The organism is Streptomyces sp. NPDC079167, assembly GCF_040686735.1.
GTDB lineage: Bacteria > Actinomycetota > Actinomycetes > Streptomycetales > Streptomycetaceae > Streptomyces.
This window is the reverse complement of sequence record NZ_JBFBLO010000023.1, coordinates 1-53,791: the sequence shown is the minus strand read 5'-3', so window position 1 is coordinate 53,791 and position 53,791 is coordinate 1. Positions and strand designations below refer to the sequence as shown.

Here is a 53,791-nt window from a genome sequence, read left to right as displayed (position 1 = left end):
GCTCGACTCGTCGTCGGGGTGGGCGTGCACGGCCATCAGTCTCAGCTGCTCGGTCAAGACTCGGTCCTCAGTGATTGGTCGCGGTGGTCGGCTTCTATAGTGACTGAACCGGGGGGTGGAAAATTCCTCGATCCCCGGCACGGGAGGAACGATCATGGCAGCGGTACGCGAGGCCTTGCCCGAGGGGCGCTACGGCCGGTCGCAGGATCAGCGCGCGGACCGCAGGCTGAGGATCACCGGCTCCGTGCTGGGCGTGCTCTTCCTCGCCATGATCGGCTGGTTCGGTTACGACTACGTGGCCGGCCAGGACGTCAGCGCCGAGCTCATCAAGTCCAAGATCGTCTCGGACGGCCGTGCCGAGGCCCATCTGGAGGTCCGCAAGGACCGGGACGCCGACGGGCACTGCACGCTCCGCGCCCTGAGCGAGGACGGCGGCGAGGTCGGCCGGGCGGACTTCCGGTTCGACGAGCGCTCGGAGCGGATCGACGAGGTCGTCTCCCTGCGCACCACCTCCAGGGCGACCGCGGTGGAGCTGAAGGGGTGCGCCGCCGGCTGACCGCGCGCCGGGGCGCGCGCCGTCCCTGACGCTCGCACTCCGGTGCTGACCTGCACGGATGTGCGTGTGACGTTTTACCTTCTCCCCCTTTTCGCGCGGAATTGTTAGGCTCGTTGTTTCGCCCACCCGTGGCAGCGCATGCTTGGGGTAGGGCGTTGCTTTGTATTCCCAGCACCGACGAGGAGCACCCTGTGACCCAGACCAGCGATAACGTCACCTGGCTCACGCCGGAGGCGTACAACCAGCTGAAGGCAGAGCTGGAGTACCTGTCTGGTCCCGCGCGCACGGAGATCTCCGTCAAGATCGCGGCGGCCCGCGAGGAGGGCGACCTCCGCGAGAACGGCGGGTACCACGCGGCCAAGGAGGAGCAGGGCAAGATGGAGCTCCGGGTCCGTCAGCTGACCCAGCTCCTGGAGCACGCGAAGGTCGGCGAAGCCCCCGCCGACGACGGCGTGGTCGAGCCCGGCATGGTCGTGACCATCGCCTTCGACGGCGACCCCGACGACACGGTCACCTTCCTGCTCGCCTCCCGTGAGTACGCGAGCACCGACATCGAGACCTACTCCCCGCAGTCCCCGCTCGGCACGGGCGTGAACGGCAAGCGGGTGGGCGACGACGCGGAGTACGAGCTGCCCAACGGCAAGAAGGCCACGGTGAAGATCGTCTCGGCGAAGCCCTACCAGGGCTGACCCCCACCCACACGTACGGAGCCCCGGCCGCGAGTGCGGCCGGGGCTCCGTCGTGCCCGGGGGCCCTTCGTCCGGCCGGATCCGCGGGATCAGCGGGCCAGCAGCTCCCGGACCGCCGCCGCGATCTCGTCGGGCGCCTCCTCGGCCATGAAGTGCCCCGCCCGCGTCAGCCGGTGGTCCAGATCCGGCGCCCAGGCCTTCCACACCCCGGCGGCGTCGTAGCCCAGCCGCGCGCCCCAGTCCTGCTGGATGACCGTCACGGGCATGGCCAGCTGCGACCCGGCGTCCAGGTCGGCCTGGTCGTGCGTGACGTCGATGTCCGCGGAGGCCCGGTAGTCGGCGACGATCGACGTCACGGCCGCGGCGCTCGCCCGCAGGTACTCGGCCCGCACCTCCTGCGGCAGCGCGGCCGGGTCGGCGGCCCAGGCGTCCAGGAACGAGCCGAAGAACGCGTCCGCACTGTTGGCGATCATCGTCTCCGGCAGACCGGGCGGCTGCGCCATCAGGAAGAGGTGGTAGCCGACCGCGGCCGGGGCGCCGTGCAGGACGCTCCACATGTCGAGCGTCGGCACGACGTCGAGGATGCCCAGGTGCGTGACGGTCTCGGGGTGGTCCAGGCCCGCACGGAAGGCGACCAGGGCGCCCCGGTCGTGGCCGACGAGAGCGAAACGCTCATGGCCGAGCGCCGCCGCCAGGGCGACGACGTCGGCGGCCATGGTGCGCTTGGCGTAGACGTCGGGGCCGGTGGCCTCCGGCTTGTCGCTGGCGCCGTAACCCCGCAGGTCGGGGCAGATCACCGCGTGTTCGCCGGCGAGCCGCTCGGCTACGTGCCGCCACATCAGGTGGGTCTGGGGGAAGCCGTGCAGCAGCACGACCGGGGTGCCGCTGCCGCCGACCGCGGCGGCCAGCTCCACGCCGTCCGCACCGGGGAGGCGGATGTGGTCGAAGCCGGGAAGGGTGAGCGTCATGAGGGACCGTCCTGTCGGGTCGGGGGCTGACCCGGCCACCGTGGGCTACGGCGATCAGCAGCCGGTCAGTACGGTTGGGCGCCGCCGCCTCCGGCACGGAGGATGGGTGCATGCGAATCGACGCGCTCGGTGCCGTGCGGGCCTTCCACGACGACGGGAGCCCGGTCGCCCTGGGCGGGCCCCGCCACCGTGAGGTGCTCGCCCGGCTCGTGGCGGCCGAGGGACGGATGGTCACCACCGACACCCTGGTCGACGATCTGTGGACCGATCCGCCGGCCCGCGCCGTGGGCGCCCTGCGTACGTTCGTCGCCGCGCTCCGCCGCGCCGTCGAGCCCGACCGGCCGCCCCGCGAGCCCCCGCGCCTGCTCGTCACCGAGGGCCCCGGATACGCGCTGCGCCTGCCGCGCGAGGACGTGGACGTCCACCGGTTCGAGGACACCCTGGCCCGCGCCCGGCACAGCCCCGGCGAGGTGGCGGGCCTCGGCGCGGCGCTCGCGGCCTGGCGTGGCCCCGCCTACGCCGATGTCACCGGCTCCCTGTGGGCTCAGCGCGAACGGACCCGGCTGGAGGAGCTGCGGCTGGAGGGCGTGGAGCTGCGTGCCCGCATCCTCCTCGGCTCCGGGGAGGGTGCCGCCCTCGTCGCAGGACTGGGCGCCCATGTCGCCGCGCATCCGTGGCGCGAGCCGGCCTGGGAGCTGCTGGCCCGGGCGCTCCACCGGGCGGGCCGCCAGGCCGACGCGCTCGCCACCCTCCGTCGCGCCCGCGCCATGCTCGTCGGTCAGCTCGGGCTCGACCCCGGCGCCGGCCTCCGGCGGCTGGAGGCGGACATCCTGAACGGGTACGAGCCCCTGGACGCCGCGACTGCCCCGTGGACCGGCCACGGGGTCCGGCTCGGCCCGCGTACCACCGTGGACCTGGCCCGCACCCTCGCGCTGGCGGGCGGTGACGCTCTCGTCCACTCGCGGCGTGACCGCCTCGCCGCCGTCCGGGCGGCGGAACGCTCCGGCGACCTCACCCTGACGGCCCGGATCATCGGCGCCTACGACGTGCCCGCCGTCTGGAGCCGGGCCGACGACCCCGAGCAGTCCCGTGCCGTCGTCGCGGCCGCCGAGCGCACGCTCGCCGCGCTCGGCCCCGACGGCCCCGCCGGCCTCCTCGCCCGCCTCCTGGCCACGGTCGCCGTCGAGAGCCGCAGCGCCGGTCTGTCCCCGCCCGAGCTGGAACGCGCCCGGCAGGCGGCACGGCGGGCCGAGACGCTGGCACGGCAGCAGGCCGACCCCGCCCTGCTGGCGTTCGCCCTCAACGGGGTGTTCCTGCAGTCCTTCACCCGCCCCGGGCTCGCCCCCGTACGGGACGGCACCGGCGCCGAGATCATCGACCTGGCCACCCGCCACGGGCTGCCGGACTTCGCCGTGCTCGGCCGGCTCGTCCGGCTGCAGTCCGCCTCGGCCCTCGGAGACCTCGACGCCGCGGCCTCGCACGCCGACGCGGCCGAACAGCTCGCCGCCATGACCGAGGCGCCTCTCGTCCCCGTCCTCACCAGGTGGTTCCGGGCCCGGGTCACGGCCGCCCGCAGCGCCGGACCCGGCGGACCGACCGCCGCCGAGGCCGCGGAGCACTACCGCGCCGCGGAGGACGCCCTGCGGACGGCCGGCATGCCGGGGCTGCACCGCGGTCTGTTCCCGCTCGCGCTCCTGGGGCTGCGCCTGCTGCACGACCGGCCCGCGCCCACCGACGGGAACCTGGACTGGGGCCCGTACGCCCCCTGGGCGCGCCCTCTCGTGCTGCTCGCGCAGGACCGGCCCGAGGAGGCCCGGACGGCCCTCGCCGCGGTGGCCGACCCCCCGCCGGACCACATGCAGGAGGCGCTGTGGTGCCTGACCGCCCACGCCGCCGCCCGCCTCGGCGAGCGCGGGACCGCCGCACGCGCGGCGGCCGCCCTGCGCTACGCCCGTGAGGAGGACGCCGGCGGCGCGAGCGGGATGCTGACCCTGGGCCCGGTGGCGCGCTACCTGGCGGAGGCGGAGGCCTGCGCCGGGCAGCGCGCGGCCGTCAGACGGCCGCCTGACGGTACTTGCGGACCGCCAGGGTCCGGAAGACCAGGATGATCAGGACCGACCAGATGATCGAGGCCCAGATCGGGTGCTCCATCGGCCACGCACCGGTGACCGAGTTCGGCACGCCCGGCATCGTGTTCCCGAAGAGTTCACGGGCGCCCGCCACCGTGGCGCTGAAGGGATTCCACTCGGCGACGTGCTGGAGGAACGTCGGCATGCCGGTGACCGGCACGAAGGCGTTCGAGATGAACGTCAGGGGGAACAGCCAGATCAGCCCGCCGGAGGTGGCCGCCTCCGGGGTCCGCACGGTCAGGCCGATCAGGGCTCCGATCCAGGAGAAGGCGTAACCGAGCAGGAGCAGCAGCAGGAAGCCGCAGAGCACCTTGCCGATGTTCTCGTGGGTACGCCAGCCGACGATCAGGGCGACCCCGGCGAGCACCACGAGGGTGAGGGTGGTCTGGACGAGGTCGGCGAGGGTCCGTCCGGTGAGGACGGCGCCCCGCGCCATGGGCAGCGACCTGAAGCGGTCGATCAGCCCCTTGTGCATGTCGTCGGCGATGCCCGCACCGGCGCCCGCCGTGGCGAAGGTGACGGTCTGCGCGAAGATCCCGGCCATCAGGAACTCCTTGTACAGCTGCGGGTCGGTGGAGCCGCCGATGCTGATCGAACCGCCGAAGACGTAGGTGAACAGCACCACGAACATGACCGGCTGGATGACCCCGAAGAGCAGCATCTCCGGAATCCGGCTCATCCGGATCAGGTTGCGGCGGGTGATCACCAGGGAGTCGGCCACCGAGCGGCCGATCGCCCCGCGTGACTTGAGCGGTGCCGGGTTCTTCGCGTCCATGACGGCGCTCACTGCCCGTCCTCCTTCCGGCCCTCAGCGGCCTCGGTCGAACCGTTCTCGCCGTTCTGCTCCAGCTGGGCCGTGTGGCCGGTGAGCGAGATGAAGACGTCGTCGAGGGTGGGGCGGCGCAACCCGATGTCGTCGATCTCCACGCCCTGGGCGTCGAGGTCGCGGATGACCTCGGCGAGCAGCTTGGCCCCGCCGGTGACCGGGACGGTCAGCTTGCGGGTGTGTTCGGCGACGGAGATCTCGCCCTTGCCGTACGCGACGAGCACGGAGCGGGCGGGGCCGATCTGGTCGGGCTGGTGCACGACGACCTCGACGCGCTCGCCGCCGGTGCGGGCCTTGAGCTGGTCGGATGTGCCGCGGGCGATGACCTTGCCGTGGTCGATGACGCAGATGTCATGGGCGAGGTGGTCGGCCTCCTCCAGGTACTGCGTGGTCAGCAGCAGGGTCGTGCCGCCGGCGACGAGCTCCTCGATGACCTCCCACAGCTGCTGCCGGTTCCGCGGGTCGAGCCCGGTGGTGGGCTCGTCCATGAACATCACCGGCGGTGAGACGACGAGTGCCGCCGCCAGGTCGAGCCGCCGGCGCATGCCTCCGGAGTACGTCTTCGCGGTGCGGTCGGCCGCGTCGGCGAGGTTGAACCTCTCCAGGAGCTCCCCGGCCCGCTTCTTCGCGTCCCGCGCGCTCATCTGGTAGAGCTGCCCGACCATCCGGAGGTTCTCGCGGCCCGTGAGGTATTCGTCGACGGCCGCGAACTGGCCGGAGAGGCCGATCGAGCGGCGCACCGCGTCGGGGTTCTTCAGGACGTCGATGCCCGCCACGACAGCCTGTCCGCTGTCCGGCCGGAGCAGGGTGGTCAGGACACGTACGGCGGTGGTCTTACCCGCGCCGTTGGGACCCAGCAGGCCGAGGACGGTGCCCTCGGGGACGTCGAGGTCGACGCCGTCCAGTGCTCGTACATCGCCGAAGGTCTTCACCAGGCCTTCGGCGTAAATGGCGCCTGGCATACGAGATTCCCCCAGTTGCTTCCGCGTGAATTCCTGAGCGGATCGTAAAGTTCCCGGTCTCTCCGGGCCGGGAACACCGGATTGTTCGGCGATGCACGGTATCGCGATATATCGCGACCGACAACAGGTTTACGGGAACTCAGGTCTGCACCAGGTAACCCGCGGTGCGCAGCGCGGAGGCGACCTCCTCGCAGTGCTCCGGGCCCTTGGTCTCCAGGTGGAGTTCCACCTCCGCCTCGGTCAGCCCGAGCCGGGGATCGGTCCGTACGTGGCTGATGTCGAGCACGTTCGCGTCGGCGACGGACAGCGTGGCGAGCATCGCGGCCAGCGCGCCCGGCCGGTCGGTGAGCCGCAGCCGCAGGCTGAGGTAGCGGCCCGCCGCGACCATGCCGTGCGTCAGGATGCGCTGCATCAGCAGGGGGTCGACGTTGCCGCCGGACAGCACGGCGACGACGGGCCCGCGGAACGACTCCGGATCGCTCAGCAGCGCCGCGACGGGGCTCGCGCCGGCGGGCTCGACGACCATCTTGGCCCGCTCCAGGCACAACAGCAGCGCGCTGGAGAGCTCGTCCTCGGAGACCGTGCGGACCTCGTCCACCAGCTCCTGGACCAGCGGGAACGTGAGATCGCCGGGGCGTCCCACCTTGATCCCGTCGGCCATGGTCTGCACCGAGCCGAGCGCCACCGGATGCCCGGCGGACAGCGAGGGCGGGAAGGCGGCCGCGCCCGCCGCCTGGACGCCGACGACACGGACGTCGGGGCGCAGCGCCTTCACCGCGACCGCGATGCCCGCGGCGAGCCCGCCCCCGCCGACACCGACGACGATCGTGCGGACCTCGGGGCACTGTTCGAGGATCTCCAGGCCCACGGTGCCCTGCCCCGCGATGATGTCCGGGTGGTCGAAGGGGTGGATGAAGACGGCCCCGGTCTCCTCGGCGTACTCCTGGGCGGCGGCGAGCGTCTCGTCGACGACATGGCCGTGCAGCCGGACCTCCGCGCCGTACTCCCGGGTCGCGGCGACCTTCGGCAGGGGCGCGCCGACCGGCATGAAGACCGTGGAGCGTACGCCGAGCAGCGAAGAGGCGAGTGCGACACCCTGCGCATGGTTTCCGGCACTCGCGGCCACCACTCCGGCCGCCCGCTCGACGGGGCTGAGCCCCGCGATCCGCACGTACGCGCCACGCAGTTTGAACGACCCGGTGCGCTGCAGGTTCTCGCACTTGAGGTGGACCGGCGCCCCGACGAGTGAGGTGAGATGGCGGCTGCCCTCCATCCCGGTGGTTCTGGCGACCCCGGACAGCATCTTCTGCGCCCCTCGGACGTCGTCGAGGATCAGCGGAGGAAAGGGTCCTGACGTACGGAAGGTCATGACAGCAAGTCTTGCAGCTCGGAGCGGTCGAAGCCGTCGCATCTCATGGCGGCCTGCGGTGGTGTCCACAGGTTTGTGCAGCGCTGGTACACGTTGCCCCGTGGCCGCGTACTCTGTCCCCCACCCATCCGACACTCGCACGAAGAGAGCCCCCGGCCATGCCCCCTCAGGACATGACGACTGCTGCGTCTCCCTCCGGGGGCGCGACCCCCGGACAACCGGGAACGGACCACCTGCTCGACTCTCTCCAGCACCAGGTGGCCGTCTTCGCCCGCCGTGCCGAGCAGACCCGCCTCGGCGGTGTCGGCCAGGTCCGCAACTCGATGGACCGGGCGGCCTACCTGCTGCTCAACCGGCTCGACGTGGAAGGCCCCATGGGCGTCAAGGCGCTCGCCGCGGGCATGGGGATCGACTCCTCGACCGTGACCCGGCAGGTCGCGCCGCTCGTCGACACCGGACTGGTCAAGCGCACCTCGCACCCCGAGGACGGGCGCGCCGTCGTGCTGCAGCTGTCGCCGCGCGGCCAGTCCCGTCTGGAGGAGGTCCGCGCCTCACGGCGTGAGCTGATGTCCCAGGTGACCGACGGCTGGACCGAGGAGGAGCGCGACGTTTTCTGCGCCCTGCTGACCCGGTTCAACGGCTCGCTGGCGGCCAGGCAGGTGGCGAGCCAGCCGGCGCAGGAAGGCTGACCGCGCTCTCCCGGCCGGTCCGTCCGCGCCGTCGGATCTACGCTGGAAGTGCCTGCACTCGCGAGTCGAGGAGGCCCGCCATGACACGCAAGGTCGCCGACTGCCGTAAGTATCCGAGCGTCTCGAACTGCACACTCACCATTTCCGGTGAGGAGGACGAAGTCGTCCGCGCAGCCGCCGAGCACGCCGTCTCGGTCCACGAGCACACGGACGGCCCGGAGATGCGCGAGCAGATCCGGGCATCCCTGGAGGACGAGAAGGCCGCTGTCTGACCGTCGGTTCACGCCGTCCGGCGGCGGGGACCGGCTGTCCCGGCCGCCGGAAGGTCACGGCTGTCAGCCGAGGGCCTGCGTCAGGTCGGCCAGCAGGTCGTCGGCGTTCTCGATGCCGACGGACAGCCGGACCAGGTCGGCCGGCACCTCCAGCAGCGAGCCGGCGGTGGACGCGTGCGTCATCCGGCCCGGGTGCTCGATCAGCGACTCCACACCGCCCAGCGACTCACCGAGCGTGAAGAGCTTCGCGCGGTTGCAGACCTCGACCGCCGCCTCCTCACCGCCGGTGACGCGGAACGACACCATCCCGCCGAACGCCTTCATCTGCTTGGCGGCGACCTCGTGGCCCGGGTGCTCCGGCAGCCCCGGGTAGAGGACCTGCGTCACCTTCGGGTGCCGGGTCAGCAGGTCGGCGACCTTGGTGGCGTTCTCGTCGTGACGGTCCATGCGGACCGCGAGCGTCTTGATGCCCCGCAGCACCAGCCACGCGTCGAACGGCCCGGCCACCGCGCCCATCGCGTTCTGGTGGTACGCCAGTTCCTCGGCCAGCTCCGGGTCGCCGGTGACGAGCGCGCCGCCGACGACGTCCGAGTGGCCGCCCATGTACTTCGTGGTGGAGTGCACCACGACGTCGGCGCCGAGCGAGAGCGGCTGCTGGAGGTACGGGCTCGCGAAGGTGTTGTCGACGACCAGCCGGACGCCGGCCTGCCGGGCCACCCCGGCGACGGCCGCGATGTCGGTGATGCCGAGCAGCGGGTTCGAGGGCGTCTCCACCCAGATCGCCTTCGTACGCGGGGTGAGCGCCGCCCGCACCGCGGTCACGTCCGAGGTGTCGGCGACCGAGAACTCCACGCCCCAGCGCGAGGCGACCTTCGCGAACAGCCGGAAGGTGCCGCCGTAGGCGTCGTTCGGGATGACCACGTGGTCGCCGGGGGTCAGCAGCGTACGCAGGAGGCAGTCCTCCGCGGCGAGGCCCGACGCGAAGGCCAGGCCGCGCCGGCCGCCCTCCAGCGCCGCCAGGTTCTCCTCCAGCGCCGTGCGGGTGGGATTGGCACTGCGGCTGTACTCGTAGCCGCCGCGCAGTCCGCCGACGCCGTCCTGCTTGTACGTGGACACCTGGTAGATCGGCGGGACCACGGCGCCGGTGAGGGGATCCGCCGTGTTGCCGGCGTGGATCGCAAGGGTCTCGAAGCTGTGCTGGTCGCTCATGGGGCCCGAGCGTAGTTCGTCGGGAGGGGAGTTACAGGCCACTCGCCGCCGGGTTACCCGTCCGGGGACAATGGGCCGCATGGAGATTCTCTGGTTCCTGCTCGCCCTGTGCATGCTCGTGGCCGTCGTCGGCCCGATGATGCTGCGCCGCCGCGGCGGTATCCGCCAGGTGGCGCCCGGTTCGCCCGACGCCGCCGACCCGGACACGTACGGCTTCGCACGCCAGGAGGAGCTGGACATCCGGATGCCGGGCCCCGACCAGGACCTCCTGGACGTCCTCGACGTCGTCCAGGGAACCGGGAGCTGGCGGGCCGCCTCCCAGCTGCTGGCGGGTACGCCCAAGGAGAGCGAGATCCGCTGGCAGCGGGTCCAGGCGTTCGCCGGTGCGGCCTCCCTGGAGCTGGCCCAGCGGCCCGGTGCCGGAGGGGCGTGGCTCAGGGCGTGGCGGGCCGAGGCCCCGAAGGACGCGGGGGCCGCGGCGGTGCACGCGGAGTTCCTGGTGCAGCAGGCGTGGCGCACCGGCACCGTGGGCACGGACGACTTCCGGATCATCCTGGAGGAGGCCCGTACGGTCTGCGGCGAGGCGGCCCTGCTCGCCCCGGGCGACCCCGTCCCGTACATCGTGGAACTGGCCGTGGCGCGTGGACTGGGCTACTCCCACGAGCAGTTCGACCAGCTCTGGGTGAAGATCATCGACCGTGCCCCGGCGCACATGGGCGCCCACATCGCGGCCCTGCACTTCTGGTGCGAGAAGTGGCACGGCTCCCGCGAGGAGGCCGACCGCTTCGCGACGACGGCCGCCGCCCGCGCCCCGCAGGGCTCGCTGCTCGCCGCGCTGCCGCTGTTCGCGGTGTACGAACACCTCCCCGAGGTCAATCTGGTGCAGGGCTTCTACCGCGGCCTCGTCGTGACCAAGGCGGTCGAGGGCGCGATGTTCGCGGTGCACTCGGCACGCGCGGACGACCCGATGCTCGCCCACGTCCGGCATCTGCTGGTCCTTTTCCTGGTCCGGATGGAACGCTGGTCGGAGGCGATGCACCAACTCGTCCACATCGACGGCCACGTGGGCGCGCTGCCCTGGACCCAGAACCCGGACCCGGCCGCCGAGTACACCGTCTACCGGGCCCTGGCCGTCGCGGGGTACGAGGCGAACGGGGGCAGCCCCGCGACGCTGCTCCACTGAACCGGCACACCCGCCCCCTCCGGATTGGACCGGCACACCCATGGCACGACTGATCCCGCTGATCCTGATAGCCCTCGCCATCTGGTTCTGGCTGCGGGCGCGCAAGAAGACGGCCGCGTACATGGCCTCGTACGAGGACCCGGCCCCCCGTGGCCGGGACGGTGACGAACGCCGCGAGCCCCGGTCCCCCGCGGCCTGACACCGCGGAATCCACGGCGCCCCCGCGGCGTTGTACCGAGCGAACCACGACCCCGGAGGAGCCCCCGCATGTTCCTGACCCACCGCACCCCGCAGCTCCCCACCCCGGAGGAGGCCCTGCGCGGTCGCCCCACCCCCGAATTCACGGTGCCGTCCCGCCACACGGTCCTCGGCAACCCGCTGACCGGCCCGTACCCGCAGGGCCTGGAGGTCGCCGACTTCGCGCTGGGCTGTTTCTGGGGCGCCGAGCGCAAGTTCTGGCAGACGGAGGGCGTCTGGACGACGCTCGTCGGCTACCAGGGCGGCTACACCGAGAACCCGTCGTACGAGGAGACCTGCTCGGGGCTGACCGGCCACACGGAGGCCGTGCGGGTCGTCTTCGACCCGAAGGTCGTGAGCTACGCGGATCTGCTGAAGCTCTTCTGGGAGTCCCACAACCCGACCCAGGGCTTCCGCCAGGGCAACGACGTGGGTACGCAGTACCGCTCGGCCCTCTACACCCACTCCCCCGAGCAGGCGGAGGCCGCGGAGGCGTCCCGGGACGCCTACCAGCAGGTGCTCACGGGCGCCGGTTTCAAGCAGATCACCACGGAGATCCTCCCGGCGGAGGGCCGGACCTTCTGGCCGGCCGAGGCGTACCACCAGCAGTACCTCGACAAGAACCCCGACGGCTACTGCGGCATCGGCGGGACGGGCGCCACCCTGGAGTCCCCATCGGAGACCAACTGGGGCCGCGCCTGCCCGACGGGCATCGCCCCGGCGCCGAGCGCCACGGAGTGACCGTCCGACGAGGCGCCGCTGTGTGACCCCCACGGAGATCACCGAGCGGTCCCTCGCGGGGGCCCGGCAGGGGGGGGCACTCCCCCGCTCCTCCACGGCCCGAGGTCCGTGCCGCCGGTTCAGGCGGCCAGCCGCACCTCGCCCATGGAGGTCCGGGCGGGCGCGGTCCGGCTGTGCCGGACGGGCCCGGCCAGCTCCCGCTGGGCCAGGGACAGCACGTCGGCCAGCCCGAGCCCGAGCGAGCGGGCCGCCGCCGCGAGGACCTCGGAGGAGGCCTCCTTGCGGCCGCGCTCGATCTCGGAGAGGTACGGCACGGAGATCCGGGCGTCCTCGGCCACGTCCTTCAGCGTCCGCTCCTGGGCGGTGCGCTCGCGGCGCAGGACGTCACCCACGACGTCCCGCCACAGGGGCTCCTTGGCGGCGGGAGCGGGACGCAGGGGGACGACGCGGGCGTGGTTCGGCGCGTGGCTGCTCATCGCCCCAGCCTAGGAGCGGTGTGCCCGGCACGGGAGGGGAAAGCCTTCCGCGCCGGGCGGATCTGCTGAAGGCAGAACGAAGTCGACTGCGGACCGGCATGCTGACGGGACGTCCGCAGAAGAGGAGCCCGGAACCGATGACGGCGAACGAAGACCACAGACATCTCACCGCCCTGCGCGGCCGGCCCTGGGTCGCCGCGAACGAGGTGCTCGCGTTCGTGCTCGAAGTCGTCGCGATCGGCGCTCTCGCCTGGTGGGGATTCACGGCTCCGGAGGGCATGGCTGCGTCGGTGGCCCTGGGGGTCGGCGTACCGGGGGCGGCCGTCGTGCTGTGGGGCCTGTTCGCCGCGCCCCGCGCCCGCTTCCCGCTGCCACTCGCGGGCGTGCTGGCGGCGAAGACGGTGGTGCTCGGCGGGGGTGCGGTGGCCGTGTACGGGACGGGCCACCCGGTGGCGGCCGTCGTCCTCGCCGTGGTGCTGGTGGCGAACACGGGCTGCGCGGAGTACTTCCGGCGGCGGTGACGCCCATGCGCCGTTCCGCCGTCAGAACCGGCGGTACACGTCGCTCCTGTGGCCGAGGTGGACGACGAGAATGACCAGGACCTCGCCCTGGACCTCGTACACCACACGGAAGTCACCCGCGCGCACGCGATACAGGCCGTCATGACCTGTCAGCTTCTTCACGTCCGCGTCCTCCCGCCACGGGTCGTCCCCGAGCGGCGTGATGGCCGTGAGGATACGGAGGGCGTCCTGCCGGTCGATCGAGCGGAGCTGACGCTGGGCGTGAGCGGTGAAACGAAAGGCGTACTTCACGCGGCCGGGTCTCCGCCCTCGAACAGGTCCGCGAGGAGTTCGGCCATGCCGACCGTCGGGTCCTGACGGTGTGCCTCGGCTTCGCGCGCGGCCAGCTCGTCGGCCGCCGCATCCAGTGCGTCGAGTACCTCTATGGGCACGAGTGCGGCGACCCGCCTGCCGTTGCGGGTCACGACGGTGGTCTGCCCGGCCTCGGCCCTGTCGATGACCTCGGCCAGATGGGTACGAGCCTCACGTACGGTCACGGTGTCAGCCATACGAAAAAGTGTACACATGGGTGCGTACACTCCGCCCGTCTTCGCGGGGCCCGGGGCTCGCGCCCCCGGGCCCCCTGCGAGCCGGCAGGGTCAGATCAGGCCCTGCGCCAGCATCGCGTCCGCGACGAGCTCGAAGCCCGCGATGTTCGCGCCCACCACGTAGTTGCCCGGGCTGCCGTACTTCTCGGCCGTCGTGTGGCAGGAGTCGTGGATGTGGCGCATGATCTCCGCCAGGCGCTCCTCGGTGTGGGAGAAGGTCCAGGAGTCGCGTGAGGCGTTCTGCTGCATCTCCAGGGCGCTGGTGGCCACTCCGCCGGCGTTGGCCGCCTTGCCGGGGGCGAAGGCCACGCCCGCTTCCTGGAAGACACGGACGGCGTCGGGGGTGGTGGGCATGTTGGCGCCCTCGGCGACCGCCTTGACCCCGTTGCGTACGAGGGCGAGCGCGTCGGCCTCGTGGAGTTCGTTCTGGGTGGCGCAGGGCAGGGCCACGTCCACCGGGACGCTCCAGACGCCCGTGCCGGCGACGTAGCGGACGTGGTCGCCGCGCCGCTCGGCGTACTCGGAGATGCGGCCGCGGCCGTCCTCCTTGATCTCCTTGAGCAGCGCGAGGTCGATGCCCTTCTCGTCCACGACGTAGCCGCCCGAGTCGGAGCAGGTCACGACGGTCGCGCCGAGCTGCTGGGCCTTCTCGATGGCGTAGATGGCCACGTTGCCGGAGCCGGACACCGCGATGCGCTGGCCTTCGAGGGACTCGCCGCGCACGCGCAGCATCTCGGCGGTGAACAGGACGCAGCCGTAGCCGGTGGCCTCGGTACGTGCCTGGGCGCCTCCCCAGCCGAGGCCCTTCCCGGTGAGCACGCCGGACTCGTAGCGGTTGGTGATCCGCTTGTACTGGCCGAAGAGGTAACCGATCTCGCGTCCGCCGACGCCGATGTCACCGGCGGGGACGTCGGTGTACTCGCCCAGGTGGCGGTGGAGTTCGGTCATGAACGACTGGCAGAAGCGCATGACCTCGGCGTCGGACCGGCCCTTGGGGTCGAAGTCGGCGCCGCCCTTGCCGCCGCCGATCGGCATGCCGGTGAGGGCGTTCTTGAAGATCTGCTCGAAGCCGAGGAACTTCACGATGCCGAGGTTGACGGAGGGGTGGAAGCGCAGGCCGCCCTTGTACGGGCCGAGCGAGCTGGAGAACTCCACGCGGAAGCCGCGGTTGACGTGGATGTCGCCGGCGTCGTCCGACCACGGCACCCGGAAGATGAGCTGCCGTTCGGGCTCGCAGACACGCTCGATGATGCGGGCGTCGACGAACTCCGGTCGCTTCGCCAGCACGGGGCCCAGGGTTTCGAGGACCTCGCGCACCGCCTGGTGGAACTCGCCCTCGCCCTGGTTGCGCCGCAGGATCTCCGCGTAGAGCGGCTCGATGATCCGGTTCTCGGCGGTGCGCGGGGTGAGGGAGTCGGAGCTGGCCGGCATCTGATCAAGACCTTCCGTGGGTGGGCTCTTGCGCGTCGGCGCTCCCTGTCCCCGGAGGCGCCACCGGCCCGTGGGAGCCGTTGCACCCGGCAAGTCTCGCAGCGCGGCCCCGCACCGCCCCGGCGACATCCACATAGTGGCCACGGCGGTTCGTCCCGGTAGGGGCGCTTCCGTACCTGTACACCCCGCTCCCGCAAGGGCGGAGGGCCCGTACGGCGCCCGCGTCGCGGGGCCGTACGGGTGGCGAACCTCACAGCCGGAGGGGGGTGGCCGTGAGGTCCGCGCGGCCGCGGATCAGGCCGTGGCGTTCTCCGTCACGGTGACCTTTCCCTTGCGGATGGTCGCCACCCGGGGCGCCTTGCGGGCGAGGGAGCTGTCGTGGGTGACCATCACGAAGGTCAGTCCGTGTCCCTTCCACAGCCCGTCGAGCAGGTCCATGATCTCGTCGCGCATGGATTCGTCGAGGTTGCCGGTCGGTTCGTCGGCGAGCAGCACCTTGGGCCGCTTCACCAGGGCCCTGGCGATCGCGACGCGCTGCTGCTGACCGCCGGACATCTCGCTCGGAAGATGGGTGGGCCGGTCACCGAGGCCCACCGACTCCAGAGCTTCGGCGGCGCGTTCGCGACGGGTCTTCGCTCCGAGACCGAGGGGGACGAGGGCGGTCTCGACGTTCTCCTGTGCGGTGAGCGTCGGGATCAGGTTGAAGCTCTGGAAGACGAATCCGATGGACTCGGCCCGGACCTTGGTGAGCCGGGACTCGGGGAGCCTGGCCAGGTCGACACCGTCGAGCTCGACGGTGCCGGAGGTGGGCCGGTCGAGCCCGCCGAGCATCTGCAGGAGGGTCGACTTCCCTCCGCCGGTCGGGCCCTGGATGACGAGTCTTCCCCCGTCCTCGATGGTCAGATCGACACCGGCGAGCGCGTCGACGGGGTTCTTGCCGCGCATGTAGCGCTTGGTGACGCCCTTGAGCTGGTACACGTGTGGACTCCTGCTGTACGTACTTTCGGAAGGGGGAGTTACGCGACGCGGCGCAGGGCGTCGGCCGGCCGCAGCCGGGAGGCGCGCCAGCCGCCGAAGGCGCCGGCGATCAGTCCGCCCGCCACCGCCAGGGCGACGGCCACGAGGATCGTGGTGAGCGAGACGGGCGCGGTCAGCGCGATGTCCAGGGTCTTGGACGCGGTCTGACGCCCGGGGCCGCCCCCGCCCATCGGGCCGCCGCCGCCCATGCCGCCTCCGCCACCGGTGGAGCCGAGCTGGGCACTGAGGGTGGGGCTGACGGCGGTCACGGCGTAGGCGCCGGCGACGCCGACGGCGATACCGAGCACCCCGCCCATCAGGCCGTTGACGAGGGCTTCGCCGATGACCTGGCGGGTGACGCGCCCGCTCTTCCAGCCGAGGGCCTTGAGGGTGCCGAACTCCCGCACGCGCCGGCTGACCGCGGAGGAGGTCAGCAGACCCGCGACGAGGAAGGCGGCGATCAGGACCGCGACGGAGAGCCACTTGCCGACGCCGGCGGCCAGGTCGGAGGCGGTGGAGAGGGAGCCGGACACCGTGTCGGCGAGGTCGGCGGAGGTGGTGACCGTCGTGCCGGAGATGTTCTTCTGGATGGCGGCCTTGACGGTGTCGATCTGCTGCGAGTCCGAGGCCCGGACGTAGACCGTGGTGACCTTGTCCTCGGATTCGGAGACGGTCTGCGCCTGCTTCAGCGGGATGTAGACGTTGGCGGCCGCGTCACCGCTGTCCGCGGTGGAGATGCCCACGATCGTGTACTTCGTGCCGGAGATGGTGACGGTCTTGTCGACCGCGAGCTCCTTCTCCTCGGCGTAGGCGGAGTCGACCACCGCGACCTTGGCGTCGGTCTCGGCGGCCTTGAACGTACGGCCCTCGGTGATCTTGGAGGAGGTCAGCGGGCCGAGGTTCTGCTGGGTGACGTCGGTGCCGTACACGGTGAAGGAGTTGACGTCGAAGGATGCCCCTCCGCCCTGGACCTCACCCTGCGGCTGACCGCCGCCGCCCTGGCCGCCGGCGGGTCCGCCGCCCTCGCCCGCGCTCTCGTCCTGCTTGAACTCGCCGCGCTTGAACTGGCCGTCGACCTTCATGACCGAGAGGCTCAGCCCGCCGACGGCGTCCGCGACACCCTTCTGCTCGCCGACCTTCCCGACGGTGCTGGAGGCCAGCGTCTGGAAGCCCTGGACCATGACGCGGTCCGTGCTCTGGGTGGCGTCCTCGTCCTCCTTGGCGTCGAAGTTGAACCTGGGCCGCTCGGTGCCCCCGGACCCCTGGGCGGCGGCGGCCTTGGTCACCGTCATGTCCGTGCCCAGGCCGTACAGCGATTCGAGGACCTTGTCCTGGGCCTTGCTCATGCCCGAGGAGACCGAACTGACGACGATGACCAGCGCAATGCCGAGGGCGAGCCCCGAGGCGACGACGAGCGCCGCCTTTCTGCGGCGGCGCAGTTCGCGCCGGAGGTAGGTGAAGAACATGGCGCGAAGGTATGGAGCGGGCGTGATGAGGAGTTAAGTACGCGATGAGAGCAGGATGAGAACACTGCCGGCGCACATATGCCTCCGGGCCCGCACACGCCGAAGGCGGCGGCGCCCGGAAGGATCCGGGTGCCGCCGCCTTCGGAGGGGAAGAGGCGCGGTCAGGAGATCAGGCGGCGTTCGCCGTCCACTCCGACCAGCTCATGTTCCAGCCGTTGAGACCGTTGTCGGGAGCGATGGTCTTGTCCGGGGAGTTCTTGACCACGACCACGTCGCCGATCATGGAGTTGTTGTAGAACCAGGCACCGGCCGTGTTGGGGTCGTCGGCGCCCTTGGCGTCGGCCAGACCGACACAGCCGTGGCTGGTGTTGGCGCTGCCGAAGATGCCCTTGCCCCAGTAGTTGCCGTGGATGAAGGTGCCCGACGTGGACAGCCGCATGGCGTGCGGGACGTCCTTGATGTCGTACTCGCCCTTGCCGTCGTCGTCCGTGAACCCGACCGTCGAACCGTCCATGCGGGTCTCCTTGTACTTCTCGGAGATCACCATCTGGCCGTTGTACGTCGGGTTCTCCGGGGAGCCGGCGGAGATCGGGATGGTCTTGATCGTCTTGCCGTCCCGGGTGACGGTCATGGTGTGCGCCTTGGCGTCCACGGTGGAGACCTGGTTGCGGCCGACCTTGAAGGTGACCGTCTTCTGCTGCACGCCCACGACACCGTCGGCGCCCTCGACGCCGTCCAGCGCCAGCTTCAGCGTGACGGTGGAACCGCCCTGCCAGTAGTCCTCGGGGCGCAGGTCCAGGCGCTGGTTGTTGAACCAGTGGCCGACGACTTCCTGGCCGCTGCTCGACGTCACCTTGATGCCGTCCTGGACGGCCTTCTTGTTGGTGATCGCCTTGTTGAAGTTGATCGAGACCGGCATGCCCACACCGACGGTGGAACCGTCCTCGGGGGTGAAGTTGCCGATGAAGCTGTTCTCGGGCGAGACGGTCGTGAAGGAGCTGTTGGCGTGCGCCTCACGGTCCTTGGAGTCCGCCGCGGTCGCACTGATCTTGTACGTCGTCGAGCGCTCGAGCTGGCCGGCGGGCTTCCAGCTGGAGCCGTCGGCCGCGAGGGTGCCCTCGACGGCGTCGCCCTCCGCCGAGGTCATGGTGACCTCGGTCAGCTTGCCCTTGGCGACGGTGACCATCGCGGCGTTGTTGATGCTCGCGTTCGTCGCACCGTTCTTCGGCGCGATCGTTATCTGTGCTTCGGAGGCGTCCTTGGCCGCCGCCTCGTCCACCTGTGCCTGTGACTTCTTCGAGCTGTCGGCGCTCGCGCCCGAGTTCGTACCGCCGTCGTCGCTGCAGGCAGAAAGCACCAGAACGCCGCCGAGCAGTGCGGACGCGGCCATGAGGCCCCTGCGCCGCTTGCTGTCCGTCATCACACGCTTCTCCATCGTTGCCGATTCCCCAAGATCCCCGGACAAGGTCGCCCGACGGCGATTCCCCGTCAATGTTGCTAGAACACCGTGACCGGGTCTTCCGTTCCACATCCGCCGCGGATGTGGGGAACACCACTCATCGACGCACCCGGGGCCACGGCGGTTCCCGCCACCTTTGAGGAGTGCTCCGCGGGCGTCAGCGTTCCGTGGTGCCGCCGCCTTCTTCGTCGTCCGTCTCATTGTCCTCGATCCCGTAGTACGCCTCGTCCCCGTCCTCTCCGGCGGCCCAGTCCTCGGCGTCGGGGTCGTAGTCGATCGTCTCGCTGCTCCAGGAGGCCTGGGCGAGCTCGACCCCGGGCACCTGGCTGACCAGATCGAACGGGTCGATCAGCGAGGCGAGGGCTTCCGCTGCGTCTTCCCGGACCGTCTCCTCGGCATGCGTGCGTTCCTCTGCGGACTCGTCGGCGGACGCCCCGGATGCGGTGAAATCCGCGGCGATGCTCTCCAGGGCGGTACCGGTCAAAGCGTCCGCGTCGCTGACCTCCAGCACCATCTCCACGCGAAGCCGAACAAATGAGGGTGTCTCCGAAGTGCTCATACGCCGGAGCGTAAGGCTCCCGGGACCTGTGGGTTTCCACCGACCCGCTGCTTTGCTTAGCATCGGCCCACGGGGCTAACTGATGGCTGTCGCAAGGGGATCGATTCTGTGTCCATCGCTCGTCGCACGCTGCTGACCACCACAGCGGCAGGCACCCTGCTCTGTGCTCTCTGGTTCGTCCCCTCCGCCAACGCGAGCGGTGAGGCAGGCACACAGGGCGGTTCCGCCGGCTCGTCCGCCGGGACCCGGCAGGCCTCCGCCACGGCGGAGTTCGCCTCCGGGGACACGCTCGCCGACACCGGGGCGGGTGTCGACACGACTCCGTACCTGATCGGCGGGACGGCCTCGCTGTGCGTCGGCGCGGGGTTCGTCGGTTACTCGGTGCGCCGGGGCTCCACCGGCTTCTGAGCCACGTGAGGGCTGCCGCGCCCCGCGGGGCGCGGCAGCCCTCACGCGTACGCGCTCAGGCCAGCGGCCCGGTCACCGCCTCGACGGCCGCGACCAGCTTCCCCTCCCGTACGAAGGTGTCGGCGGCGGCCAGGTCCGGGGCGAGGAAGCGGTCGGGGCCCGGGCCCTGGACACCGGCGGCGCGCAGTGCCGCGACGACGGCCTGTGAGGCGGGTGCGGGGGTCAGCCCCTCGGCGGCACGCAGCTCCACGGCGCGCGTGGCGGCGTACAGCTCGACGGCCACGATCCTCGCGAGCCCGGTGACGGCGGTACGGAGCTTCCGGGCGGCCGACCAGCCCATGGAGACGTGGTCCTCCTGCATCGCGGAGGACGGGATCGAGTCGACGGACGCGGGCACGGCGAGCCGCTTCAGCTCGCTGACCAGGGCGGCCTGCGTGTACTGGGCGATCATCAGCCCCGAGTCCACCCCGGCGTCGTCGGCGAGGAACGGCGGGAGGCCGTGCGAGCGGTTCTTGTCCAGCAGCCGGTCCGTGCGGCGCTCGGTGATCGACCCGAGGTCGGCGGCGACGATGGCCAGGAAGTCGAGGACGTACGCGACGGGGGCGCCGTGGAAGTTCCCGTTCGACTCGACCCGACCTCCCCCACTCTCGGCTCCGCCCGAGCGGGAGGTGCCCCCAGGAAGCACCACCGGGTTGTCGACTGCGGAGGCCAGCTCGCGGTCGGCGACGAGCGCCCCGTGCGTGAGGGTGTCGCGCCCGGCGCCGTTGACCTGGGGGGCGCAGCGCACGGAGTAGGCGTCCTGGACCCTCGGGGCGTCGTCCTGATGGTGACCGGTGAGGCCCGACCCGGCGAGCACCCGCAGCATGTTGTCGGCGGACACGCCCTGGCCGGGGTGCGGGCGGATCGCGTGCAGCTCGGGGGCGAGGACCCGGTCGGTGCCGAGGAGCGCCTCCAGGGAGAGCGCTGCGGTGATGTCCGCGCTGGTGTAGAGGTTCTTCAGGTCCGCCAGGGCCATCACGAGCATGCCGAGCATGCCGTCGGTGCCGTTGAGGAGGGCGAGGCCCTCCTTCTCGCGCAGCTCGACGGGGGTGATGCCGTGCGCCGCGAGGAGCTCGCCGGCGGGGCGTACGACGCCGTCCGGGCCCTCCGCGTCGCCTTCCCCCATGAGGGTCAGGGCGCAGTGCGAGAGCGGGGCGAGGTCGCCGGAGCAGCCGAGCGAGCCGTATTCGTGGACGACGGGGGTGATGCCCGCGTTGAGCACGTCGGCCATGGTCTGCGCGACCTCGGGGCGTACGCCGGTGTGGCCGGAGGCGAGCGTCTTCAGCCGCAGGAACATCAGGGCGCGGACGACCTCGCGCTCGACGTGGGGGCCCATGCCCGCCGCGTGCGAGCGGACGATGTTGCGCTGCAGCTGGGCCCGGAGGTCCGGGCTGATGTGCCTGCTGGCCAGGGCCCCGAAGCCGGTGGAGACGCCGTAGACCGGCTCGGGCTTGGCGGCGAGGGCGTCGACGATCTCCCGTGCGGCGGAGAGCGCCTCGACGGCGGCTGCGGAGAGTTCGACCCGGGCGCCCTGACGGGCCACGGCGACGACGTCCTCGGCGGTCGTTCCGGATGTCCCCACCACGACTGTATGCATATCCATATTCAGAAGCGTACGGACTGAAACCCGTCATGTCACCAGTGGTAGTGCGGTTGACCCCTTACGCCTCAGCCGTGGCCTGGGGTCTTTCGATTGGATCAGGCCGGATCAGGGAGCGGGGCCCGGTGCCGTGGATCCCGCTCGAGCGAAGCCGAGAGCGGGGGGAGAAGCCCAGAGCCTGGGGAAGAGTGACGACAACGCCGCGAGGTGCGGTGCCAGCGCGCGCGAGCCCGGCATATTCCGAACGAGGGGCCCTAGGCGTCACCGCCGGGCGGACTGCCGCGGAGCCTGCGGCGGTCGTGGGGCGGCCTGGGCGGGGAGTCGGCGAGCCGGATCACGTCACCGTCGCGCCCGGCGACCACCGGCCGCCGGGAGTGCGCGGCCTTCGCCCGGTACTGGGCGGCGTCCGCCAGCCGGAAGAGCCGGCGCGCGGACGGGACCGGGCCGATGTCGTCACCGGTGGACGCGACCCCGCAGGCGACCCCGTCCCCCAGCTCCAGGGACACGGCCCGCGCGCAGAGCTCCTCGGAGACCCGGACCACGTCGTCCGCCTCGGGACCCACGGCGAGCAGGCAGAACTCGTCCCCGCCCAGGCGCGCGGCGAGGGCGCCCGGGAGCATGGCGCCGCAGAGCGAGAGCACGGAGCCGAAACGTTCCAGCAGGCGGTCGCCGACCGCGTGGCCGTGCGTGTCGTTGACCGCCTTGAGGCCGTTCAGATCGCACACGACCAGACTGACCACGGCCCCCTCGGTGCGGTGCAGGTCCACCGCCTCGTCCAGACGGAGATCGACGGCCCTGCGGTTGGCGAGGCCGGTCAGCGGGTCGGTGAAGGCCAGCTTGCGGACCTCCTCCAGCCGCTCGGTCTGCGCGATGCCCGCGGCGACGACGGCGGCCAGCACGGTCGCGAAGTCCGCGTCTTCCCGGCCGAAGACCGGGGCCCCCGCCGGACGGGCCACATACAGCTCCCCCCAGGCCCGCCCGTGCAGCACGATCGGCGCCACCACGCAGCAGCCCCGCCCGCGCCGGCGCAGCGCGGCGACCCGATGGTGACAGTACGGGCGGGCACTGGCGTTCGACTGGGTCGGCGTACCGACGGCCGGGGCGCCGTCGGCGGTCTCCACCCAGGCGTCGGGCTCGCCGCCGCCGGCCCAGCGCTCGTGCAGGAACTCGGTGATCTCCGGGAACTGGTGCACGGGGTAGGCCTCCGCCTCGGGGAACTCCTCCTCCCCCTCGGCACGCTCCCCGGCGTTGACCAGCACCCGCAGCCTGCCCTGCTCCCGCTCCCACACGGAGAGGGCGGCGAAACTGCCGGCCAGCGCCTCGCACGCCCCCACCGCCGCGGCGTGCCAGGACTCGCGCGGGGTGCAGGCCGCCGCCATCGTCTGTGCCAGCGCAACCACGGCGCGCAGCCGCGCATCATCGCCCATCGCCCCAGCTTAGGTAGAAATGCGATGATTTGATCAGTCGGCGGCGCTGATGATCTTCAGATCGCTCCCCGGATCTCCCCGGCCCACTCGCGGATCACTCTCCGGGCCAGCTGGGCTTCCGCTTCTCGTTGAACGCGGCGACACCCTCGGCCCGGTCGCCGGAGAAGGCCACGGAACGCCAGGCGGCGTCCTCCACCTCGAGCCCGGCCCGAAGGTCGAGCCCCTGCCCCAGCCGCAGGGCCCGCTTGGCCGCCCGGAGCCCCACCGGGGAGTTCGCCGCGATCCGGCCGCCGAGTGCCAGCGCCTCCTCGCGGTCCCTGCCGGCCTCGACCAGCTCGTCGACCAGGCCCAGCTCACGCGCCTCGTCGGCCTCCACCCGCCGGGCGGAGAAGACCAGCTCGGCGGCGCGCGCCGCGCCGACCCGGCGGGGCAGCAGCTGTGTGCCGCCGCCGCCCGGGATGACGCCGACGGACACCTCGGGCAGCCCGACCACGGCCGTGCGGTCGGCCACGATCACGTCGCAGGCCAGCGCGAGCTCGAAGCCGCCGCCGAGGGCGTAGCCGTGCACGGCGGCGACGACCGGCATCGGGAGCTCCAGCACGCCGGTGTAGGCGGCCCTGGCCGTGGGCCGCTGCCGCACGAGCTCGGCGTCGGTGAAGGAGTTCCGCTCCTTGAGGTCCGCGCCCACGCAGAAGGCCCGGTCGTGGCTGGACGTGAGCACGGTCGCCCGCACCCCCTGATCGGCGCCGAGCGCGGCACATGCCTCGGCGACGGACCTGGCCATCGCCGTGCTCACCGCGTTCATGGCCTCGGGCCGGTCGAGCACCAGCTCCGCGACGTGCTCCTGGCCCTCGTGCCGCCGTACGACGACGAACTCCCCGAACCTCTGCTCCGACGTGACACCCATGCCTGCACCCCTCCGGTTAACGAGCGTTACCGGGATCCTAGGGTCTCGTCCGGAACGGGCGGGGCCCGCCCGTTCGCGTCAGGTCGACGCCTTGCCCCGCCGGGCCAGCAGCCACGGCTCCACCACGCCGAGACCGCGGACCGGCCGCTGCCACATCGGCTGCAGCCCGAAGCGGTACGCCGGCGACGGTGGCTCCTCGTCCGGGCGGCGGTCCTCCTTCTCCGCCAGCCGTGCCCGCTCGGCCGCGGCGGCGGCCTCCTCGGCCTCGGAGGCGGGTGCGTCGCCGTTCCTGATCAGCTCCGCGGCGAAGGCGCCGTCGACCAGCACCGCGTCCTTCGGCGCTATCGACGTGAGCCGGCTGGCGAGGTTCACCGTCGTACCGAACACGTCGCCCATGCGCGTGGTCACCGTGCCGAACGCGATGCCGACCCGCAGCGAGGGCATCGTGGTGTCCTGGCCCATCGCCTCGACCAGCCGGAGCGCTATCTCGCCCGCCGTGCCCGCGTCGTCCGCCGCGAAGAGGACCTCGTCACCCAGGGTCTTGATGAGCCGCCCGCCGTGCGCGGCGACCAGGTCGGCCGAGGTGGTCTCGAAGGCCTCGACCAGCTCGCCGAGCTCCTCCTCCTCCAGCCGCCGGGTCAGCCGGGTGAAGCCGACGAGGTCGGCGAAGCCCACGGCGAGCCGCCGGTCGACCATCTCCTCGTCGTCCCCGGTCTGCACGACCCGTCCCGTGGCGGCGGCGAGCTGGCGCCGCCACACGTAGACCAGGAACTCCTGCAGCTCGGGCAGGAGCAGCTCGATCAGCGGATACGTGACCTCGGTGCGGGTCATACCGGGCTCGGGGGGCTCGGTCAGCCCCGCCAGGAACGAGTCGATCTGCCACTCCGCGAGCCGTGCGGTGGTCTGCCCGGTCGACCGGGCCACCTGGATCGCCATCGGCTCGCTGAGCAGCCCGGCCTCGACGAGGCCGGCCAGGCGCCGCAGCGCCAGGACGTCGGCCTCGGTCAGCGCCTTGGCCTGCCCGATGTCCGCGAAGCCCATCGCCCGCCAGAACCGGGACGCCAGGTCCATGGAGACCCCGGCCGTCCTGGCCGCCTGGAACGGCGTGTAGCGGCGGTCGGCCCCAAGGATCAGGGCCTCCAGCCGGATGGCGAGCGGATCGTCCGTCGGTTCGGCCGTGTGATCGACCTCGTGATGCGGTGTCGAGTGGACGGACGGTCCCGACGAGGGCCCCGCGCCGTCGTCGGAGTTCGTGTCGTCGACGGTCACCGGCCGCCTCCTGCCCGTTCCCTGCGCACTGCCCTGCCGATCTGTCGCTGGATCGCCTCAACGATACGGCAGGTGTGCCCTGGCTCACGTCCGTGGTGGCGCGGTTCCGGCTCCGTCATACGTGACATCACCCGTATGTGCGGGGCGCGGGATCAGGTGAGACCGCCCTCCTCCCCGCGCAGGTGGACGATGTCTCCGGCCGACACGGGTTCCTGCAGTCCGTCGGCCGTGGCCAGCACGAGCCGTCCGTCACCGTCGATCGCGACGGCCTCACCGACGAGGGACCGGTCGCCGGGCAGCTCCGCCCGCACGGTCCGGTCCAGCGTGGCGCAGCCCGCCGCGTAGGCCGCCTGGAGCCCGCTCTCCGACGCGTCGCCGTTCGCGTCGCGCCATCGGCCGTACCACTCTTCCAGTGACCGCAGGACGGCCCTGAGCAGGGTCTCGCGGTCGGTGGAGACGGCTCCGGCGAGCGCCAGCGAGCCGGCGTGCGGGGCGGGCAGCTCGGCGGCGCGCAGCGACACGTTGAGGCCGATGCCGATCACGACCCCGTCCCCGGCGCGCTCGGCGAGGATGCCGCCGGTCTTGCGTTCCGTGTCCCCGATCGTCACCAGGAGGTCGTTGGGCCATTTCAGCGCCATGTCCACGCCCGCCGCCTGCGCGAGACCCGTGGCGGCCGCGACGCCGGTCAGCAGCGGCAGCCATCCCCACCGTTCGACGGGTACGTCTCCGGGGACCAGGTGGACGGACAGGAAGAGGCCGGAGCGGGGCGGGGCCGACCAGCTGCGGTCGAGGCGCCCGCGGCCCGCGGTCTGCTCCTCCGCGACCAGCACCGCGCCTTCGGCCAGACCGCCCTCGGCGGCCCGTGCCGCGAGGTCGGTGTTGGTGGATCCGGTGGCCTCGACGATGTCGAGCGAGGTCCACAGACCGCCGGGCTTCAGCAGCCCCCGGCGGAGCGCCGTGGCGTTCAGGGGCGGCCGGTCGAGGTCCGACCAGCGGTTGTGCGGCGCATCGGGAGGAGTCATGCAACCCACATTAGGTGTGGCCAACGACGCACTGCTGAACCGTATCCGCGCCGATACGCTACGGGTCAGTAGCCAGGACCCGCCGACGAGCAGGTAGCCGTCGAGCACGTCACCGGCTGCAGCAGATGTACCAGCCGTCCCCGTGACCAGGCAGGGAGCCGCCACCCGATGTCCGAGCCGCAGAGCGACATCCACACCACCGCGGGCAAGATCGCGGACCTGCAGCGCCGTATCGAAGAGGCCACGCACGCAGGTTCCGCCCGTGCGGTCGAAAAGCAGCACGCGAAGGGCAAGTTGACCGCCCGGGAGCGTGTCGATCTCCTGCTCGACGAAAATTCCTTCGTGGAGCTCGACGAGTTCGCACGGCACCGGTCCACCAATTTCGGCATCGAGAAGAACCGCCCTTACGGGGACGGCGTCGTCACCGGTTACGGCACGGTCGACGGCCGCCCCGTCTGCGTGTACTCGCAGGACTTCACCATTTTCGGCGGATCGCTCGGCGAGGTCTACGGCGAGAAGATCGTCAAGGTCATGGACTTCGCGATGAAGACCGGCTGCCCGGTCATCGGCATCAACGACGGTGGCGGCGCCCGCATCCAGGAGGGGGTGGCCGCCCTGGGACTCTTCGCCGAGATCTTCCGCCGCAACGTCCACGCCTCGGGTGTCGTCCCGCAGATCTCCCTGATCGTCGGGCCGTGCGCGGGCGGCGCGGTCTACTCCCCCGCGATCACCGACTTCACGGTCATGGTCGACCAGACCTCGCACATGTTCATCACGGGTCCTGACGTCATCAAGACCGTCACCGGTGAGGACGTCGGCTTCGAGGAGCTGGGCGGCGCCCGCACGCACAACACCACGTCCGGCGTGGCCCACCACATGGCGGGCGACGAGAAGGACGCCATCGAGTACGTCAAGTCCCTGCTGTCCTACCTCCCGTCGAACAACCTCTCCGAGGCCCCGGCCTTCCCGGAGGAGGCCGATCTGGAGACGACGGACGAGGACCGCGAGCTCGACAGCCTCATCCCGGACTCGGCGAACCAGCCGTACGACATGCACACCGCGATCGAGCACGTGCTCGACGACGGGGAGTTCCTGGAGACGCAGGCCCTGTTCGCGCCGAACATCATCACCGGTTTCGGCCGCGTCGAGGGCTACCCGGTCGGCATCGTCGCCAACCAGCCGATGCAGTTCGCCGGCTGTCTGGACATCGACGCGAGCGAGAAGGCCGCGCGCTTCGTCCGTACGTGCGACGCGTTCAACGTGCCGGTCCTCACCTTCGTCGACGTGCCCGGCTTCCTGCCGGGCGTCGACCAGGAGTACGGCGGCATCATCCGGCGCGGCGCCAAGCTGATCTACGCGTACGCGGAGGCGACCGTCCCGCTGATCACGGTGATCACGCGCAAGGCGTTCGGCGGGGCGTACGACGTCATGGGCTCCAAGCACCTGGGCGCCGACCTGAATCTGGCCTGGCCGACCGCGCAGATCGCGGTGATGGGCGCACAGGGCGCGGTGAACATCCTGCACCGCCGCACCATCGCCGCAGCCGAGGACCCCGACGCCACCCGCGCCGAGCTGATGGCCGACTACGAGGACGCGCTCCTCAACCCGTACGTCGCGGCCGAGCGCGGCTACGTCGACGCCGTGATCATGCCGTCCGACACCCGGGCGCACCTCGTGAAGGGCCTGCGCCAGCTCCGTACGAAGCGCGAGTCGCTGCCGCCGAAGAAGCACGGCAACATCCCCCTCTAGCCACCGGGAGGCACCATGATCAAGGTCGTACGGGGCAATCCGACCCCGGAGGAGCTCGCCGCCGCCCTCGCGGTGGTGCGGGCGCGCGCCGCGGCGGTGACCGACGTGCCGTCCGGCGCCCCGCTGCCGCCCGAGCAGTGGTCGGACCCGGGGCGGATCGCACGCCGGGGCGCGCTCCGGCCGGGGCCCCGGTCCTGGGCACGGACGTACTGGCCCTCCTGAGAGCGGGCCGGGCGGCGCTTGAGTACGCGTACTCAGGCGCCGCAGCCGTCTCCGGAGCACCATCGAAGGCATGCTGTGGTCCGACCCCGAGAACAAGCCGCCGAAGGAACTGCGCGACGCCCAGGACATGATGCGCCGTGCGGGGCTGCTGCTGGCGCTGGCCATGGTCGTGGCGATGTTCGTCCTGGGCACCCGCTGAGCTCTGCGGCCCGCCTACGATGGCCGGTATGACTGACCAGCGCCGTCTCGTGCTCGCCTCCGCGTCCCCCGCCCGTCTCGGTCTGCTGCGGCAGGCGGGTTTCGCCCCGGAGGTGATCGTCAGCGGTGTGGACGAGGACGCCCTGACCGCACCGACGCCGGGCGAGCTGGCGCTCGTACTGGCCGAGGCGAAGGCCGCCGCGGTGGCGGCCCGCCCCGAGGTCTCGGGCGCGCTCGTCATCGGCTGCGACTCGGTGCTGGAGCTGGACGGCGAGGCGCTCGGCAAGCCCGCCGACAGCGAGGAGGCCACCGCCCGCTGGAAGGCCATGCGCGGCCGTTCGGGCATCCTGCAGACGGGGCACTGCGTCGTCGACACGGCCACCGGCCGCACGGTGTCCCGGACCGCGTCCACCGTCGTGAGGTTCGGCGAGCCGACGGACGCCGAGGTGGCGGCCTACGTCGCCTCGGGTGAGCCTCTCCATGTCGCCGGGGCGTTCACCCTGGACGGCCGTTCGGCGCCGTTCGTCGAGGGGATCGAGGGCAGCCACGGCAACGTCATCGGGCTCTCGCTGCCGCTGCTGCGCCGCCTGCTCGGCGAACTGGGCGTCTCCGTCACCGACTTGTGGGTCTGAGCCCTCACACCGGCTCGGGAGCCGCTGCCGTGTCGCTTCCCACCGCTTCCGGCTCGCTCCGGTCGAACGCCACCAGGGTCAGCACGATCAGCGCCAGGACGGCCATCAGGAACACGAAGGCGGCCCAGCCGATCAGCCCCACCGCGAGGGCACCCAGCACCCCGTGGACGACCGCGCAGGCGATCAGGGTGATCCTGCCGGCGCGGCCCGGAGCCCGGTCGCGTATCCCGGCCAGGAGCGGTATCAGCCCGCAGAGCACCAGCAGGACGCCCAAGACGCCGCCCATCACCCACGTGCCGGTGACCATGGCGTCCGGGTCCATCCCGGCCAGGGACATGCGCTGGTTGCCGGCGACCGTCGCGAGGACGCCGTTGACGAGCACGATGCCCACGGCTTCCACGAACAGAACGACCGCGGTCACGAACGCCACTGGTCTGCGCACCACCGCTCCCACCCCCTGTTACCTGTAGTACGTCCGGTACAGCGCGGACCCTACAGGGGGGCACCCCCTGCTCCTCAAGAGCTTGGGGGAGGGTAACGCAGCGGACAAGGGTTCGCGCACGCTTCCGCCGGCTGTGGCGCCTCCCCCGGGCGGTGGCAAAGATTCCCTCGTCCGTTCGTAGGGAGTCCACAAAGAAACGCCGCGTGGCGTTAACCGTACGAACAGAGACTTGGGCCACACTTCGTGGCTACTGTGCGGTTGAGGATCGCGGCGTAACGTGGTGCGACAAGGGATTTCGCGACTCGAGCAAGCCTCGAATCACACTCCGTGTGGGCAAGTTCACTATGGGGGACGGGTCGTACGGCCGTGTTGGTAGTCCCTAAACTCAGCTTGTTCTCAAGGAGGGAGTCATCGTGCGCAAGGTGCTCATCGCCAACCGTGGCGAAATCGCTGTCCGTGTTGCCCGGGCTTGCCGGGATGCCGGAATCGGGAGCGTAGCCGTCTACGCCGATCCGGACCGGGACGCTCTGCATGTGCGCGCGGCCGACGAGGCTTTCGCTCTGGGCGGTGACACTCCGGCCGCCAGCTATCTGGACATGGCCAAGGTGCTCCAGGCCGCCAAGGACTCGGGTGCCGACGCGGTCCACCCCGGTTACGGCTTCCTGTCGGAGAACGCGGAGTTCGCGCAGGCGGTGCTGGACGCGGGTCTGACGTGGATCGGTCCGCCGCCGCACGCGATCCGGGACCTGGGTGACAAGGTCGCCGCCCGGCACATCGCCCAGCGCGCCGGTGCCCCGCTGGTGGCCGGCACGCCCGACCCGGTGTCCGGTTCGGCCGAGGTCGTGGAGTTCGCGGAGAAGAACGGCCTGCCGATCGCGATCAAGGCCGCCTTCGGTGGCGGCGGGCGCGGGCTGAAGGTCGCCCGCACCCTGGAGGAGATCCCCGAGCTGTACGACTCCGCGGTCCGTGAGGCCGTCGCGGCGTTCGGCCGCGGGGAGTGCTTCGTGGAGCGCTACCTCGACAAGCCCCGGCACGTGGAGACGCAGTGCCTGGCCGACACCCACGGCAACGTCGTGGTCGTGTCCACGCGTGACTGCTCGCTGCAGCGCCGCCACCAGAAGCTGGTCGAGGAGGCCCCGGCCCCCTTCCTGTCCCAGGCGCAGAACGAGCAGCTGTACGCGGCGTCGAAGGCGATCCTGAAGGAGGCCGGCTACGTCGGCGCCGGGACGGTGGAGTTCCTCGTCGGCGCGGACGGCACCATCTCCTTCCTTGAGGTCAACACCCGTCTCCAGGTCGAGCACCCGGTCACCGAGGAGGTCACCGGCCTCGACCTCGTGCGCGAGATGTTCCGTATCGCCGACGGTGAGGAGCTCGGCTACGGCGACCCCGCGGTGCGCGGGCACTCCTTCGAGTTCCGGATCAACGGTGAGGACCCGGGCCGTGGCTTCCTGCCGGCCCCCGGCACCGTCACCCTCTTCGCCCCGCCCGCCGGCCCCGGTGTCCGCCTGGACGCGGGTGTCGAGTCGGGCAGCGTCATCGGCCCGGCGTGGGACTCGCTGCTGGCCAAGCTGATCGTGACCGGCGCGACCCGTGAGCAGGCCCTGCAGCGCGCCGCGCGTGCACTGGCCGAGTTCCAGGTGGAGGGCATGGCCACCGCCATCCCCTTCCACCGTGCGGTCGTCGCCGACCCGGCGTTCACCGCCGACCCGTTCCGGATCCACACCCGGTGGATCGAGACGGAGTTCGTCAACGAGATCACGCCCTTCACGGTCCCCGCGGACACGGAGGCCGACGAGGAGTCCGGCCGCGAGACCGTCGTCGTCGAGGTCGGCGGCAAGCGCCTGGAGGTCTCCCTGCCCTCCTCGCTCGGCATGAGCCTGGCCCGTACGGGTCTGGCCGCCGGGGCCAAGCCCAAGCGCCGCGCCGCGAAGAAGTCCGGCTCCGCGGCCTCCGGCGACACCCTCGCCTCCCCGATGCAGGGCACGATCGTCAAGATCGCCGTCGAGGAGGGCCAGGAGGTCAAGGAAGGCGATCTCGTCGTCGTCCTCGAAGCGATGAAGATGGAGCAGCCCCTCAACGCCCACCGCTCCGGCACGGTGAAGGGGCTGGCGGCGGAGGTCGGCACCTCGGTGTCGTCCGGCGCCGCGATCTGCGAGATCAAGGACTGAGCACCCGCTCTTCCGCCACTGGGGGCCCGGCGACCGCCGGGCCCCCAGTGGCATCCTTGTGACGCGGAGCGGATACCAGGGAGGACGGGGTGAGTGCGATGGGAACGGCACCGACACCGGCACGGCCGATGCGCGCCGACGCGCGCCGCAACTACGACCGGCTGCTGAGCGAGGCCCGGGTGTCCTTCGCCGCACAGGGCACGGATGCCTCGCTGGAGGACATCGCCCGGCGGGCGGGCGTCGGCATCGGCACGCTGTACCGGCACTTCCCGAACCGTCAGGCCCTGATGAACGCGGTGTTCCAGGAGGCCCTGACCGCACTGCTCGACCGCTCCCGCGAACTGGCGCGGTCCGACCGGCCCTGCGCCGCGCTGGTGGAGTGGCTGGGCGCGATCGTCACTCACGCGGGTGAGTACCACGGGCTGGCGCAGGCACTCATGTCCGCCTCGGGCGACACGACTTCGGCGCTGACGTCCTGTCATGTGCCGCTGCGTCAGGCCGGGGACCGGCTGCTGGCGCGCGCCAAGTCCAGCGGCTCGGTGCGGGCGGACGTGTCGATCGACGACCTGCTGCAGTTGACGAACGCCATCGCGCTGGCCGCAGAACAGACCCCGGCCGACCCTGCTCTGGCCGACCGGCTGCTGCGGCTGACGCTCCGCGGCCTCAAGGCCGACCCCGCCGACCCCGCACCGTCGGATCCGCAGGGCGACTGACCGGGGCCGCAGCCCTCTACGGCCTCACCGGCGCCGCATGTCCGCGACCCGTCCCACCGGCCCCTCCGCCAGCGCCGCGGCGCTCCGCAGCTGCGGGCCGAGCCCTCCCGGCCCTCCGTGCCCGCCCTGAGTCCGCCGCTGGCCCGGCAGCGGCATGTCCGGCCGCGTCTGCCGTCCCGGTGGCAGAGGATCGCCACCCCCGGACTCCGTGTCGGGCCCCGCCACCGTGATCTCCACGCCCTGGTCGGCCAGGGCCTGGAGCTCCGTGGCCGCACGCTCGTCGTGCACCGGGGGCTCGTCCGTCACGAGACGGGTGATCAGCTCCGTGGGAACCGTCTGGAACATGGTGTCGGAGCCGAGCTTCGTGTGGTCCGCGAGGACCACCACCTCGGCTGCGGCCTGCACCAGGGCACGGTCCACGCTCGCCGACAGCATGTTGGACGTGGAGAGCCCGCGCTCAGCGGTCAGCCCGCTCCCGGAGAGGAACGCCCGGCTCACACGCAGCCCCTGGAGGGACTGCTCGGCACCGCTGCCGACGAGCGCGTAGTTGCTCCCGCGCAGGGTGCCGCCCGTCATCACCACTTCCACCCGGTTGGCATGGGCCAACGCCTGGGCGACCAGCAGCGAGTTGGTGACCACGGTCAGACCGGGCACCCGCGCGAGCCGGCGGGCCAGCTCCTGCGTGGTCGTTCCGGCGCCGACCACGATGGCCTCGCCCTCACCGACCAGGCCGGCCGCCAGGTCGGCGATGGCCGTCTTCTCCGCGGTGGAGAGATGGGATTTCTGCGGAAAGCCGGACTCCCGCGTAAAACCGCCCGGCAAGACCGCACCGCCGTGCCGGCGGTCGAGGAGTCCTTCTGCCTCCAGTGCCCGCACGTCCCGCCGTACGGTCACTTCGGAGGTCTGGACGACGCGGGCGAGCTCACGGAGCGATACCGCCCCGTTGGCGCGCACCATTTCGAGGATCAATTGACGACGTTCTGCAGCGAACACGAAACTGACAGTAACCTGGCCGTAGGTTGCTTTTCAGCAGTTTGCGCCGAATAACAGAAGTTGTGCACAGACAGGGCCCCCTGGTGGTATAGGGGGCCCTGTCGTCGGTCGGAGCAGTGAGCGCTACGCGTCGCCCTCGGTCTTACGGGTGTGCAACTGCCGTGCCACTTCGGCGATCGAGCCGGAGAGGGAGGGGTACACGGTGAAGGCGTTGGCGATCTGCTCCACCGTCAGGTTGTTGTCCACGGCGAGTGCGATCGGGTGGATCAGCTCGCTGGCCCTCGGCGCGACGACGCAGCCGCCGACCACGATGCCGGTGCCGGGCCGGCAGAAGATCTTGACGAAGCCGTCCCTGATGCCCTGCATCTTGGCGCGGGGGTTGCGCAGCAGCGGCAGCTTCACGACACGGGCGTCGATCTTGCCCGAGTCGACGTCCGACTGGCTGTAACCGACGGTGGCGATCTCGGGGTCGGTGAAGACGTTCGCGGAGACCGTCTTCAGGTTCAGCGGCGCCACCGCGTCGCCGAGGAAGTGGTACATCGCGATCCGGCCCTGCATCGCGGCGACCGAGGCCAGCGCGAAGACGCCGGTGACGTCACCGGCGGCGTACACACCGGGCGCGCTGGTGCGGGAGACCCTGTCGGTCCTGATGTGCCCGGACTCCTTGAGCTGGACCCCGGACTCCTCCAGACCCATGCCCGCGGTGTTCGGGATCGCGCCGACCGCCATCAGGCAGTGCGTGCCGGTGATGACACGGCCGTCGGCCAGCGTGACCTCGACGCGGTCGCCGACGCGCTTGGCGGACTGTGCGCGGGAGCGGGCCATGACGTTCATGCCACGGCGCCGGAAGACGTCCTCCAGGACGGCCGCGGCGTCCGGGTCCTCGCCGGGGAGCACCCGGTCACGGGAGGACACGAGCGTCACGCGCGAGCCGAGCGCCTGGTAGGCGCCGGCGAACTCGGCGCCGGTGACACCCGAGCCGACCACGATGAGCTCCTCGGGGAGCTCGTCGAGGTCGTATACCTGGGTCCAGTTCAGGATGCGCTCGCCGTCGGGCAGGGCGTCCGGGATCTCCCGGGGGTGGCCACCGGTCGCGATCAGTACGGCGTCGGCGGTGAGCCGCTCCTCGGTGCCGTCGGCGGCGGTCACCACGACCTGCCGGGACCCGTCGGCGGCCTGGAGGCCCTCCAGCCGGCCGCGGCCGCGCATGACCCTGGCGCCCGCGCGGGTGACGGAGGCGGTGATGTCGTGGGACTGGGCGAGTGCGAGGCGCTTGACGCGTCGGTTGACCTTGCCGAGGTCGACACCGACGACCCGGGCGGCCTGCTCCTTGTGCGGGGTGTCGTCGGCGACGATGATGCCGAGTTCCTCGTAGGAGGAGTCGAAGGTGGTCATCACCTCGGCCGTCGCGATCAGGGTCTTGGAGGGCACGCAGTCGGTGAGGACCGACGCGCCGCCGAGGCCGTCGCAGTCGACGACGGTCACCTCCGCGCCGAGCTGGGCGCCGACCAGTGCCGCCTCGTAGCCGCCGGGGCCGCCGCCGATGATCACGATCCGGGTCACGAAAAGTCCGCCTCGCGTGGTGTCATCCCACGGCCGTCTGCCGCCCCGGCCGGGGGTCCGGGGGATCGCCCCGGCGTATGCAGTACGTAATTCATTGTCCCGCACGCGCCAAGCTGCTTCGCCCCGGGGCCCTCCATACGGGAACGGGCCCGGCCGGGCCACGGCCTCCGGCTCCGCCGGACCACCCACGACCGGGCCTTTTCCTCGCCGGAACCGGCACACTCCCCGCCGCCTCCCGTACCCTCGACCCCATGTCGCTCTACGCCGCGTACGCCGGCAACCTCGACGCGCGGCTGATGACGCGCCGCGCACCGCACTCCCCGCTGCGCGGCACGGGCTGGCTGAACGGCTGGCGTCTGACGTTCGGCGGCGAGCAGATGGGCTGGGAGGGCGCGCTGGCCACGGTGGTGGAGGCACCCCGTTCCCAGGTGTTCGTCGCGCTGTACGACCTGGCTCCGATGGACGAGGACTCCATGGACCGCTGGGAGGGTGTCGGCCTCGACATCTACCGGCGCATGCGGGTGCGCGTGCACACCCTGGACGGTGAGGAGCCGGCCTGGATGTACGTCCTCAACGGCTACGAGGGCGGGCTGCCCTCCGCGCGTTATCTGGGCGAGGTGGCGGATGCCGCCGAGTCCGCGGGCGCGCCGCACGACTATGTGATGAACCTGCGCAAACGACCCTGCTGAGCCGGGCCCTGCGGGCACCTTCTGTACGAAGATACGAATGTGACCGGCCAGACTCTCCGCCGTCACATCTACGCGCGTAGGGAATCAGCGGTTACCCTCATCCGCGTGAACGCATCTGTTATTCCGGACCACATCCAGGGCGACCCCCGCGCCGCCGCTGCCGACGCCGCCGCCCGCCTGCGCGAGCTGACCGGCGCCGATACCCACGACGTCGCCCTGGTGATGGGCTCCGGGTGGGCCCCCGCGGGCGATGCGCTCGGCGTCCCGGAGGCCGAGTTCCCGGTCACCGCCCTGCCCGGATTCCCGGCCCCGGCCGTGGAGGGCCACGGCGGCATGATCCGCTCGTACCGGATCGGGGCGAAGCGCGTCCTGGTCTTCCTGGGCCGTACGCACTACTACGAGGGCCAGGGTGTCGCGGCGGTCGCGCACGGTGTCCGTACGGCCGCCGCGGCGGGCTGCGGGACCGTCGTCCTCACGAACGGGTGCGGCGGCCTGCGCGCCGGGATGCGCCCCGGCCAGCCGGTCCTCATCAGCGACCACATCAACCTCACGGCGGCGTCGCCGATCATCGGCGCCAACTTCGTCGACCTGACGGACCTGTACTCGCCGCGGCTGCGCGCGCTGTGCAAGGAGATCGACGAGTCGCTCGAAGAGGGCGTGTACGTGCAGTTCCCCGGCCCGCACTACGAGACCCCGGCCGAGATCGGCATGGTCCGGGCCATGGGCGGAGACCTGGTCGGCATGTCCACCGTCCTGGAGGCCATCGCGGCGCGTGAGGCGGGTGCGGAGGTGCTGGGCATCTCCCTGGTCACGAACCTCGCGGCGGGCCTCAGCGGCGAACCCCTCAACCACGAGGAGGTCCTCCAGGCCGGCCGCGACTCGGCGACCCGGATGGGCGCGCTGCTGGCCCGGGTACTGGACCGGATCTAGCCGGGACCGGCAGGGAGCTCCGACCCCTGCACCCCCGCTCCTCGAACGCCGGAGGGGCTTGATGCTGCCGGGCTCCATATCCAGCCCCCACCGGGGAGGCTGGAGTTGCGGAGGCAGCCGAATCCAGCCCCGCCGGCGTTTGAGGCGCGGGGTCCGGAAACCCGGGCCCCCCAGCGCCACCCTGAGGCGCAGGCCGACCAAGACCCAGCCCCGCCGGCGTTCCAGGCGCGCGGGGGCCCGGGAAGCCGGGGCCCCACCCCAGCGCCACTCCGAAGCGCGGGCCAACCAAAATCCAACCCCGCCGGCGTTCCAGGCGCGGGGGCCCGGGAAGCCGGGGCCCCACCCCAGCGCCACTCCGAAGCGCGGGCCAACCAAAATCCAACCCCGCCGGCGTTCCAGGCGCGCGGGCCCGGGAATCCCGGGGCCCCCCCAGCGCCACTCCGAAGCGCGGGCCAACCAAATCCAACCCCGCCGGCGTTTGAGGCGCGGGCCAACCAAAATCCAGCCCCGCCGGCGTTTGAGGCGCGGGGGTCCGGGGGCAGAGCCCCCGACAGCCCCGCGCAGCGGCTCCATCTCAGTCCCCCGTACCGCAGAAAGGCGGACACCGTGCAGCAGGACGACCTCCTCACACGGGCCAGGACCTGGCTCGCCGAGGACCCGGACCCCGAGACCCGCGCGGAGCTCGCCGGACTCATCGACGCGGGGAACCTCGCCGCCCTGGAGGACCGCTTCGCGGGCACGCTCCAGTTCGGCACCGCCGGCCTGCGCGGCGAGATCGGCGCCGGCCCGATGCGCATGAACCGCTCAGTCGTCATCCGCGCGGCCGCCGGACTCGCGGCGTACCTGAAGGCGCAGGGCCACTCCGGCGGGCTCGTCGTCATCGGCTACGACGCCCGCTACAAGTCGGCCGACTTCGCCCGCGACACCGCGGCGGTGATGACCGGCGCGGGCCTGCGCGCGGCCGTACTGCCCCGCCCCCTGCCGACCCCCGTCCTCGCGTACGCCATACGGCATCTGGGAGCCGTCGCGGGCGTGGAGGTCACGGCCAGCCACAACCCGCCGCGCGACAACGGCTACAAGGTCTACCTCGGAGACGGCTCGCAGATCGTGCCCCCGGCCGACACGGAGATCGCCGCCGCGATCACGGCGGTCGGCCCCCTCGACGGCGTACCGCGCCCGGAGTCCGGCTGGGAGACCCTCGGCGAGGAGGTCCTGGCCGCCTACCTCGCCCGCACGGACGCCGTCCTGAGCCCCGGCTCCCCCCGCACCGCCCGCACGGTCTACACGGCGATGCACGGCGTAGGCACCTCCGTCCTGACGGCGGCCTTCGCGCGGGCAGGCTTCCCCGAGCCCGTACTCGTGGCCGAACAGGCGGACCCCGACCCCGCGTTCCCCACCGTCGCCTTCCCCAACCCGGAAGAGCCCGGCGCCATGGATCTCGCCTTCGCGACCGCGCGCCGGACACAGCCCGACCTGATCATCGCCAACGACCCGGACGCCGACCGCTGCGCCGCCGCCGTGCCGGACCCCTCGGCAGACGGCGGCTGGCGGATGCTGCGCGGCGACGAGGTCGGTGCGCTGCTCGCCGCCCACCTGGTGGACCGGGGCGTCACGGGCGTCTTCGCCGAGTCGATCGTCTCCTCGTCCCTGCTCGGCCGCATCGCCGAGAAGGCCGGCCTCGGCTACGAGGAGACGCTGACGGGCTTCAAGTGGATCGCCCGCGTCGACGGCCTGCGCTACGGCTACGAGGAGGCCCTCGGCTACTGCGTGGACCCGGAGGGCGTACGCGACAAGGACGGCATCACGGCGGCACTGCTGATCGCCGAACTGGCCTCCGCGCTCAAGGAGAAGGGCCGCACCCTCCTCGACCTCCTGGACGACCTCGCGCTCGCCCACGGCCTGCACGCCACGGACCAGCTGTCGGTACGGGTCGAGGACCTGACGGTCATCGCGAACGCCATGCAGCGCCTGCGCGAGACGCCCCCGGCCGCCCTGGCGGGCCTCCCCGTCACCTCGGCCGAGGACCTGTCGCAGGGCACGGCCACGCTGCCGCCCACGGACGGCCTGCGCTACCACCTCACCGGCGCCAGGGTCATCGTCCGCCCGAGCGGCACCGAGCCGAAGCTCAAGTGCTACCTGGAGGTCGTCATCCCGGTCACCGACGCGGCCGGGCTCCCGGAGGCGAGGCGGCGGGCGACGGACCTGCTGGCCGACATCAAGCGCGACCTGGCAGCGGCGGCGGGTATCTGAGGTCTGCCCTGCGGTGGGCCACCAGCAAGCTTGCGACGTCCGGTCGGTGGGCCCGTCGTGATGCGCGCCCAGGTGCAGCACTTGCTCCAGGTGGCCGAGAACATGCCCGACGTGACGCTGCGAGTGCTGCCCCACGACCGGGGGGCGCACGGGGCGATGAACGGCGGCTTCACGCTCCTGGACCCTGGACCCCCCGGCAAAAGGGTGAGTTCGACGCAGCCGGCTGACACTACGATGCGGTCGTGACGATCACGTACGAGTGGCGGGGCGACTTCGACGACGAGGCGGTCAACGCTCTCCACGAGCAGAGCTTCGAGCACCCACCCGAGGCGATCGACTGGCTCGCACGAGTGCACAGTCACAGCCTGGGATGGGTCTGCGCTCGACTGGACCGCCGGCTCGTCGGCTTCCTCAACGTCGCGTGGGACGGCGGCATCCATGCCTTCCTCCTGGACACCATGGTGGCCGAGGGCCATCGCGGGTCCGGGATCGGTACCGGACTCGTGACCGCTGCCGCCGAAGGCGCCCGCTCGGCAGGATGCGAATGGCTGCACGTCGACTTCGAGAGTCCCCTGCGGGCGTTCTACTTCGACTCCTGCGGCTTCGAACCGACCGACGCGGGCCTGCTCGCGCTCTCGTAGCCCGGTGCTGGGCCGGGCTGTCGTCGGCAGGCTCACGAGGTCGGTTGCCCATGGGCGGTGACACAAGTCGCTGGGCAGTTACGGACAGACAGGGCACCGCTATGCCCGATATGGGTGTCCGTAACCGCCCAAACACCCGGACCGATGGCTCGGCGTCAACACCCAACGACGAAGCATTACCGGCAGGAGCCGTTCACTGTGGCGTAGTCCGTGTATCCCTCCGCGCCACCAGCGAAGTGGGTCTCGGGGTTGCCGGTGGCGAGAGGGTGGCCGTGGGTGAATCGATCGACGAGGTCTGGATTGGCGATGAAGGGGGCGCCGAAGGAAACCACGTCGGCCAGTCGCCGTTCGAGCAGCTCGTTGCCGCGCGCTTGCGTGAAGCCGAGGTTGGCGATGACGGCGCCGTGGTAGTGGGCGCGGTAGCGGGTGAATGCGGTGAGGGTGTCGGTGCCTGTGTCGGGTTCCGGGCCGAGGAGGTGGAGGTAGGCCAGGTTGCTTTCGTTGAGGCGCTTGAGGAGCTGGTCGTACTCGTCCAGCGTCTCGGCGTCTGCGGTGAAGGCAGGCCCGTGATTCCAGTAGGGCGAGAGTTTGATCCCGATGCGGTCGCTGCCCCACACGCCGGTGACGGCGTCCACGATGTCGAGGAGGAACTGGGCCCGCTTTTCACTGGTGCCGCCGTAGGCGTCGGTGCGTTGGTTGAGCCGTGGGTTGAGGAACTGGGCCACGAGGTGGGACACCTGCGCGTGGATCTCCAGGCCGTCGAATCCGGCGCGCAGGGCGTTGGCGGCTGCCTGCCGGTAGGTGCCGATCGTGGTGGCGATCTCTGCGGCGCTCAGGGCGCGTGGGGTGAGGGAGTCCTTCGGGCCGTCGGGGGTGTAGGACATCTCGTGGGGATTGATCGCTGAAGGGCCGGCGGGGAGCCTGCCGCCGTGGTGAGCCGGGTGGGAGGCGGCGCCGGCGTGGCCGAGCTGCGAGACGATCCTGCCTCCCGCGGAGTGCACAGCTTCGGTGACCTTGGTCCAGCCGGCGGTCTGGGCGTCGGTGTAGATGCCTGGGACGTTGACGAAGCCGATCGCGTCCCTGCTGACCCAGGTCCCTTCGCTGATGATCAGGCCGGCGCCGGCGCGCTGCCTGTAGTAGGTGGCGTGCAGGGCGGTGGGGGCCAGTTCCGTGTTGTCGGCCCGGGAGCGCGTCATGGGAGCCATGACGACGCGGTTGGGCAGCTTGAGCGCGCCCAGTTGAACAGGCCGCAGGAGGGGCTGGGTGCCGGGTACCGAGGCCAGGTCGGACATGGACATCTCTTCCGTGAGGGGAGGCGGCTCCGCGCGGATACGAGGAGCACAAGCGGGTGGGTGGGATCAGTCCTGCTTGAGGGCGTGGAGGGCGGACAGGGGACCGCCGAGCTGGATGAGGCGTCCTCCCTCGCGCAGCGTTCCGAGGTCGACGGGGGCGAAGCCGAACTCGGAGGTCAGCCCTCTCACGGTGTTCTTGGCATCGGAGTCGTCGCCGGCGAGGAACAGCACCTGACGTCCCGCCTCGTGGCGGGGATCGGCTGCGATGAACTGCCCGTGGAGGGCGTTGAATGCCTTGACCACGCGTGCGCCGGGGAGCAGGGAGGCCACGTATTCGCTGCCGGTGAGGTCGCCCAGGTCGGCGATCTCCGGCTTCGGGGAAAGGGTGGCGAACTGGTTGGTGGCGTCGATGACGATGGTTCTGTCCAGGCGGGGGAGCCCGGCGACGGCGTCAGGGATCTGCGGCCAGGGGACCGCGAGCACGACGAGGTCCGCGGCGGCGGCCTCCGCAGGAGGCGCGGCTGCTGCGAGCGCGCCGAGGTCCTTGACCAGCGGGACCAGGGAGGCAGGTCCCCGGCTGTTGCTGAGCACGACCTCGTGTCCGTGACGGATCGCATGCCGGGCGATGGCCTGGGCGATTGCTCCGGCTCCGAGCATTCCGATCTTCATCAGGCGGCCCCGTGTCCGGAGTCGGCCGTCCGCCGTGTGGTGAGCAGGACGGTTCCGCTCTTGGCCGGGCGGCGGGCGTGCTCGATGGCCGCCTTGAAGTCGGCGAGGTCGTAGCAGGCCGCGACGTCGAGCAGGTCCGGCGTGTTCTGCGCCAGGTCCCGGGCGAAGGCGACGTCCTCGGCCCGCTCCCTGGGGGTGCGGCTCATCCAGTGCAGTATCGACACTCCCCGCACCGTCAGTTCCCGCGCTATGAGTGGCAGCGCCTCCCACGATGTCGTACCGGAACTCAGATGTCCGTAGGAGATCAGAGTGCCGCCGTCGGCGAGCAGTTCGGCGAGGTCCTGGGCCATGGCACCGCCGACACAGTCGAGGACCACCTGGACGCCCCGCTCGCCGGCATGGCGGCGGGCTTGTTCCCGCCAGTCGTCGTCGCATGTCGCGATCGTGGGCTGGGAGGGGTACGACTTCCGCATCTTCTCGGCACCGGCGGTGCTGCGTACGAGGTTGATCAACCGCAGGTCGTGGCGGACCGCGGCTGCGCTGACCAACCTGCCGATGGACGAGCCGGCGGCGGTCTGGAGAACCGGACCCGTCTGCCCGCGCAGGGCCTTCTCCATCGCGCGGTACAGCATGCCCAGCGTCAGCGGGTTGACCAGCATCAGGGCCGCGGTCTCGTCGCTGACCCCGTCCGGCACCGGCACTGCCAGATCGGCTGGGACCACGACGAAGTCGCTCCACGTTCCCGGCGCCGGGAAGACCGCCACCCGCTGACCTGGGCGCAGTGTGCGGACGTCCGTTCCGACGTTCGTGACGACGCCCATCCCCTCCACTCCCGGAGTCCGGGCCCCCGACTGCTGTTCGGGCTGCCCCGGCAGACCCTCCACACCGACCAGGTCCCCCGGGTGGACGGGCCGGACCAGCATGCGGACCAGAACCTCTCCGCTGCCGGGAGTCGGCCGGCGGGCGTCCTCCCTCAGCGTCAGTACCTGCGCGGCTTCCCCTTGCCGCGTGTACTCCACGGTGCGCATAGGCGCCTCCACTCGCTCTTTGATGATGCTCATCATCAAAAAGAATGATGAGGGGTAACATCGAAAACGTCAAACACTGCCGACACAGGAGGGCGGCCATGCCGCGGATCACCAGGGAAGACAAGGCCAGGAACCGGCAGAACATCGTCGAGGCAGCCGGGCGCATGTTTCGCTCGCAGGGCGTCGACGCCGTAGGCATCGCCGAACTGATGAAGGAAGCGGGTCTGACCCACGGCGGCTTCTACAACCACTTCGCGTCCAAAGGCGATCTGGCCGCCGAGGCGTGCGGCGCCTCGTTCGAAGCCTCTCTGGGCGCCCTGCAGCACATCCTCGAGGAAGGCGCCGATCTCACGGGTCCACCGCTGAAGCGAGTGGTGGACATCTATCTTTCGGCCGCCCACCGCGATGCCCCGGACGGCGGCTGCCCCTCCGCCTCCCTGGTCATCGACGCCGGACGGCACAGCGACACGATCCAGAGCGCCTACGCGGCCGGCGTGGAGGGGTACCTCACCGGCTTCGCCGAGGAGTTCACCCGGGAGCACGAGGGAGAGATCACCTCACAGGAGGCGCGGGAGCGCGCGGTGCTGCTGCTCAGCCGACTCGTAGGGGCGATGGCCCTCGCCCGCGCCGTGAGCCACGTCCAGCCCGAACTGTCCGACGAGATTCTGCGGACCTGCCGCGCCCACCCTCTCGACTGACCGGCTTCGCACCCGCCGGCCCTGCGTCGTCCCGTCCGGCGGCAAGCCACCCGGTCACGACAGCTTGCCGGGACCTCGTTCTCCTGACCCCATCCGAGTCGGCGGCGGGCGGATGGATCAAGCTGCGCCCCGTGATCGTTCTCAGCGGACACCGCTGTACCGATGCTCCCCGGGGCCGGACTTCCCGCCGCTCCACGGCTCGGCACCGCCCCTCGGAGCCGTTCCGATCTCCTGGAGCATGGGTCGCCACCACTCGGTCGATCCCGTCGAAGAGATCGGCGACGGATCCCCGGCCAGGGCACAGAGGCGACCTGACCGGCAGCGACCCCTTCTCCTGCCCGCCCCACGGCGAGCGCCATCAGGCGGGCCAGTCGCTCCGCACGGTCAGCGCGTCACCAGCGGGACGCCCGAGGTCCAGCACCCACGGCCTGGCCGTCCGGCCCTGGGCGCGGCCCCGTACCGGGCCCCGGCGTCGACGGCCATCAGCGCCGCCTCCACCGCCTCAGCCGATCGCGAGCAGCACCACCAGCAGCACCGCGCCGACCACGGCCGGGGCGATCACCTCGTAGGCCCAGCGGACCGACGCGGTGGTCGTGCCCTGTTCCTTGCGGGCGGCGGCGCGCTCGGCGAGCTCCCTCAGGTCGCTCACCGTCTGATCGGCGGCGGCCGCGCGGGCCTGGCTGTCGCGGACGTCGGCGTGCACGGAGGTCCGGCCGTACGGGTCGTCGTGCGCCTGCTGGGTGGCCTTCCTGGCCGCCCGCTTGCGCTCGCGCAGCGAGACGGGGACCGCCCACAGCTGGTACTTGTCGCCGCCGTGGGTGAAGACCTCGCTCGAATACGCGGCGCGCACGGTGGACACGTCCGTCCACGGCAGGACGACCGTGCGGAACGGGTTACGGATCCGGAGCCGTTCCTCGTCGGCGAACACGGCCGGGCGCAGCGTGAAGGCCACGATGAGCGGGATGACCGTCAGCAGCGCGGCCAGCGACAGCCACGGCACCCATCCCTTGCCCTGGACCACCGCGTCGCCGCCGATCCAGCCGACCAGCAGGATCAGCAGCACGCCGCTGACCAGCCCGGCGCCCGACCGGTAGGTCCGGTCGGCGTGGGCGGGCTCGGCGGGGGGTGTGGGGCTCGTCATGCTCCCGATTCTGCCTGACGGGATCCGGCGGGGTGCCCGGAGGCCTCGTACGGCCGGGGAGAGGCGCGGAAAGGGGGAGGCCCCTGTACAGGTCGCTACGCGCGTAGATATGCTCAGGTGGTGACCATGCCCACCACTGCTCCGGCATTCTCCGACGCGACGGCGTCCGACAGTGCGCTGCGCCGCTTCCTGCACGGGCTGCCCGGCGTCGACACCGTCGGCCTCGAAGCCCGTGCCGCCTCCCTCGGCACCCGATCGATCAAGACGACGGCCAAGGCGTACGCCATCGATCTCGCCATCTCGATGATCGACCTGACGACGCTGGAAGGCGCGGACACCCCGGGCAAGGTCCGGGCGCTCGCCGCCAAGGCCGTCAACCCCGATCCCACGGACCGCACGACGCCGCGCACCGCGGCCGTCTGCGTGTACCCCGACATGGCGGCGACCGCCGTCGCCGCGCTGGCCGGCTCCGGGGTGAAGGTGGCGTCCGTCGCGACGGCCTTCCCCGCCGGCCGCGCCGCGCTGGACGTCAAGCTCGCGGACGTCCGCGACGCCGTGGCGGCCGGGGCCGACGAGATCGACATGGTGATCGACCGCGGCGCCTTCCTCTCCGGCCGCTATCTCAAGGTGTACGAGGAGATCGTCGCCGTGAAGGCCGAGTGCGGCTCCGCACGGCTGAAGGTGATCTTCGAGACGGGTGAGCTGTCCACGTACGACAACATCCGCCGGGCCTCCTGGCTCGGGATGCTGGCCGGCGCGGACTTCATCAAGACGTCGACCGGCAAGGTCGGCACGAACGCCACTCCCGCGAACACGCTGCTGATGCTGGAGGCGGTACGCGACTTCCGCGAGCAGACGGGCGTCCAGATCGGCGTGAAGCCCGCGGGCGGCATCCGCACGACCAAGGACGCGGTCAAGTTCCTCGTCCTGGTGAACGAGACCGCGGGCGAGGACTGGCTGGACAACCACTGGTTCCGCTTCGGCGCCTCCAGCCTGCTGAACGACCTGCTGATGCAGCGCCAGAAGCTCAGCACCGGCCGTTACTCCGGCCCCGATTACGTGACGGTGGACTGATACGCCATGGCATCCGCATTCGATTACGCACCGGCACCGGAGTCCCGCTCCGTCGTCGACATCGCCCCCTCGTACGGCCTGTTCATCGACGGCGAGTTCGCCGATGCGGCCGACGGCAGGGTCCTCAAGACGGTCAGCCCGTCCACCGAGGAGGTGCTCTCCGAGGTCGCACGGGCAGGCGCCGAAGACGTGGACCGGGCCGTGAAGGCGGCCCGCAGGGCGTTCGAGAAGTGGTCGGCGCTGCCCGGCTCCGAGCGCGCCAAGTACCTCTTCCGCATCGCCCGGATCATCCAGGAGCGCTCCCGCGAGCTCGCCGTCCTGGAGACCCTGGACAACGGCAAGCCGATCAGGGAGACCCGCGACGCGGACCTCCCGCTGGTCGCCGCGCACTTCTTCTACTACGCGGGCTGGGCCGACAAGCTGGACCACGCCGGCTACGGGGCGAACCCGCGCCCGCTGGGTGTGGCCGGCCAGATCATCCCGTGGAACTTCCCGCTCCTGATGCTGGCCTGGAAGATCGCCCCGGCGCTCGCCACGGGCAACACGGTGGTGCTGAAGCCGGCCGAGACGACCCCGCTGTCGGCACTGTTCTTCGCCGACATCTGCCGCCAGGCCGGGCTGCCCAAGGGTGTCGTCAACATCCTGACCGGGTACGGCGACGCGGGTTCCGCCCTCGTCGAGCACCCGGACGTGAACAAGGTCGCCTTCACCGGCTCGACCGCGGTCGGCAAGGCCATCGCACGGCAGATCGCGGGCACGGACAAGAAGGCCACACTCGAACTGGGCGGCAAGGGCGCCAACATCGTCTTCGACGACGCCCCGGTCGACCAGGCCGTCGAGGGCATCGTCACCGGCATCTTCTTCAACCAGGGTCAGGTCTGCTGCGCGGGCTCCCGGCTCCTCGTACAGGAGTCCGTGCACGACGAGGTGCTGCACGCCCTCAAGCGCCGGCTGTCCACGCTCAGGCTCGGTGATCCGCTGGACAAGAACACCGACATCGGTGCGATCAACTCCGCCGAGCAGCTCTCCCGGATCAGCGCGCTCGTCGAGACGGGCGAGGCGGAGGGCGCCGAGCGCTGGTCGGCGCCGTGCGAGCTCCCGTCCGCCGGTTACTGGTTCGCGCCGACCCTCTTCACGGGTGTCACCCAGGCGCACACCGTCGCCCGCGACGAGATCTTCGGCCCGGTGCTGTCGGTGCTGACCTTCCGTACGCCGGACGAGGCGGTCGCGAAGGCCAACAACAGCCAGTACGGCCTCTCGGCGGGCATCTGGACGGAGAAGGGCTCCCGCATCCTCGCGGTGGCGAACAAGCTCCGGGCCGGGGTCGTCTGGGCCAACACGTTCAACAAGTTCGACCCGACCTCGCCGTTCGGCGGATACAAGGAGTCGGGCTACGGCCGCGAGGGCGGCCGTCACGGTCTGGAGGCCTACCTCGATGTCTGACGGGCGACTGAGTGTCTTCAAGACCTACAAGCTGTACGTCGGGGGCAAGTTCCCCCGCTCCGAGAGCGGCCGGGTGTACGAGGTGACGGACTCGAAGGGCAAGTGGCTGGCGAACGCCCCGCAGTCCTCCCGCAAGGACGCGCGTGACGCGGTCGTGGCCGCGCGCAAGGCGTTCGGCGGCTGGTCGGGCGCGACCGCGTACAACCGCGGTCAGGTCCTCTACCGCGTCGCGGAGATGCTGGAGGGCCGCCGGGAGCAGTTCGTACGGGAGGTGGCGGACGCCGAGGGGCTGTCGAAGTCCAAGGCGGCGGCCGTCGTGGACGCGGCGGCCGACCGCTGGGTCTGGTACGCCGGCTGGACGGACAAGATCGGCCAGGTCGTGGGCGGGGCGAACCCGGTCGCGGGCCCGTTCTTCAACCTGTCCACCCCGGAACCGACGGGTGTGGTCGCGGTCCTGGCTCCCCAGGAGTCCTCGTTCCTCGGCCTGGTGTCGGTGGTCGCCCCGGTGATCGCCACGGGGAACACGGCGGTCGTCATCGCCTCGGCCGACGCGCCGCTGCCCGCGCTCTCGCTGGGCGAGGTCCTGGCGACCTCCGACCTGCCGGGCGGCGTGGTGAACATCCTGTCGGGGAGGACGGCGGAGCTGGCCGCTCCCCTGGCCTCGCACCAGGACGTCAACGCCATCGACCTCGCGGGGGCCGACGCCGCTCTGGCGAAGGAGCTGGAGACCGCGGCGGCGGACAACCTGAAGCGGGTGCGCCGTCCACAGGCTGTGGACTGGGCGGCGGATCCCGGCACGCACCGCCTGACGGCCTTCCTGGAGACCAAGACGGTCTGGCACCCGACGGGCGCCCTGGGAGCCTCGGGCTCCTCGTACTGACCTCTGCCCATGTGTGGGGGGCCGCTTCCGGGCGGCCCCCCACACATGCGTACGCCGGATCAGCCGGTGATCAGACCGGTCACCTCTCCGACCACGGGCAGGTCGCCGAGCGCGGCGCCGCTGGTCAGCGGGTCCGTGACCACCGCTGTCGTCACGGGCTTGAAGTCGGCGATCTGGGTCCCCACCGCGTTGTCCAGCGGGTCCACGCCCGTCCCGGCCAGCGGGTCGAGCTGCAGGTCGGTGATGGGCTTGACGGCGCCCACGATCCCGTATCCGAGCACGCTGTTCAGGGCGGGCTCCGCCGCGGCGTTGACCGCCCCCAGGGTGCTGTCCGCCGTGTCCGCGCCGGTCGCGGGCGGTGCGGGCAGCGGCGCCGCCTGGGCCGTCGCGCCTCCGGCGCCGAGCGCCGCGCCCAGCGCGGTGAGGGTCAGACCGGCGCGCAGCAGTGTGCGTTTCCGGGGCTTGGACAGTGCATGACGTGCCATGTTTTCCCACCTGATCGGGACGTGTCGGGTAATCATCCGTGCGCGCAGAGTAGTTGAGGTGTGATGCTCGATACCAACAGGACCTCCCGGGGATCCCCTACGCGGGTCAATGCCTCACACTTCTGTTCTGTGAGTTCCCAACCGATCCCCACGCGCGTCGTACTGCTCGCCGGTCCGTCCGGCTCCGGCAAGTCGTCCCTCGCGGCCCGCAGCGGTCTCCCGGTGCTACGCCTGGACGACTTCTACAAGGAGGCCAACGATCCGACACTGCCGCGGGTCACCGGCAGCTCGGACATCGACTGGGACTCGGCCCTCTCCTGGGACGCGGACGGCGCGGTCGCGGCCATAGCGGAACTGTGCCGCACGGGGCGCACGTCCGTACCTCTGTACGACATCGCCACCAGCTCACGGACGGGCCGCGAGACGCTCGACATCGAGCGCACGCCCCTCTTCGTCGCGGAGGGCATCTTCGCCGCGGACATCGTGGAGCGCTGCCAGGAACTGGGCCTGCTCGCGGACGCGCTGTGCCTGCGAGGCCGGCCGTCGACGACGTTCCGCCGGCGCCTGGTGCGGGATCTGCGGGAGGGCCGCAAGTCGGTGCCGTTCCTGCTGCGGCGCGGATGGCGGCTGATGCGGGCCGAACGGGGCATCGTGGCCCGGCAGAAGGCCCTGGGCGCGTACCCCTGCGCCAGGCAGGAGGCCCTGGGCCGCCTGGCCGCGGCAGCGGCGGGACGCTGCCGCACCCCGCGCAGCCGTGTGCCGAACTGAGCCCTGTCAGGGCAACGCGGCGGGGGCGGACAGGACCCCCCGGCCTGTCCGCCCCCGCTGCGCGCTGCCCCCGTGCCGCCGCCTCCCCCGAAGCCGCGGCCTTTCCCCCGTGTCCCCCGTACCCCGTGCCCCCCGTAGACCTCAGGCCACCAGCTCGCCGAAGGACTCCTCCTCGTCACGGCCGAAGCTGAGGACCTCGTCCTCGCGCAGCCGGCGGAGCGACCGCCAGATGCTCGACTTCACCGTGCCGACACTGATGTCGAGGATGGACGCGATCTCCGGGTCCGTGCGGCCCTCGTAGTAGCGCAGCACCAGCATCGTGCGCTGGAGTTCCGGCAGCCGCGCGAGCGCCTGCCAGAGCACCGCCCGCAGCTCCGTGCCGCGCATCGCGTCCGTGTCGCCCACCGTCTCCGGCAGCTCCTCGGTCGGGTATTCGTTCAGCTTGCGCCTGCGCCATGCGCTGATGTGCAGGTTGGTCATGGTGCGGCGGAGATATCCGCCGACGGCCGCCTTGTCGCTGATCCTGTCCCACGCCCGGTACGTGGAGAAGAGGGCGCTCTGCAGCAGGTCCTCAGCCTCGAACCGGTCGCCGGTCAGGTGGTAGGCGGTCGCGTACAGGGAGGCGCGGCGCTCCTGGACGTAGGCGGTGAACGCCGCTTCGGCGTCCTCCGCCCGCGCCGGGGGCTTCCGCTCCCCCGAGCCCTCCCCGTACGCGCTTCCCCCGTTCTCCCCCGTGGTCGCGTCAACCATCGTCAGGTACGACGAGTGCTGACGCCCGGTGCCCCGTACACGCCCCCGTGTTCCGGCACCGGACTTCTCCGGGCTCCGCCCGACGTCGTGAAGGCGCGTGACAACTGCGCTTGAGGTGGTGCTGTGCAGTGCGTTCATCTGGCGCCCCCCATCGGTGGAGTCCGTTCGTTCCGTACGCCAACGAGCTTGCCGGGGCAGTTTCATGGCCCTGTCCCCCGACTGTCACAGACCTGTCACAGGGCATGTCGGGGCCCAAGTCGGCGGATCAAGTCGGGGGGATTGTCGAAACGTGGCACCGCCATGGGCCAGAATGGCCCCCGTGCCTTTCCTGTTGCTGATCGAGGACGATGACGCCATCCGCACGGCCCTCGAACTCTCACTGTCACGCCAGGGCCACCGTGTGGCCACCGCGGCGACGGGAGAGGACGGCCTGGAGCTGCTCCGGGAGCAGCGGCCGGACCTGGTTGTGCTGGATGTGATGCTGCCCGGGATCGACGGTTTCGAGGTGTGCCGGCGTATCCGGCGTACCGACCAGCTGCCGATCATTCTGCTGACCGCGCGCAGCGACGACATCGACGTCGTGGTGGGACTGGAGTCCGGCGCGGACGACTATGTCGTGAAACCCGTGCAGGGCCGGGTGCTCGACGCCCGTATCCGCGCGGTCCTGCGCCGCGGGGAGAGGGAGTCCACCGACTCGGCGACCTTCGGGAGCGTGGTCATCGACCGTTCGGCGATGACCGTCACGAAGAACGGGGAGGATCTGCAGCTCACGCCGACCGAGCTGCGGCTCCTGCTGGAACTGAGCCGACGCCCCGGACAGGCCCTGTCCCGCCAGCAGTTGCTGCGTCTCGTCTGGGAGCACGACTATCTCGGGGACTCGCGGCTGGTGGACGCCTGTGTGCAGCGGCTGCGGGCGAAGGTGGAGGACGTGCCGTCCTCACCGACCCTGATCCGTACCGTGCGGGGTGTGGGCTACCGGCTGGACACGCCTCAGTGAGCGATACCGCGAAGCGTTCCATACTCGCGGGTCTTCGCTGGACCAGCCTGCGGCTCCGGCTCCTGATCGTGTTCGCGCTGGTGGCCCTGACGGCGGCGGTGTCCGCCTCGGGCATCGCCTACTGGCTCAACCGTGAGGCCGTCCTGACGCGCACGCAGGACACGGCGCTCGGCGACTTCCGCCGCCAGATGCAGAACCGCGCGGCCTCGCTGCCGCTGGAGCCCACGTCGGCCGAACTGCGGGACGCCGCCGAGCAGATGGCCACCAGCGGCCCTGGCTACCACGTGCTGCTGATAGGGACGAACGACGGCAAACCGGTCACCGGTTCATCCGACCTCGACTCCTTCACCAAGGCCGACGTGCCCGCCTCACTGCAGAAGCAGGTGAACAAGAAGCAGCCGTTGACGTCGGCCAACACCTTTGAGTACCACCTGTTCTGGCAGCGCACGACCGTCGGCAGCACCCCGTACCTGGTGGCCGGAACGAAGATCATCGGCGGTGGCCCCGCCGGTTACATGCTGAAGTCGCTCGACCAGGAGCGCGAGGACCTCAACTCACTGGCGTGGTCCCTGGGGATCGCCACCGCGCTGGCCCTCGTCGGCTCGGCGCTCCTCGCCCAGGCCGCGGCGACGACCGTACTGCGCCCGGTGCAGCGTCTCGGCGACGCGGCCCGCAAACTCGGCGAGGGCAAGCTCGACACCCGTCTCGTGGTCTCCGGCACCGACGAACTCGCCGACCTCTCCCATACGTTCAACAAGGCCGCGAGCTCCCTGGAGAAGAAGGTCGCGGACATGAGCGCCCGGGAGGAGTCGAGCCGCAGGTTCGTCGCCGACATGTCGCACGAGCTGCGCACCCCGCTGACCGCGATCACGGCGGTCGCCGAGGTGCTGGAGGACGAGGCGGACAGCCTGGACCCGATGATCGCTCCGGCCGTGCACCTGGTGGTGAGCGAGACACGGCGGCTGAACGACCTGGTCGAGAACCTCATGGAGGTCACCCGCTTCGACGCCGGTACGGCCCGCCTGGTGCTGGACACGGTCGACGTGGCCGACCAGGTGACCGCCTGCATCGACGCCCGCGCCTGGCTGGACGCGGTGGACCTGGACGCGGAGCGCGGCATCATGGTGCGGCTGGACCCGCGCCGGCTGGACGTGATCCTGGCGAATCTGATCGGCAACGCCCTCAAGCACGGCGGATCACCCGTGCGGGTCTCCGTGCGGACCGACGAGGACGATCTGGTCATCGAGGTACGCGACCACGGCCCCGGCATCCCCGAAGAGGTCCTGCCGCACGTGTTCGACCGCTTCTACAAGGCCAGCGCCTCCCGACCGCGCTCCGAGGGCAGCGGTCTCGGCCTCTCCATCGCGGTGGAGAACGCGCACATCCACGGCGGCGACATCACGGCCTCCAATCTGCCGGACGGCGAGGGTGCGGTGTTCGTGCTGCGGCTCCCCAGGGACGCGGAGCGGCTGACGGGGCCGGACGAACCGGACCCGAACGAGAAGGGCGACGCCACGTGACGCGCAGCGAGCAGGCCCACGGCGCACCGCGCAGGGGCCGCCGGGCCGCCGCCGCGCTGGCCGCCGTCGCGGCCTGGGCGGCACTGGCCGCGGGCTGCGGCATCCGCAGCACCTCGGTGCCGGTCGACGCGGGGGCGGCACCGTCCCGGATGCCGTGCCGTACGGCACCGGCGGACACGACCGCGCCACCGCAGGGGAGTGTCTCCGTACGGGTGTACCTGGTCTGCGCCTCGCAGCTGGTGACGGTCGAGCGCACGGTCGAGGTCGACGAGTCGCGCTCCGGCGCCCTCCTGGTCGCCCAGGCGCTCCTGAGCGAGCTCCAGCGGGACCCGGACGCCGATGAGCGGCGTGCCGGCTTCTCCACCGGCGTCCCGGCGGGTCTGCGGGTCACCGAGGCCCACAAGGGGGACCCGAAGGGCACGCTGCGCCTCAGTGAACAGCCGGACGACCTGCCGGCGGAGGCGCTCGCGCAGCTGGTGTGCACGTACGCGGAGAGCGAGTCGCTGGGTTCCGGGGGCCCGGTGCCACTGGGCGGCCCGGGCAACTACCCCCCGCGCAAGTACCTGTGCACATCGGAGACAAAAACCCTCCCCCCCGAGGTCCCCACCGCGGGCACGTGAGCCGTCGGCCGGTCGTTGGGAAGCCGGAGACAGCAGGACGCCCGGTTTGACCCAGTACGGCCGTCCCCAACTTCCCGACGACCGGACGGGGGCGGGGGGTGCCGGGGGTCACAGGGGTGGGGTGGGGGGTGGGGGAACCGATTGCGGGGGTGGGGGCGTCTTGGGGGGCGTGCGTCACAGTTCGGACGGCATGGCCGTCATCCGCTTCCGTGCGGCGGGGGTAACCCTCCTCCTCGCGCATCTTCTGTTCGTCGGCTGGCTGACGCTGCGCCCGCTGGACGTGCCCTGGATGACGGCCGCGAACTTCCAGCCGTTCGCCGGCATCAGGGCGGACCTGGCCCTCGGCACGGCCGAGGCGGTCCGCCGCATCGGTGAGGGCCTGCTGCTGCTGGCGCCGCTGGGCATACTGCTCCCGATGGCCGGCGGCAGGCTGCTCGTCTCCCCGTGGGCCTCGCTGGCCCGTACGGTCGCGGCGGGCGCGCTGATCTCGATGGCCATCGAACTGGCGCAGACGGGGGTGCCCGGTCAGGTCGTCGACGTCGACTCGCTGCTGCTCAACACCACGGGCGTCGCGCTGGCCCATCTGCTGGTCGTCCCGCTGTCACGGTCACGGCTGCGCCGGGGCAACCGGGCGGGCGCGGGTGACCTGTCCCGGATCGGGAACGGGACCCGGTCGTCCCGGGGCGAGGCCCCTCAGGGGTCCACCCCGACGATTACCAGGGTCGGTATCGCACCGTAGAGCGATGCTTTGTCCCCCTCCTCGGAGTCACTATGGAGGTACCGGGAGCACGACGGAGCTGCTCCCCGAAACGGTTCGCGAAGGAGTCACCATGGCCGCACTTGTCCGCCCCCGTGAGGGACGCATGATCGGTGGGGTGTGCGCGGCGCTGGCCCGGCGCTTCGGCACCTCCGCAGGAACGATGCGCGTCATCTTCCTGGTGTCGTGCCTGCTCCCCGGCCCACAGTTCCTGCTCTACCTGGCGCTGTGGGCACTGCTGCCGTCGGAGAAGAGCCCGGCCGCGACGGCCTGGTGACCGCGAAGATCACGGGGACCACGGGGATCACGGGGATAAAGCTGTGGGGGGGGGCCCCCCCCCCGGGGGGGGCCCCCCCCCCGGGGGGGGGGGGGGCCCCCCGGCGGGGGGGGGGGGGGGGGGGGGCCCGGGGGGGGACCGGCGGTGGGAGTGGGGGGGGGGGGGGGGTTGGACGGGGGGGCCC

The 53,791-nt window shown here is 71.5% G+C and carries 59 protein-coding genes (1 of these 59 cut by a window edge); 31 read left to right on the top strand and 28 right to left on the bottom strand.

Annotation, left to right across the window (positions count from 1 at the left end):
• On the bottom strand, positions 1–57 hold the start of the coding sequence (mca, locus tag AB0P41_RS32575) for a mycothiol conjugate amidase Mca (RefSeq protein ID WP_356712990.1). It extends 825 nt beyond the left edge of the window; the window shows 57 of its 882 coding nt (coding positions 1–57); the start codon lies at positions 55–57; the stop codon falls past the left edge of the window.
• A 97-nt stretch (positions 58–154) separates the two neighbouring features.
• Between mca and AB0P41_RS32570 the strand changes: the two genes are divergently transcribed.
• Complete coding sequence (locus tag AB0P41_RS32570) at positions 155–556, top strand: DUF4307 domain-containing protein (protein WP_356712988.1); 402 nt, start codon at positions 155–157, stop codon at positions 554–556.
• A gap of 191 nt (positions 557–747) precedes the next feature.
• Positions 748–1,245, top strand: coding sequence for a transcription elongation factor GreA (gene greA, locus AB0P41_RS32565; RefSeq protein ID WP_033297886.1), 498 nt, complete (start codon positions 748–750; stop codon positions 1,243–1,245).
• A gap of 89 nt (positions 1,246–1,334) precedes the next feature.
• Here greA and AB0P41_RS32560 read toward each other — a convergent pair whose 3' ends face one another.
• Complete coding sequence (locus AB0P41_RS32560) at positions 1,335–2,213, bottom strand: alpha/beta hydrolase (RefSeq protein WP_356712986.1); 879 nt, start codon at positions 2,211–2,213, stop codon at positions 1,335–1,337.
• Between the two features lie 110 nt (positions 2,214–2,323).
• On the opposite strand from AB0P41_RS32560, the gene AB0P41_RS32555 reads away from it, so the two are divergent.
• A complete protein-coding gene (locus tag AB0P41_RS32555; RefSeq protein WP_356712984.1) occupies positions 2,324–4,321 on the top strand; it encodes a BTAD domain-containing putative transcriptional regulator in 1,998 nt (665 codons plus the stop codon).
• On the opposite strand, the gene AB0P41_RS32550 is transcribed toward AB0P41_RS32555, so the two are convergent.
• From AB0P41_RS32550 to ilvA, 3 genes are all read right to left on the bottom strand, one after another.
• On the bottom strand, positions 4,266–5,129 hold the full coding sequence (locus AB0P41_RS32550; protein ID WP_356712982.1) for an ABC transporter permease: 864 nt from the start codon (positions 5,127–5,129) through the stop codon (positions 4,266–4,268). The two genes, AB0P41_RS32555 and AB0P41_RS32550, sit on opposite strands and share 56 nt — an antisense overlap.
• Positions 5,126–6,130 (bottom strand): ATP-binding cassette domain-containing protein, encoded by a 1,005-nt coding sequence (locus AB0P41_RS32545; protein ID WP_356712980.1) that lies wholly within the window; start codon positions 6,128–6,130, stop codon positions 5,126–5,128. Before AB0P41_RS32545 ends, AB0P41_RS32550 begins: the two co-directional genes overlap by 4 nt.
• 139 nt (positions 6,131–6,269) lie before the next feature.
• A complete protein-coding gene (ilvA, locus tag AB0P41_RS32540) occupies positions 6,270–7,499 on the bottom strand; it encodes a threonine ammonia-lyase (protein WP_356712978.1) in 1,230 nt (409 codons plus the stop codon).
• Positions 7,500–7,657: 158 nt separating this feature from the next.
• Here ilvA and AB0P41_RS32535 point away from each other — a divergent pair, with 158 nt between their 5' ends.
• Both AB0P41_RS32535 and AB0P41_RS32530 read left to right on the top strand, forming a co-directional pair.
• On the top strand, positions 7,658–8,188 hold the full coding sequence (locus AB0P41_RS32535) for a MarR family transcriptional regulator (protein WP_356712976.1): 531 nt from the start codon (positions 7,658–7,660) through the stop codon (positions 8,186–8,188).
• Between the two features lie 80 nt (positions 8,189–8,268).
• Complete coding sequence (locus AB0P41_RS32530) at positions 8,269–8,460, top strand: DUF1059 domain-containing protein (protein ID WP_356712974.1); 192 nt, start codon at positions 8,269–8,271, stop codon at positions 8,458–8,460.
• 63 nt (positions 8,461–8,523) lie between these two features.
• On the opposite strand, the gene AB0P41_RS32525 is transcribed toward AB0P41_RS32530, so the two are convergent.
• Positions 8,524–9,669 carry a cystathionine gamma-synthase gene (locus tag AB0P41_RS32525; protein WP_356712973.1) on the bottom strand — a complete coding sequence of 382 codons (1,146 nt, stop codon included), beginning with the start codon at positions 9,667–9,669 and terminating at the stop codon, positions 8,524–8,526.
• 79 nt (positions 9,670–9,748) lie between these two features.
• Between AB0P41_RS32525 and AB0P41_RS32520 the strand changes: the two genes are divergently transcribed.
• The 3 genes from AB0P41_RS32520 (at position 9,749) to msrA (ending at position 11,830) form a co-directional block, all read left to right on the top strand.
• On the top strand, positions 9,749–10,852 hold the full coding sequence (locus AB0P41_RS32520; RefSeq protein ID WP_356712971.1) for a hypothetical protein: 1,104 nt from the start codon (positions 9,749–9,751) through the stop codon (positions 10,850–10,852).
• A 40-nt stretch (positions 10,853–10,892) separates the two neighbouring features.
• Positions 10,893–11,051: a hypothetical protein gene (locus tag AB0P41_RS32515; protein WP_365935697.1), complete on the top strand. Its 159-nt coding sequence runs from the start codon at positions 10,893–10,895 to the stop codon at positions 11,049–11,051.
• 68 nt (positions 11,052–11,119) lie between these two features.
• Positions 11,120–11,830, top strand: a complete 711-nt coding sequence (msrA, locus tag AB0P41_RS32510; protein ID WP_356712967.1) for a peptide-methionine (S)-S-oxide reductase MsrA — start codon at positions 11,120–11,122, stop codon at positions 11,828–11,830.
• Between the two features lie 119 nt (positions 11,831–11,949).
• Here the strand turns inward: msrA and AB0P41_RS32505 are convergent, their stop codons facing one another.
• A complete protein-coding gene (locus AB0P41_RS32505) occupies positions 11,950–12,306 on the bottom strand; it encodes a helix-turn-helix transcriptional regulator (RefSeq protein ID WP_356712965.1) in 357 nt (118 codons plus the stop codon).
• 137 nt (positions 12,307–12,443) lie between these two features.
• Between AB0P41_RS32505 and AB0P41_RS32500 the strand changes: the two genes are divergently transcribed.
• Entirely contained in the window at positions 12,444–12,827 is a 384-nt protein-coding gene (locus AB0P41_RS32500) for a YrdB family protein (protein ID WP_365935696.1), read from the top strand.
• Between the two features lie 21 nt (positions 12,828–12,848).
• Here the strand turns inward: AB0P41_RS32500 and AB0P41_RS32495 are convergent, their stop codons facing one another.
• The 7 genes from AB0P41_RS32495 to AB0P41_RS32465 form a co-directional block, all read right to left on the bottom strand.
• Positions 12,849–13,118, bottom strand: coding sequence for a type II toxin-antitoxin system RelE/ParE family toxin (locus AB0P41_RS32495; protein WP_365935694.1), 270 nt, complete (start codon positions 13,116–13,118; stop codon positions 12,849–12,851).
• Positions 13,115–13,375, bottom strand: a complete 261-nt coding sequence (locus tag AB0P41_RS32490) for a type II toxin-antitoxin system prevent-host-death family antitoxin (RefSeq protein WP_365935692.1) — start codon at positions 13,373–13,375, stop codon at positions 13,115–13,117. Before AB0P41_RS32490 ends, AB0P41_RS32495 begins: the two co-directional genes overlap by 4 nt.
• A gap of 90 nt (positions 13,376–13,465) precedes the next feature.
• Complete coding sequence (gdhA, locus tag AB0P41_RS32485; RefSeq protein WP_356712961.1) at positions 13,466–14,845, bottom strand: NADP-specific glutamate dehydrogenase; 1,380 nt, start codon at positions 14,843–14,845, stop codon at positions 13,466–13,468.
• Positions 14,846–15,139: 294 nt separating this feature from the next.
• The gene (locus AB0P41_RS32480) at positions 15,140–15,823 is read right to left on the bottom strand and encodes an ABC transporter ATP-binding protein (protein ID WP_365935690.1); all 684 of its coding nucleotides are present in this window, start codon (positions 15,821–15,823) and stop codon (positions 15,140–15,142) included.
• 38 nt (positions 15,824–15,861) lie between these two features.
• The gene (locus tag AB0P41_RS32475; protein WP_365935688.1) at positions 15,862–17,328 is read right to left on the bottom strand and encodes an ABC transporter permease; all 1,467 of its coding nucleotides are present in this window, start codon (positions 17,326–17,328) and stop codon (positions 15,862–15,864) included.
• Between the two features lie 169 nt (positions 17,329–17,497).
• Positions 17,498–18,763 (bottom strand): Ig-like domain-containing protein, encoded by a 1,266-nt coding sequence (locus tag AB0P41_RS32470; protein WP_356712955.1) that lies wholly within the window; start codon positions 18,761–18,763, stop codon positions 17,498–17,500.
• A gap of 181 nt (positions 18,764–18,944) precedes the next feature.
• Positions 18,945–19,346 carry a hypothetical protein gene (locus AB0P41_RS32465; RefSeq protein ID WP_365935686.1) on the bottom strand — a complete coding sequence of 134 codons (402 nt, stop codon included), beginning with the start codon at positions 19,344–19,346 and terminating at the stop codon, positions 18,945–18,947.
• 108 nt (positions 19,347–19,454) lie between these two features.
• Between AB0P41_RS32465 and AB0P41_RS32460 the strand changes: the two genes are divergently transcribed.
• Positions 19,455–19,754 carry a hypothetical protein gene (locus tag AB0P41_RS32460; protein ID WP_356712953.1) on the top strand — a complete coding sequence of 100 codons (300 nt, stop codon included), beginning with the start codon at positions 19,455–19,457 and terminating at the stop codon, positions 19,752–19,754.
• 55 nt (positions 19,755–19,809) lie between these two features.
• On the opposite strand, the gene hutH is transcribed toward AB0P41_RS32460, so the two are convergent.
• From hutH to AB0P41_RS32435, 5 genes are all read right to left on the bottom strand, one after another.
• A complete protein-coding gene (gene hutH, locus AB0P41_RS32455) occupies positions 19,810–21,396 on the bottom strand; it encodes a histidine ammonia-lyase (protein WP_356712951.1) in 1,587 nt (528 codons plus the stop codon).
• A 251-nt stretch (positions 21,397–21,647) separates the two neighbouring features.
• Positions 21,648–22,820 carry a GGDEF domain-containing protein gene (locus AB0P41_RS32450; RefSeq protein WP_356712949.1) on the bottom strand — a complete coding sequence of 391 codons (1,173 nt, stop codon included), beginning with the start codon at positions 22,818–22,820 and terminating at the stop codon, positions 21,648–21,650.
• A 94-nt stretch (positions 22,821–22,914) separates the two neighbouring features.
• Complete coding sequence (locus tag AB0P41_RS32445) at positions 22,915–23,727, bottom strand: enoyl-CoA hydratase-related protein (protein WP_365935684.1); 813 nt, start codon at positions 23,725–23,727, stop codon at positions 22,915–22,917.
• Between the two features lie 78 nt (positions 23,728–23,805).
• A complete protein-coding gene (locus AB0P41_RS32440; protein ID WP_356712945.1) occupies positions 23,806–24,996 on the bottom strand; it encodes an adenylate/guanylate cyclase domain-containing protein in 1,191 nt (396 codons plus the stop codon).
• A 152-nt stretch (positions 24,997–25,148) separates the two neighbouring features.
• Complete coding sequence (locus AB0P41_RS32435) at positions 25,149–26,018, bottom strand: biotin--[acetyl-CoA-carboxylase] ligase (RefSeq protein ID WP_356712943.1); 870 nt, start codon at positions 26,016–26,018, stop codon at positions 25,149–25,151.
• Between the two features lie 168 nt (positions 26,019–26,186).
• On the opposite strand from AB0P41_RS32435, the gene AB0P41_RS32430 reads away from it, so the two are divergent.
• From AB0P41_RS32430 to AB0P41_RS32415, 4 genes are all read left to right on the top strand, one after another.
• On the top strand, positions 26,187–27,767 hold the full coding sequence (locus tag AB0P41_RS32430) for an acyl-CoA carboxylase subunit beta (RefSeq protein WP_365935682.1): 1,581 nt from the start codon (positions 26,187–26,189) through the stop codon (positions 27,765–27,767).
• Positions 27,768–27,782: 15 nt separating this feature from the next.
• Entirely contained in the window at positions 27,783–27,989 is a 207-nt protein-coding gene (locus AB0P41_RS32425; RefSeq protein WP_356712939.1) for an acyl-CoA carboxylase epsilon subunit, read from the top strand.
• 70 nt (positions 27,990–28,059) lie between these two features.
• The gene (locus AB0P41_RS32420; protein WP_099174806.1) at positions 28,060–28,188 is read left to right on the top strand and encodes a morphogenic membrane protein MmpB; all 129 of its coding nucleotides are present in this window, start codon (positions 28,060–28,062) and stop codon (positions 28,186–28,188) included.
• A gap of 19 nt (positions 28,189–28,207) precedes the next feature.
• A complete protein-coding gene (locus AB0P41_RS32415; RefSeq protein WP_365935679.1) occupies positions 28,208–28,819 on the top strand; it encodes a nucleoside triphosphate pyrophosphatase in 612 nt (203 codons plus the stop codon).
• A 4-nt stretch (positions 28,820–28,823) separates the two neighbouring features.
• On the opposite strand, the gene AB0P41_RS32410 is transcribed toward AB0P41_RS32415, so the two are convergent.
• Positions 28,824–29,261, bottom strand: coding sequence for a hypothetical protein (locus AB0P41_RS32410; RefSeq protein ID WP_356713143.1), 438 nt, complete (start codon positions 29,259–29,261; stop codon positions 28,824–28,826).
• Between the two features lie 413 nt (positions 29,262–29,674).
• Here AB0P41_RS32410 and AB0P41_RS32405 point away from each other — a divergent pair, with 413 nt between their 5' ends.
• Both AB0P41_RS32405 and AB0P41_RS32400 read left to right on the top strand, forming a co-directional pair.
• Positions 29,675–31,429 carry a biotin carboxylase N-terminal domain-containing protein gene (locus AB0P41_RS32405; RefSeq protein WP_356712935.1) on the top strand — a complete coding sequence of 585 codons (1,755 nt, stop codon included), beginning with the start codon at positions 29,675–29,677 and terminating at the stop codon, positions 31,427–31,429.
• 98 nt (positions 31,430–31,527) lie between these two features.
• Positions 31,528–32,142, top strand: coding sequence for a helix-turn-helix domain-containing protein (locus AB0P41_RS32400; RefSeq protein ID WP_365935677.1), 615 nt, complete (start codon positions 31,528–31,530; stop codon positions 32,140–32,142).
• Positions 32,143–32,166: 24 nt separating this feature from the next.
• Here the strand turns inward: AB0P41_RS32400 and AB0P41_RS32395 are convergent, their stop codons facing one another.
• Together AB0P41_RS32395 and AB0P41_RS32390 are read right to left on the bottom strand one after the other, a co-directional pair.
• Entirely contained in the window at positions 32,167–33,135 is a 969-nt protein-coding gene (locus AB0P41_RS32395; RefSeq protein WP_356712933.1) for a DeoR/GlpR family DNA-binding transcription regulator, read from the bottom strand.
• A gap of 123 nt (positions 33,136–33,258) precedes the next feature.
• The gene (locus AB0P41_RS32390) at positions 33,259–34,698 is read right to left on the bottom strand and encodes an NAD(P)H-quinone dehydrogenase (RefSeq protein WP_356712931.1); all 1,440 of its coding nucleotides are present in this window, start codon (positions 34,696–34,698) and stop codon (positions 33,259–33,261) included.
• Positions 34,699–34,949: 251 nt separating this feature from the next.
• Between AB0P41_RS32390 and AB0P41_RS32385 the strand changes: the two genes are divergently transcribed.
• The 5 genes from AB0P41_RS32385 (at position 34,950) to AB0P41_RS32365 (ending at position 39,208) form a co-directional block, all read left to right on the top strand.
• The gene (locus AB0P41_RS32385; protein WP_033297850.1) at positions 34,950–35,387 is read left to right on the top strand and encodes a gamma-glutamylcyclotransferase; all 438 of its coding nucleotides are present in this window, start codon (positions 34,950–34,952) and stop codon (positions 35,385–35,387) included.
• Positions 35,388–35,492: 105 nt separating this feature from the next.
• Complete coding sequence (locus tag AB0P41_RS32380) at positions 35,493–36,317, top strand: purine-nucleoside phosphorylase (protein WP_356712929.1); 825 nt, start codon at positions 35,493–35,495, stop codon at positions 36,315–36,317.
• A 606-nt stretch (positions 36,318–36,923) separates the two neighbouring features.
• Positions 36,924–38,567 (top strand): phospho-sugar mutase, encoded by a 1,644-nt coding sequence (locus AB0P41_RS32375; RefSeq protein WP_365935674.1) that lies wholly within the window; start codon positions 36,924–36,926, stop codon positions 38,565–38,567.
• A gap of 30 nt (positions 38,568–38,597) precedes the next feature.
• On the top strand, positions 38,598–38,813 hold the full coding sequence (locus tag AB0P41_RS32370) for a Scr1 family TA system antitoxin-like transcriptional regulator (protein ID WP_365935672.1): 216 nt from the start codon (positions 38,598–38,600) through the stop codon (positions 38,811–38,813).
• Positions 38,810–39,208: a GNAT family N-acetyltransferase gene (locus AB0P41_RS32365; protein WP_356712923.1), complete on the top strand. Its 399-nt coding sequence runs from the start codon at positions 38,810–38,812 to the stop codon at positions 39,206–39,208. The genes AB0P41_RS32370 and AB0P41_RS32365 overlap by 4 nt, the downstream gene beginning before the upstream one ends.
• A gap of 176 nt (positions 39,209–39,384) precedes the next feature.
• Here AB0P41_RS32365 and AB0P41_RS32360 read toward each other — a convergent pair whose 3' ends face one another.
• The 3 genes from AB0P41_RS32360 to AB0P41_RS32350 all read right to left on the bottom strand — a co-directional run bounded on the left by AB0P41_RS32360 (position 39,385) and on the right by AB0P41_RS32350 (position 42,197).
• Positions 39,385–40,500 carry an alkene reductase gene (locus AB0P41_RS32360; protein ID WP_365935670.1) on the bottom strand — a complete coding sequence of 372 codons (1,116 nt, stop codon included), beginning with the start codon at positions 40,498–40,500 and terminating at the stop codon, positions 39,385–39,387.
• Positions 40,501–40,566: 66 nt separating this feature from the next.
• Positions 40,567–41,169, bottom strand: coding sequence for an NAD(P)-binding domain-containing protein (locus AB0P41_RS32355; protein ID WP_365935669.1), 603 nt, complete (start codon positions 41,167–41,169; stop codon positions 40,567–40,569).
• Positions 41,169–42,197, bottom strand: a complete 1,029-nt coding sequence (locus AB0P41_RS32350; RefSeq protein WP_365935667.1) for a zinc-binding dehydrogenase — start codon at positions 42,195–42,197, stop codon at positions 41,169–41,171. The genes AB0P41_RS32355 and AB0P41_RS32350 overlap by 1 nt, the downstream gene beginning before the upstream one ends.
• 98 nt (positions 42,198–42,295) lie before the next feature.
• Here AB0P41_RS32350 and AB0P41_RS32345 point away from each other — a divergent pair, with 98 nt between their 5' ends.
• On the top strand, positions 42,296–42,895 hold the full coding sequence (locus AB0P41_RS32345) for a TetR family transcriptional regulator (RefSeq protein ID WP_365935665.1): 600 nt from the start codon (positions 42,296–42,298) through the stop codon (positions 42,893–42,895).
• A 502-nt stretch (positions 42,896–43,397) separates the two neighbouring features.
• Here the strand turns inward: AB0P41_RS32345 and AB0P41_RS32340 are convergent.
• A complete protein-coding gene (locus AB0P41_RS32340) occupies positions 43,398–44,036 on the bottom strand; it encodes a PH domain-containing protein (RefSeq protein ID WP_365935663.1) in 639 nt (212 codons plus the stop codon).
• 126 nt (positions 44,037–44,162) lie between these two features.
• Here AB0P41_RS32340 and deoC point away from each other — a divergent pair, with 126 nt between their 5' ends.
• From deoC to AB0P41_RS32325, 3 genes are read left to right on the top strand one after another with little or no spacing between them, the layout of a single operon-like run.
• On the top strand, positions 44,163–45,110 hold the full coding sequence (gene deoC / locus AB0P41_RS32335) for a deoxyribose-phosphate aldolase (RefSeq protein ID WP_356712913.1): 948 nt from the start codon (positions 44,163–44,165) through the stop codon (positions 45,108–45,110).
• Positions 45,111–45,116: 6 nt separating this feature from the next.
• Positions 45,117–46,553, top strand: a complete 1,437-nt coding sequence (locus AB0P41_RS32330; protein WP_365935661.1) for an aldehyde dehydrogenase family protein — start codon at positions 45,117–45,119, stop codon at positions 46,551–46,553.
• Entirely contained in the window at positions 46,546–47,433 is an 888-nt protein-coding gene (locus AB0P41_RS32325) for an aldehyde dehydrogenase family protein (protein ID WP_365935659.1), read from the top strand. The genes AB0P41_RS32330 and AB0P41_RS32325 overlap by 8 nt, the downstream gene beginning before the upstream one ends.
• Positions 47,434–47,492: 59 nt before the next feature.
• On the opposite strand, the gene AB0P41_RS32320 is transcribed toward AB0P41_RS32325, so the two are convergent.
• Positions 47,493–47,918, bottom strand: a complete 426-nt coding sequence (locus tag AB0P41_RS32320; RefSeq protein ID WP_356712907.1) for a hypothetical protein — start codon at positions 47,916–47,918, stop codon at positions 47,493–47,495.
• A gap of 63 nt (positions 47,919–47,981) precedes the next feature.
• Here AB0P41_RS32320 and AB0P41_RS32315 point away from each other — a divergent pair, with 63 nt between their 5' ends.
• A complete protein-coding gene (locus AB0P41_RS32315) occupies positions 47,982–48,686 on the top strand; it encodes a uridine kinase (protein ID WP_356712905.1) in 705 nt (234 codons plus the stop codon).
• A gap of 141 nt (positions 48,687–48,827) precedes the next feature.
• Here the strand turns inward: AB0P41_RS32315 and AB0P41_RS32310 are convergent, their stop codons facing one another.
• The gene (locus tag AB0P41_RS32310) at positions 48,828–49,574 is read right to left on the bottom strand and encodes a SigE family RNA polymerase sigma factor (RefSeq protein ID WP_356712903.1); all 747 of its coding nucleotides are present in this window, start codon (positions 49,572–49,574) and stop codon (positions 48,828–48,830) included.
• 181 nt (positions 49,575–49,755) lie between these two features.
• On the opposite strand from AB0P41_RS32310, the gene afsQ1 reads away from it, so the two are divergent.
• The 5 genes from afsQ1 (at position 49,756) to AB0P41_RS32285 (ending at position 53,607) form a co-directional block, all read left to right on the top strand.
• Positions 49,756–50,433 carry a two-component system response regulator AfsQ1 gene (afsQ1, locus tag AB0P41_RS32305; RefSeq protein ID WP_176724363.1) on the top strand — a complete coding sequence of 226 codons (678 nt, stop codon included), beginning with the start codon at positions 49,756–49,758 and terminating at the stop codon, positions 50,431–50,433.
• Positions 50,430–51,953 carry a HAMP domain-containing sensor histidine kinase gene (locus AB0P41_RS32300; RefSeq protein WP_365935655.1) on the top strand — a complete coding sequence of 508 codons (1,524 nt, stop codon included), beginning with the start codon at positions 50,430–50,432 and terminating at the stop codon, positions 51,951–51,953. The genes afsQ1 and AB0P41_RS32300 overlap by 4 nt, the downstream gene beginning before the upstream one ends.
• Positions 51,950–52,573, top strand: a complete 624-nt coding sequence (locus AB0P41_RS32295) for a hypothetical protein (protein WP_365935653.1) — start codon at positions 51,950–51,952, stop codon at positions 52,571–52,573. The genes AB0P41_RS32300 and AB0P41_RS32295 overlap by 4 nt, the downstream gene beginning before the upstream one ends.
• Before the next feature lie 190 nt (positions 52,574–52,763).
• Complete coding sequence (locus AB0P41_RS32290) at positions 52,764–53,312, top strand: VanZ family protein (protein WP_356712897.1); 549 nt, start codon at positions 52,764–52,766, stop codon at positions 53,310–53,312.
• Between the two features lie 91 nt (positions 53,313–53,403).
• Positions 53,404–53,607, top strand: a complete 204-nt coding sequence (locus AB0P41_RS32285) for a PspC domain-containing protein (RefSeq protein WP_104788518.1) — start codon at positions 53,404–53,406, stop codon at positions 53,605–53,607.
• Positions 53,608–53,791: the final 184 nt, after the last annotated feature.

Coding starts and splice junctions, on each gene's coding strand:
- AB0P41_RS32560 (WP_356712986.1), bottom strand. CDS start 2,213: ATGACGCTCACCCTTCCCGGCTTCGACCACATCCGCCTCCCCGGTGCG.
- AB0P41_RS32470 (WP_356712955.1), bottom strand. CDS start 18,763: ATGGAGAAGCGTGTGATGACGGACAGCAAGCGGCGCAGGGGCCTCATG.
- ilvA (WP_356712978.1), bottom strand. CDS start 7,499: ATGACCTTCCGTACGTCAGGACCCTTTCCTCCGCTGATCCTCGACGAC.
- AB0P41_RS32320 (WP_356712907.1), bottom strand. CDS start 47,918: ATGGCACGTCATGCACTGTCCAAGCCCCGGAAACGCACACTGCTGCGC.
- AB0P41_RS32525 (WP_356712973.1), bottom strand. CDS start 9,669: ATGAGCGACCAGCACAGCTTCGAGACCCTTGCGATCCACGCCGGCAAC.
- msrA (WP_356712967.1), top strand. CDS start 11,120: ATGTTCCTGACCCACCGCACCCCGCAGCTCCCCACCCCGGAGGAGGCC.
- AB0P41_RS32340 (WP_365935663.1), bottom strand. CDS start 44,036: ATGACGAGCCCCACACCCCCCGCCGAGCCCGCCCACGCCGACCGGACC.
- AB0P41_RS32445 (WP_365935684.1), bottom strand. CDS start 23,727: ATGGGTGTCACGTCGGAGCAGAGGTTCGGGGAGTTCGTCGTCGTACGG.
- AB0P41_RS32345 (WP_365935665.1), top strand. CDS start 42,296: ATGCCGCGGATCACCAGGGAAGACAAGGCCAGGAACCGGCAGAACATC.
- AB0P41_RS32325 (WP_365935659.1), top strand. CDS start 46,546: ATGTCTGACGGGCGACTGAGTGTCTTCAAGACCTACAAGCTGTACGTC.
- AB0P41_RS32420 (WP_099174806.1), top strand. CDS start 28,060: ATGCTGTGGTCCGACCCCGAGAACAAGCCGCCGAAGGAACTGCGCGAC.
- gdhA (WP_356712961.1), bottom strand. CDS start 14,845: ATGCCGGCCAGCTCCGACTCCCTCACCCCGCGCACCGCCGAGAACCGG.
- AB0P41_RS32355 (WP_365935669.1), bottom strand. CDS start 41,169: ATGAAGATCGGAATGCTCGGAGCCGGAGCAATCGCCCAGGCCATCGCC.
- AB0P41_RS32505 (WP_356712965.1), bottom strand. CDS start 12,306: ATGAGCAGCCACGCGCCGAACCACGCCCGCGTCGTCCCCCTGCGTCCC.
- AB0P41_RS32430 (WP_365935682.1), top strand. CDS start 26,187: ATGTCCGAGCCGCAGAGCGACATCCACACCACCGCGGGCAAGATCGCG.
- AB0P41_RS32530 (WP_356712974.1), top strand. CDS start 8,269: ATGACACGCAAGGTCGCCGACTGCCGTAAGTATCCGAGCGTCTCGAAC.
- AB0P41_RS32520 (WP_356712971.1), top strand. CDS start 9,749: ATGGAGATTCTCTGGTTCCTGCTCGCCCTGTGCATGCTCGTGGCCGTC.
- AB0P41_RS32285 (WP_104788518.1), top strand. CDS start 53,404: ATGGCCGCACTTGTCCGCCCCCGTGAGGGACGCATGATCGGTGGGGTG.
- AB0P41_RS32330 (WP_365935661.1), top strand. CDS start 45,117: ATGGCATCCGCATTCGATTACGCACCGGCACCGGAGTCCCGCTCCGTC.
- AB0P41_RS32290 (WP_356712897.1), top strand. CDS start 52,764: ATGGCCGTCATCCGCTTCCGTGCGGCGGGGGTAACCCTCCTCCTCGCG.
- AB0P41_RS32465 (WP_365935686.1), bottom strand. CDS start 19,346: ATGAGCACTTCGGAGACACCCTCATTTGTTCGGCTTCGCGTGGAGATG.
- AB0P41_RS32545 (WP_356712980.1), bottom strand. CDS start 6,130: ATGCCAGGCGCCATTTACGCCGAAGGCCTGGTGAAGACCTTCGGCGAT.
- hutH (WP_356712951.1), bottom strand. CDS start 21,396: ATGGATATGCATACAGTCGTGGTGGGGACATCCGGAACGACCGCCGAG.
- AB0P41_RS32435 (WP_356712943.1), bottom strand. CDS start 26,018: ATGACTCCTCCCGATGCGCCGCACAACCGCTGGTCGGACCTCGACCGG.
- AB0P41_RS32515 (WP_365935697.1), top strand. CDS start 10,893: ATGGCACGACTGATCCCGCTGATCCTGATAGCCCTCGCCATCTGGTTC.
- AB0P41_RS32400 (WP_365935677.1), top strand. CDS start 31,528: ATGGGAACGGCACCGACACCGGCACGGCCGATGCGCGCCGACGCGCGC.
- AB0P41_RS32570 (WP_356712988.1), top strand. CDS start 155: ATGGCAGCGGTACGCGAGGCCTTGCCCGAGGGGCGCTACGGCCGGTCG.
- AB0P41_RS32315 (WP_356712905.1), top strand. CDS start 47,982: ATGCTCGATACCAACAGGACCTCCCGGGGATCCCCTACGCGGGTCAAT.
- AB0P41_RS32415 (WP_365935679.1), top strand. CDS start 28,208: ATGGCCGGTATGACTGACCAGCGCCGTCTCGTGCTCGCCTCCGCGTCC.
- AB0P41_RS32450 (WP_356712949.1), bottom strand. CDS start 22,820: ATGGGCGATGATGCGCGGCTGCGCGCCGTGGTTGCGCTGGCACAGACG.
- deoC (WP_356712913.1), top strand. CDS start 44,163: ATGCCCACCACTGCTCCGGCATTCTCCGACGCGACGGCGTCCGACAGT.
- AB0P41_RS32425 (WP_356712939.1), top strand. CDS start 27,783: ATGATCAAGGTCGTACGGGGCAATCCGACCCCGGAGGAGCTCGCCGCC.
- AB0P41_RS32350 (WP_365935667.1), bottom strand. CDS start 42,197: ATGCGCACCGTGGAGTACACGCGGCAAGGGGAAGCCGCGCAGGTACTG.
- AB0P41_RS32555 (WP_356712984.1), top strand. CDS start 2,324: ATGCGAATCGACGCGCTCGGTGCCGTGCGGGCCTTCCACGACGACGGG.
- AB0P41_RS32500 (WP_365935696.1), top strand. CDS start 12,444: ATGACGGCGAACGAAGACCACAGACATCTCACCGCCCTGCGCGGCCGG.
- AB0P41_RS32385 (WP_033297850.1), top strand. CDS start 34,950: ATGTCGCTCTACGCCGCGTACGCCGGCAACCTCGACGCGCGGCTGATG.
- AB0P41_RS32475 (WP_365935688.1), bottom strand. CDS start 17,328: ATGTTCTTCACCTACCTCCGGCGCGAACTGCGCCGCCGCAGAAAGGCG.
- AB0P41_RS32490 (WP_365935692.1), bottom strand. CDS start 13,375: ATGGCTGACACCGTGACCGTACGTGAGGCTCGTACCCATCTGGCCGAG.
- AB0P41_RS32535 (WP_356712976.1), top strand. CDS start 7,658: ATGCCCCCTCAGGACATGACGACTGCTGCGTCTCCCTCCGGGGGCGCG.
- AB0P41_RS32360 (WP_365935670.1), bottom strand. CDS start 40,500: ATGTCCGACCTGGCCTCGGTACCCGGCACCCAGCCCCTCCTGCGGCCT.
- AB0P41_RS32310 (WP_356712903.1), bottom strand. CDS start 49,574: ATGAACGCACTGCACAGCACCACCTCAAGCGCAGTTGTCACGCGCCTT.